Raw genomic sequence first — 57671 nt, forward strand, 5'->3', positions numbered from 1 at the left:
GTCGACGAAGGCACGGTCCGTTTTGAAAATCGCGACTGGCTGGCGCATGATGGCGGCGAACTACGCGCGGCGCGGCGGCATATGCAGATGGTGTTTCAGGATACGCATGGCGCGTTCAACCCGCGCGCCAGCGTCGAGGATGCTATAGGCGAACCGCTGCGTATCCATCGCATCGTCGAACGACGCGAACGCCCTGCGGAAATCCGCCGCCTTCTCGAGCGTGTCGGGCTGCCCGCCCGCTATGCCGGCCGCTCGGTGTTCGAGCTTTCCGGCGGCCAGCGGCAGCGCGTGGCAATTGCCAGAGCCATCGCACTCAGACCATCCCTTCTCATTCTGGACGAGGCCGTTTCAGCGCTCGATGTCTCCGTACGCAGGCAAATTCTCGAACTGCTGGTCGAAATACAGCGAGAGACGGCCGTCGCCTGTATTTTCGTTTCCCACGACCTCGCGGTCATCCGCGCCGTCTGCCACCGCGTCGCCATCATGGAGGCGGGTCGGATCGTCGAGATCGGCAGGACAGCAAACATCGTTTCCACGCCGCAATCCTCGACCGCCAGAACCCTGATCGACGCTGCGCCGCGCCTGACCATCACCACGCAAGGATAAGACATGCCCGCCCCGGATTACGCATTGCTGCTCGACCCACCCGCCTTTCCAGCAGACCGTTACGCCGCTCTCGCCGACCGGCTGGCGGCGCTGATGGGCACGAAGAACGATGTGCTTCTGATACAGGCGGAAGCAGTGCTTGCGCTTGAAGCCGCGGCCACCAGCCTCGCGCGGCCGGGTCTGAGAGCGCTCAATATCGTCACTAGTCCCTATGGCGCGTGGTTCGGGGGCTGGCTGGAGCGTGGCGGCGCAACGGTTCGCAACCTGACCACCGCTCCGGCAAAGCCGATATCACTTCACGAGGTCGAGAGAGCGCTGGACGAAGGGCCAGGTTTTGATCTTCTCGCTATCGTGCACGCGGAATCCGCAAGCGGCATTCTCAACCCTCTGTCCGCCATTGCCGCGCTCGCCAAAGACAGAGGCATCGTCACGGTCGTCGATGCCGTCGCTTCCATCGGCGGCCATGCCTTCGAGGTTGACCGGCTCGGCATAGATATCGCGGTCATCGGCCCGCAAAAGGCGCTGGCAGGCCCGGCGGGCTTATCCGCCATCTCCGTCAGCGAAAGTGCCTGGAAACTTCTTTCACATGGCAATGCACCTGAGAACTCCATGCTTTCACTTCTCGACCAGAAGAAACTCTGGCTCGATACCGGCCGCGGCGCGCTGCCGGGAACACCTGCGCCGTTGGAATTCTATGCGCTGGAGGCGGCACTCGACCGGATAGAGGCAGAGGGTCTGGCATCCGCCAATGAACGCCACGAACGAGCGGCGACAGCCACTCGTAACGGTATCAAGGCACTTGGTATATCGACCTGGGTGGAGGAGACTGACGCGTCTGCTCTGGTTTCGACAGCGATCTTGCCGGACACGATGGATACCGGCGCATTTCTGGCGGCGGCATCCAGGGAGCAAGGTGCGGATGTCTCGGGCGGTGTCGGTCCCGGTGCGGAACGGCTGATAAGGCTCAATCACACCGGCCGACGCGCCAATCCGGATTCGGTGCAAGCCAATATCACCGCTGTTTCAAGCGCTTTGAGAAGCCTCGGCCATGCCGCAGATACCGATTCCGCGCTGGAAGCGGCCGAAAAAAGCTATTCCGGCACCTCCTCGAAGGGTCTCTGACAGCGCCGATAAACGTTCGTTGCGCGAAATCGGGTGCTGGCGGAACGTCAGTCACGCCATTGTTGTTAAAAATGGTAGACAAATTCCTTGGCCAATCTTGACGAAATCATGGCAACGCGCGAAACTTAACGCACTGTTAACTCGCGTGAAGAAGGGAAATGGCCATGGTAGCAGGGTTCAACATGCTCTCCTTTGACCTCTTTGGCATCGGCCGAAGAACGCCCGCCATAAACGAGCGGGTCGAGAAGGATTTGCAGGACAGGACGCCACGCAGACCGGACGACCAGTCCAACGATGACGACCGGGATCAGGAATACGAACTGTTCTTCTGGTCGCTTTATCCTGTGATTTAAGTTTTTAAGCGCAGGCTGACGGGGGCGGTTGAAACGTCGTTTTCCCGTCCTGCGGCCTTGAGCCGAAATGTGTTCAGCGTAGCCTCAAACACGGTGAAACAGTCGATCCGTGAAGAACACTTAAAATATACGCGACGTCATCCTCGGGCTTGACCAGAGGATTTACAAAATCTCGAAAAATCAAATATTTGCAGATGCTCTGGACAAGGCCGGGGCATGACGATGGAAAGGGCAAAGCCCTTTCCATCAAAGAGCCGTAGACGGCCCTGCCTTAGTGGTTGTCGCGCGGCAGACCCTTGGTCTGGGCAATGCGCTGATACTTCACGGCCGGTTCCAGAACCGCGCCGGTTTCCATCTGGCTGACGATGCCGCGCTGGATTTCCTGCCATGGCGTCTGGTGATCGGGGTACTTGAAGCCGCCCTCGGCGGAGAGCGTTTCGTAACGCTTGGCCAGTTCCTCGCCGGAAATCAGGATGTCGGCCTTGCCACGACCCACATCGATACGAACGCGGTCACCCGTCTGCAAGATGGCCAGACCACCGCCTGCCGCTGCTTCCGGAGAAGCGTTGAGGATGGACGGGCTGCCAGACGTGCCGGACTGGCGGCCGTCACCGATGCAGGGCAGCGAATTGACGCCTTCCTTCAAGAGATAGTCCGGCGCACGCATGTTCACCACTTCTGCCGCACCCGGATAACCGATCGGACCGGCACCGCGCATGAAGAGAACGGTGTTGGCGTCGATCTTCAGCGACGGATCGTCGATGCGGTGATGGTAATCTTCCGGACCGTCGAACACCACGGCACGGCCTTCGAAGGCTTCCGGGTCGTTCGGGTTGGAGAGATAACGGTTGCGGAATTCTTCCGAGATCACGCTCGTCTTCATGATGGCAGAGGAGAACAGGTTGCCGCGCAGAACACGGAAACCGGCGCGCTCCTTGAGCGGCTGGTCATAGGGACGGATGACCTTTTCGTCTTCGATGATGGCACCACGGCAATTGTCGCCGATGGTTTTGCCATTCACGGTCATGGCGTCTTCCATGATGAGCCCCTGGGTCATCAGCTGGTTGACGACAGCCGGAACGCCGCCGGCATGATAATAATCCTCGCCGAGATATTCACCGGCCGGCTGCAGGTTGACGAGCAGCGGCACGTCTTCACCGTAGGTCTGCCAGTCATCGACCGTCAGTTCAACGCCGACATGACGTGCAAGGCCGTTCAGATGGATCGGCGCGTTGGTGGAGCCACCGATGGCCGAGTTGACGCGGATGGCGTTGATGAAGGCATCCTTGGTCATGATGTCGGAAGGCTTAAGGTCTTCCTTGACCATTTCGACGATGCGAAGGCCGGTGAGATAGGAGATTTCCTGACGGTCGCGGTAAGGCGCCGGAATGGCGGCCGAGCCGGGCAGCTGCATGCCGAGTGCTTCGGCAAGCGAGTTCATCGTCGTCGCCGTGCCCATGGTGTTGCAATAGCCGGTGGAAGGTGCGGAAGAAGCGACGAGCTTGACGAAGCCTTGATAATCGATCTCGCCCTTGGCCAGCAGTTCACGCGCTTTCCAGACGATGGTGCCGGAACCGGTGCGCTCGCCACGGAACCAGCCGTTCAGCATGGGGCCGACGGAAAGGGCGATGGCCGGAATGTTGACGGTGGCCGCCGCCATAAGACAGGCAGGCGTGGTCTTGTCGCAGCCGATGGTCAAAACAACGCCGTCGAGCGGATAGCCGTAAAGCACTTCCACGAGGCCGAGATAGGCGAGATTGCGATCGAGACCCGCCGTCGGGCGCTTGCCGGTTTCCTGGATCGGATGCACCGGAAATTCAATGGCAATGCCGCCCGCTTCACGAATGCCTTCGCGCAGGCGATGCGCCAGCTCCAGATGGTGGCGATTGCAGGGCGAAAGGTCCGAGCCGGTCTGCGCGATGCCGATGATCGGGCGATCGGACTGAAGCTCGGCCTGGCTGAGACCGAAGTTCATGTAACGCTCGAGATAAAGCGCGGTCATATCAGCGTTTGCGGGGTTATCGAACCACGCGCGCGAACGAAGCTTGCCTTGGGTTGCGGGCAGATTGTCGGATTTGGTCATGATGCGGTCTCCAGCCGGAAGTGGCCAACGGTAAAATATTACGAAATGCGACAAGCTTATGTTGTGCGCAAGGAAAATGGAATCAGCTTCTCGGAAGCACGCATAACCGACAGACGAGCGCCAGACGAGTGACCTGGAGCCGTTCTTCAGCTTTAGCCGAATATTTTTCGGTGTTTACGACCATACCGACGTTGCGCAATGGCCTCTTCCCTCCCTGCCTTGCCGGATTGTAACTGACCCCGAGGCCCCACATTCCGTCACGACCTGACTTGCTTATTTGTATTACTATTAGATAGCGGCGCAGCCTGTCAAGCCGGACCAGAGTATATTGCGGGCGAGTTTTGCGCGCCGAAGAAATTGGAATACACACAATAAGCCATTGATTTATTATAGTTTAAGACCATGTTTCCATAAAATCGGCATGACGTGAATTGGAAATCCGCTAAAAAACCCCTTTTCAAGAGTATTACTATATGCTCATAGTGACGTCGTCACGCTGACATCATTTCTGGGAGGATAAGATGAGAAAAGCTCTTGCGGCAATCACTGTCGCCGTTTCCGCATGCCTTGCATCCAGTGTTTCCGCACAATCGCTGACCGTCGGCTTCTCGCAGATCGGCTCCGAATCCGGATGGCGCGCCGCTGAAACCACTGTCACCAAGCAGCAGGCCGAGAAGCGCGGCGTTACGCTGAAATTCGCCGACGCACAGCAGAAGCAGGAAAACCAGATCAAGGCCGTTCGCGGCTTCATCGCGCAGGGCGTCGATGCGATCCTGATCGCACCTGTCGTCGCAACCGGCTGGGACGCCGTGCTGAAGGAAGCCAAGGAAGAAAAAATCCCCGTCATCCTGCTCGATCGCCAGATCGAAGCGCCGGATGATCTTTATCTGACCGCGGTCACCTCGGATCAGGTTCACGAAGGCAAGGTTGCCGGCGACTGGCTCGTCAAGGATGTCGGCGCGAAGGACTGCAAGGTTGTCGAATTGCAGGGCACGACCGGCTCTTCGCCCGCCATCAACCGTAAGAAGGGCTTCGAAGAAGCCATCGCTTCGCACAAGAACATCAAGATCGTGCGCTCGCAGACGGGTGACTTCACCCGTACCAAGGGCAAGGAAGTGATGGAAAGCTTCATCAAGGCCGAAGGCGGCGGCAAGGATATCTGTGCCGTGTACGCTCACAATGACGACATGGCCGTCGGCGCGATCCAGGCGATCAAGGAAGCCGGCCTGAAGCCGGGATCCGACATCAAGGTCGTGTCCATCGATGCCGTACCTGACATCTTCAAGGCCATGGCCGCCGGTGAAGCCAATGCGACGGTGGAACTGACGCCTGACATGGCCGGTCCTGCCTTCGACGCTCTCGAAGCCTATCTGAAAGACAAAAAGGCACCGGCGAAGTGGATTCAGACGGAATCCAAGCTCTACACGGCGTCTGACGACCCGATGAAGGTCTACGAGGCGAAGAAGGGTCTGGGTTACTAATAGACCCCTTATCTTCGGAAGGAGCGGCGCGTCATGCGTGCCGCTCCGTCACAGCTTCTTTCATGCAGGGCCTGCGCAATGTCCGAAACGGCACCACTTCTGGAAGCACGCGCCATCGGTAAATCCTTTCTCGGGATAACGGCGCTGGACGGCGTCGATTTTTCGCTCGGGCGCGGTGAAATTCACGCGCTTCTCGGCGAAAACGGCGCGGGGAAATCAACACTCATCAAGATACTGACCGGCGTTTATCACCGCGACAGCGGCTCCATCTTTCTGGAAGGTAGCGAGATATCGCCCACCAATGTCGGCGAAGCGCAGGCACTCGGTATCGGCACCGTCTATCAGGAAGTAAACCTTCTCGAAAACCTGACTGTTGCCGAAAACCTCTTTCTCGGCCGCCAACCGCATCGCTTCGGGCTGATTGACAGAGCCTCGATGCAGAGACAATCGCAGGCGCTGCTGTCCCAATACGGGCTTTCGATCGACGTCAACGCTCTGCTTTCCAGCTATTCCGTCGCTATCCGCCAGATCATCGCCATTGCCCGCGCCGTCGATCTTTCCGGCAAGGTGCTGGTGCTGGACGAGCCGACCGCCAGCCTCGATGCCCACGAGGTCGAGATGCTGTTCGGTGTGCTGCGGAACTTGCGTGCGCGCGGTATCGGCATCGTCATCATCACCCACTTCCTAAACCAGGTCTACGATATCGCCGACCGCGTCACGGTTTTGCGCAACGGCCGCCTCGTCGGCACGCGCGACATCGGCAACCTGCCGAGGTCCGAACTCATTGCGATGATGCTTGGTCGCGAGCTTCAGCACATCACCCACGAGCATCAGGCCACTGACGACACGGTTGCCGAGGGCGAACCGCCGATCCGTTTCGAGGGGTACGGCAAACGCGGCAGCATCGCCCCCTTCGACCTCGGCATTCGGCCGGGAGAGATCGTCGGCGTCGCCGGTCTTTTGGGGTCGGGACGAACGGAAACGGCTTTCCTGCTGTTCGGCATCGACAAGCCCGATACCGGCAAGGCCACGATAGACGGAAAGACCATCGCTCTTTCTTCGCCTGAAGCCGCAATCACGGCCGGGTTCGGTTTCTGCCCGGAGGAGCGCAAGACTGATGGTATCATCGGCGACTTTTCCGTGACCGACAACATTGCTCTGGCTCTCCAGGCCCGCCAGGGTTGGGCGCGGCCGCTTTCGCGCCGGCAGAAGGTGGAACTGGCCGAAAGCTTCATCAAATCCCTCGACATCCGCCCGGCCGATCCTGACCGGCCGATAAAATTCCTGTCCGGCGGCAACCAGCAGAAAGCCATTCTGGCGCGCTGGCTTGCAACTCACCCCCGGCTTCTGATCCTCGATGAGCCGACCCGTGGTATCGATATCGGCGCCCATGCGGAAATCCTCAAAATGATCGAAAAACTCTGCACCGAGGGCATGTCGCTCGTCGTCATCTCGTCCGAACTGGAAGAACTGACCGCCGTTGCCCACCGGGTCGTCGTGCTGTCCGACCGCCGGCATGTCAGCGAATTGAAGGGCGGCGAGGTGACGGCCGACAACATCATGCGGGCAATTGCGGATGCGGCCAGAACGGAGGCGGCATGATGGTGGCTGTGACAAGGCGCCTGAAAAGGCTTGCTCCCCAACTGATCGCCCTCTTCGTCATTCTGGCAGCGATTACAATCGTTTCGCCGGGCTTCCTGCATGTTTCGTTCCAGAACGGCAGGCTTTACGGCAGTCTGATGGATATTCTCGTGCGTGCCGCACCCGTGGCGCTCCTGACCATTGGCATGACGCTGGTGATCGCCACCAAGGGCATCGATCTGTCGATCGGTGCTGTTATCGCCATTTGTGGAGCGGTGGCGGCAACGCTCATCAGCAACGGCCATTCCATCCCAACCGTCATCGCCATCTCGCTTGCTGTCGGCATCGCCTGCGGCCTGTGGAACGGGGTGCTGGTCGCCCTTCTCGACATCCAGCCGATCATCGCCACGCTGATCCTGATGGTGGCGGGGCGCGGCATCGCCCAGCTCATCACCGAAGGTGTCATTCTCACCTTCAACGACGACAGCTTTTCCGCCATCGGCTCCGGCTCCTTCGCGGGCATTCCCCTGCCCGTCATCATCTGGGTGGCGGCGGCGCTGATAATCGGCCTTCTGGTGCGCAAGAGCGCGCTCGGCTTTCTGATTGAGGCAACCGGCATCAATCGCCGCGCGGCAGCACTTGCCGGTGTGCGGGCACGCTTCCTGCTGTTTTTCGTCTACGCCGTTTCCGGTCTCTGCGCGGCCATCGCCGGCATGATCGTGACCGCCGATATTCGCGGTGCGGATGCCAACAATGCCGGGCTGTGGCTGGAACTGGACGCCATATTGGCGGTGGTGATCGGTGGTACATCGCTGAATGGCGGCCGCTTCTCCATCACCGCATCGCTGATCGGCGCGCTCATCATCCAGACCATCAATACCGGCATTCTGGTCTCCGGTTTCCCGCCGGAATTCAACCTCATCATCAAGGCTGGCATCATCATGGTGGTACTGACACTGCAATCGCCGGCAATCATGGCGGTTCTGGGCTTTGTCAAAACGCCAAAGCCACACGCAAGACCGGCCACGGCTAACGGAATGACCAAGGAAGGTACCGCGCGATGATCCACAGCCGCAATCTTCCGTTTCTGACCACACTGACGATCTTCCTTATCGCCTATCTTCTGTGCGTGCTGCAATATCCAGCGATCCTGTCGACACGGGTGATCGGCAATCTATTGACCGACAATGCCTTTCTCGGCATCGCTGCCGTTGGCATGACTTTCGTGATCCTGTCGGGTGGCATCGATCTGTCCATCGGCTCCGTCATCGCCTTCACCAGCGTTTTCGTGGCTGTCATGGTCGGCACCTATAATATTCACCCGCTGCTGGCCTTCGCCATCGTGCTCGTGATCTCAACGCTGTTCGGCTGCCTGATGGGGGCGATGATACGCTTCCTGTCGATCCCGCCATTCGTGGTGACGTTGGCGGGTATGTTCCTGGCGCGTGGCGCGGCCTATCTGATCTCGACGCAATCCGTGCCGATCTCGCATCCCTTCATCGATGCGATACAGGGATTTTATTTCCGCTTTCCCGGCGGCGGCAGGCTGACAGCACTTGCTATTGTCATGCTTCTCGTCTTTGCCGCCGGCATGCTGATTGCCAGCCGCACCCGCTTCGGCGCCAATGTCTATGCACTTGGCGGTAACCCGCAATCGGCCGAACTGATGGGAGTGCCGATCGGTACAACGACAATCGGCATCTACGCACTTTCAGGGTTCCTGTCCGGCCTCGCCGGCATCGTCTACACGCTCTACACCTCGTCGGGTTATTCGTTGGCGACGGTGGGCGTGGAGCTGGATGCTATTGCAGCTGTTGTCATTGGCGGAACGCTTCTGACGGGTGGAATGGGGCTGGTGGCGGGAACCTTCGTGGGACTGCTGATCCAGGGGTTGATCCAGACCTACATCGTTTTTGACGGAACCCTGTCATCCTGGTGGACCAAAATCGTTATTGGCGTGCTGCTTTTTGTCTTCATCGTGTTGCAGCGCGCAATCATCTGGTATTCAAACAGGAGACTGGCCGGACCACATCCGGCATAACCAACACGGAGGCTTTATTGGGGCTGCTCGAAACGACGATAAGCGGGCGAAAACGCCGGAACAGCCACGCGCATGTGGTCTCCGAACTCGGCAGCGCCATCGTCTCGGGCAGGATTGCGGAAGGATCCCTGCTGCCTAACGATGCCGAACTGTCCCTCCGTTTCGGGGTCTCGCGCACCGTGTTGCGCGAGACGATGAAGACGCTGGCGGCCAAGCGGCTGGTCGAACCCAAGGCAAAGGTCGGCACCCGCGTTCTCGACCGTTCGAGCTGGAACTTCTTTGACCCGGATGTGCTGGGCTGGCGCTGCGAAGCCGGAATAGACCAGGAATTCGTGACACATCTGGCGGAAATCCGCCTCGCGCTCGAACCGGCGGCGGCGGCAGCTGCCGCGCTTCAGGCATCGAATGACGATATCGTTTCCCTTTATGTGATTGCCGCCAAATTCGACAATCCGCAGCACACGCCGGAAACCATCGCCAAGGTCGATCTCGAATTCCACCTCGCCGTGGCGCACATGTCCGGCAATCCCTTCATGCGTTCGGCAAGCGGGCTGATAGAAGCCGCCCTTGCGATCTCATTCCAGCTTTCATCGCCGGCCTCGTCGCCCGGAACCATCGCCGAGATCGCTGCAAACCATCTGCGCATCGTGCACGCCATCGCCGCCCGTGATGCGGACGCCGCCGTGAAAGCCATGCGCCATGTAATAGAGGTCGGCAAGGACCGGACGCGAAAGGCAATCAAGACGCCTTGAAGGCTAAAAGCCTGTCGACATCCCTTCCGTCACCCCGGGCCTGATGCCACCATGACGGAGCCGGGGTTGGCTTTTTCATCATAAAATTCGGGCCTGCACGGATGCAGGCCCTTTTTCTTCCGGCAAGTATCTTACCCCTGCGACGCTTCAATCTGCGGCACCACGCCACGGCGCGATGCCATAAGCGATGCGCCGAGGAGTGCTGCAATGCTTACGAAAACGAAGACCATGGTCGCACCCTGAAGGTCGATCAGCAGTCCGCCCAGAACAGCGCCGCTGGAAATGGCGATCTGGAAGGTGGTGAGCAGCAACGCGCCTGCACTTTCGGCCTCGTCAGAGGCGACGCGGGTGATGAAGCTCTGCACGCTGACAGGAAGCGCGCCGAAGGCGAAACCCCAGGAGGCAATGGCAAAGCCAGCGACAACGGGAGATGCACCGGCAATCACCAGCACGGATGCTGATGCGGCAATCAGGGTGGCGGCAAACGTCACGGCCCATGCCGTGTTCTTCTCAGCGAGGAAGCCGCCGAAGAGATTACCGAAAAAACCGCCCACGCCGTAAGCCAGAAGAACGAGCGAGATTGCTTCGACGCCAAGCTGCGGCACATCTTCGAGGAAGGGGCGAACATAGGTGAAGCCGGCGAAGTGACCCGCGACGATGAACAGCGTCGTCAGAAGGCCGATCCTGACCTGCGGGCGCTGCAACAGCCGGAACATGGTGGACAGGCCGGGCGCACCGGCCGGCGGCAGCGAGGGAACGGTGAGCAACTGCACGACAAGTGCGACGACACCCAGCACGCCGGCGACGACAAAGGCCGCACGCCAGCCAAGCGTCGCGCCGATCCACGCCCCGACAGGGGCTGCGCAAACGGTGGCAACCGAAACGCCGGTTAGGATGATGGCCATGGCGCGCGGCATCTTATCCAGCGGAACAAGCCTTAGCGCCAGCGCCGCCGACATGGCCCAAAAGCCGCCAAGGCCGATGCCGAGCAAAACGCGCGATGTAAACAGCATGAAAAGACCGTTGGCAAAAGCGGCCAATGTGCTGGAAATGATCAGCAACGTCGTGAGGCCAAGCAGGGTCCAGCGGCGATCAATGCTGCGCGTGCCGATGACGACGCCGGGACCGGCAACCGCTGCGACCAGTGCCGTGACGGTGATGGATTGGCCTGCAATGCCGGAGCTGATGGAAAGATCGGTCGACAGTGGCGTCAGAAGGCTGACCGGCAGGAATTCCGCCGTTACCAGCCCGAAGACGCCGAGCGAAAGCGAAACCACCGCCGCCCACTTCGCATCCGGCTCTTGTCTGTGTGGCGCATATTCAAGTTCGTTGATTGTTCGGTTATTCATGAAAATCTCCTGATGCGCATTCTGGGAACGCGCCCTGAAACGGAATGGCAAAACGATGAAGCCGGTGGGAGCCCGGGTGCGTCGCCTCACAAATCGATGGTCGTAAGCTACGCGTGACAGCTCGGCGTTTCCATGCTACAAAATCCGCATTCCTTAACCAAACGTCCGAATTTGTGAGTTGCCATGAATGATGCACTGACGGAAATGCTGCGTGGTCTGCGGCTTGACGGCGTGGAATATGGCCGCTGCCGCATGGCAACGCCCTGGGCGACGGCCTTTCCCGAGCAGGAGGCGGCGCGGTTTCATTTCATCGGCGTGGGCCAGGCAAAATTACGCAAACCTTCCGGAGAATGGCTGACGCTTACGTGCGGCGATGCAGTGCTTCTGCCCCGTGGCCACGCCCATGTGCTGGGCAGCGGCGAGGATGTAACACCTGCCCTCTTCGATCGGTTCGGTAAAAAGGAAGTGTGTCAGGGCATTTTCGACATGGAATGTGCCGGTGCCGGCGGCGATACGGTGGCGTTTACCGCCTCGATGCGTTTCAACATGGATAATCTGCATCCGCTTTTGCAACTGATGCCGGATGTGATGCTGACCAGCGATCTCGCCAAAAGCGATCCGGCCATTCCGCATCTCCTGGAAGCCATGGCGCGCGAAGTGGAACTGAACCGCGTTGGTGCCGGTGGCATTCTGGCGCGGCTTGCCGATGTCTTGACGGCAACACTGATCCGCACATGGGTAGAATATGGTTGCGGCGATTCCAGCGGCTGGCTTGCCGCCGTGCGCAATCCCGAACTCGGACGGGTGCTTGCAGCGATCCACCTTACCCCCGAGAAAGACTGGAGCGTGGAAGAGCTTGCCTCCCTGATGGGTGCATCCCGCTCGAGTTTTGCAGAACGCTTCACCCGTGTGGTGGGTGAAAGCCCAGCCCGTTATGTCGTTCGCATACGCATGCATCAGGCGCGACTGTGGCTGCGCGAGGGTATGCGTGTAACGCTGGCGGCGGAAAAGCTCGGCTACGATTCCGAGGCATCTTTCAGCCGCGCCTTCAAACGCGTGATCGGCGCGCCGCCCAGCCAGTTCCGCAGGAAGGACACCTCCGGTCTGGAAGATGCGGCATAGGGCGCATCTTAGAGCACGTCCGGTTTAAACAGAATCTTGGGACGCGCTCTATCTCTTTGTTTTATGCATTTTCCGCACGTAAAACCGCTACGCACTTTTACTGGAAATGCTCTAATGGAAATTGCGGGAAATGACCTTTATCCGCTCCACTTCATCTCCGTCTTGGGTCGCAGGCGGTGGGCGTTTCCTGATGTTGCGATGATCGTCCGGCGGAATACCGTGGTGGAACTCGTCGCCACGCCCATACGGCAGAGGAAAGGGGTGGTTGCGCTCACCCACGCTTGCCAGCGCCTCTGACAGATCGGTCAGCCGGTGGGCGACCAGATGCACCACCTCGCCTTCCCGCTGGATCTTGCCGTAAATGCCGACCATACCGGCGGAAAGCACCACGCGCCGGTATTTTTCGAAGGTCTTGACCCACAGAACCGCATTGGCAATACCCGTCTCATCCTCCAGAGTCATGAAGATCACTCCCTTTGCCGAGCCTGGGCGCTGGCGCACCAGAACCAGCCCCGCCGTTTCCAGCCACGTGCCATCACGGACGCGCACCGCATCCGCGCAGCTGACGATGCGCCGACGGGAAAGATCGCGCCGCAGGAAGGACATGGGGTGTTCGCGCAGGGTCAGCCCCACATGGCCATAATCCTGCACCACCTCGCCGCCGTCAGTCATGGGCCGCAGCGCGACGGAGGGTTCGGAAAGCTCATCCACAACGGCGTTTTCCCGGCTGGCAGCGGCAGCAAAAAGCGGCAGCGGCTCATCCCTCAAAGCCTTGATGGCCCACAGCGCCTCGCGTCTGGAAAGCGAGAGCGACGGCAGAAAGGCATCGGCTTCGGCGAGACACACAAGTGCTGCGGCGGGAACACCTGCCCTTCGCCACAGATCGTCGACGGAGGCGAAATCGCGATCCTGACGGCAGGCGACAATTTTTGCTGCATGATCGTTGGAAAGCCCCTTCACCATGCGCAGGCCAAGCCGCACGGCGTAGCGCTCTTTACCATTCGCATTCTTCTTGCCCGTGGGCTCCAGCGTGCAATCAAAACGGCTGTTGTTGACACAAACCGGGCGCACCTCCACGCCATGGTCACGCGCATCACGCACAATCTGCGCCGGGGCGTAAAACCCCATGGGTTGCGAATTGAGAAGCGCCGTACAGAAAATATCGGGATGATGGCATTTCAGCCATGAGGAGGCATAGGCGATCAGCGCGAAGGAGGCCGCATGGCTTTCTGGAAAACCATAACTGCCGAACCCTTCCAGCTGCTTGAAGATGCGTTCGGCGAATTCTTTGTCATAGTCATTCGCGACCATGCCGGTGACCAATTTTTCCCTGAACTTGGAAATGGTGCCAACGTTCTTGAAAGTCGCCATGGCTCGACGCAATTGGTCAGCCTCATCTGCGGTGAAACCGGCGCAATCCATTGCAATCCGCATGGCCTGTTCCTGAAACAGCGGAACCCCCAGCGTCTTTTTGAGAATATTTTTAAGCTCCGGTTTTTCATACCGAACGGGCTCTTTTCCCTGACGCCGCCGCAAATAGGGATGTACCATATCTCCCTGAATGGGGCCGGGACGAACGATAGCGACCTGAATAACAAGATCGTAAAATTCGGCAGGCTTCAAACGCGGCAACATCGACATCTGCGCCCGGCTTTCGATCTGGAAAGTGCCTAACGTGTCGGCTTTTTGGATCATTGCAAACGTTGCAGGATCATTCGGGGGCATCGCGGCAAGATCGTATTTTTCTCCTGTACGAGCCTCCAGCAGGTCGAAGCCACGCTTCATGCAGGAAAGCATTCCAAGCGCCAGGCAATCCATTTTCATGAACCGGACGATATCGATATCGTCCTTATCCCATTCAATGATCTGTCGACCGTCCATGGCGGCTGGTTCAATTGGCACTAGCTCATCCAGCCTATCATGGGAAAGTACGAAGCCGCCCGGATGCTGGCTGTGATGGCGCGGTGTGCCAACAAGCTGGTTGGCAAGCTCGAAAGCCAGTTTAAGGCGACGATCCTCCATATTGAGGTTCAGTTCCTTCACCTCTTTTTCGCCAACTCCTTCGCTCCAGCGCCAGACTTGCGAAGACAGAAGTTTGGTCAAATCCTCCGGCAGACCTAGTACTTTACCAACATCTCGCAATGCCCCTCGACCACGGTAGCGGGTGACGACTGAACAAAGCGCCGCTTTATCGTGGCCATAGTTTTTGTAGACCCATTGAATAATCTCCTCACGACGCTGATGCTCGAAATCCACGTCGATGTCAGGCGGTTCACCCCGGTTTTCGGAAACAAAACGTTCAAAGACGAGATTGCTGAAACGAGCAGGATCAATGGCAGTGATACCAAGTACAAAACAGATAACCGAGTTTGCCGCCGAACCGCGTCCTTGGCACAAGATATCCATTTTGCGAGCCTGTCGGACGATAGCACTCACGGTCAGGAAATAGGGCGCATATTGCAATCTGCCGACAACATCCAACTCATGATGCAGCGCCTTTTCGACCTTCTCCGGCAAACCATGCGGGTAACGTCCCGGCACCGCTTCCCAGACGAGCTTTTCCAACGCCTGTTGTGCCGTCAGCCCCGGCAGGCTGCGCTCTTCAGGATATTGATAGACCAGCTCCTTCAGCGAAAAGGTGCAGCGCTTCACGATTTCGAGGCTGCGGGCCAGTGCTTCCGGGTAGCGGGCAAACAGCCGGTGCATTTCCTGCGGCGGCTTCATATAGCGGTCGGCATGCCGCTCGCGCCGGAAACCCGCCTCGTCAATGGTGCAATTGTGCCGGATGCAGGTAACGACATCCTGCAGCATGCGCCGCTCGGGCACATGAAACAGCACGTCATTGGTAACAACGGTCGGCACATCAGCGGCTGCAGCCATATTCGACAATTCGAAAAGCCGCATCTGGTCGTTGGGTCGTCTTCGCAGGCTCAGCGCCATATAGGCCCGGTCAGCAAAAGCGGCTTTCAACCGGCGCAGGCGAAGTGCGCAGAGATCGTCAGCCAGATCGGCGAGCAACACCACGATAAGGCCTTCGCCATAAGCTACGAGATCGTCCCATGTGAGCCGACACTTACCCTTGCCACCCCTCTTCTTGCCGACGGACAGCAGCCTGCAAAGCCGCCCGTAAGCCGGGCGATCCATGGGATAGACAAGCACGGAAAGATCGTCATCCAGATCGAGCCGGCAGCCGATGACGAGCCGGATGCCATGATTATCGGCCGCTTCATAAGCGCGGGGAATGGCCGCAAGGCTATTGCGATCGACGATGCCGAGTGCCTCGATACCGAGATTTTTTGCCTGTTCGAACAGTTCATCACAGGAACTTGCACCGCGCAGGAAGGAGAAATGCGTGGTCACCTGAAGCTCGGCATAGCGCGGCGTGCTCATGCGAAGACCCCATGGATGAACCAGCCCTGCGAGCCCGTCTCGGTATGTTCGCCATCACCGGAGCGGAAAATCCAGAAACGCTCGCCGATTTCGTTTTCCACTGTGAAATAATCGCGCACGGCGGCCTTTTCGCGGTCGCGTTTCCACCATTCGCCAAACACCCGTTCCGGCCCATCAGCGCGCCGCACATTATGGCGCACGCCTTTCCAGATGAAATAACGCGGCGGATGATCCGGAAGCAGCGCCAGAGTTTCGATGGGTTCCGGCCTTGCAAAAAGCCTGACCGGGCGCGGCCAGTGGCAAGGCCAGCCGAGGGTATCCTCAGGTGCCAGCGCCGCAACGCTGGCAAGAGAACGTTCCGGCACGTCGCTTGCCACCGCCGCATAACGATAGACCCTGTGGCCACGATTGAGGATGACATCGACCGTATCGGCGATTTCCGCACGCCCTTCCTCCAGAAGCGAAGACCGGGCCTGCGCGGCGACAAGCGGCTCGGCATGGGTGGCGGTCAGCACCATCATCTCAATGCCGAAGCCGGGATCGATGGTGTCGATCCGGTCGGTCAGAAGCCGGACAAGCTGTTTGACATCACGCACCGGTCTGGAGGTGCCGGCCCGCACGGCCTGCAAGCCGCTATCCACCCGGTGCAGCACCAGATCGACGCGACGTGCGCCAAGGCCGCGCTTTTCCAGCGAGACGCAAAGCTCCGCAACCAGCTTTTGCACATAGCGGGCAATCGTCTCCGCCGCCGCGATCGGCTCGGGAAAGGCGCGGCGCACCTCCACCAGTTCGGCAATGCGCACCGGCTCGATAGGTTCGCCAGTCTCGCCGAAAGCCTGGGCGAGCCGCCTGACCACTTCCGGGCCGAAACGCAGGGTCAGCGGCGCCCGCGGGGCCTCGGCAAGTTCGCCTATGGTGCGAAAACCGAGCACCTTCAATCCGGAAACGATACGCTCCTCCAGCCTGAGCGCCGCCAGCGGCAGCCCGCTGATCGCCGCCCGCTGTCCGCCCGGCGATACGATGCTGATCTCCTCACGGCCAAACCGGGCAAGCGCATGGGCCGCCCCCCAGCTATCGGCAATAGCAGCGCGGGCGGCGAAGCCTGCGGCATGCAGGCGGTTCACCATGCCGCTCAACATCAGCGTCTCATTGCCGTGCAGATGGTCCGCACCTGCCGTATCCAGCACCAGCCCATCAGGCGGATCTGCGGCGACGATCGGGGCATAGATACGCAGGAAATGAAAAGCGAGTTGTTGCAGGGCGCGGGCATCCGCCGCCGCATCCATATCCTCGACAACGAGACCCGGCACCAAAGCCTGCGCCTTGCTGACGGGTGTGCCGGGCCGGATGCCCGCCGCCTTTGCTGCCTTGTCCAGCGCCAGCACCAGGCGGCGGCTGCCCTGACGGCCGATCATGACCAGCGGCTTTTCAACCGGCGGCGCGTTCTGCCCCGAAAGACGCCGGTAGCGATCCGTCGGCCATGTCGGCAGGTAAAGCGAGACGACCCTTTGCATCACAGGCTTCCACTTCAAATGCAGCGCTTTCGCCGCCGCGACATCGCAAAAGTTCCAGAAACCAGCGTGGCCTGCCCACCCCCGGCACCGGCAGGGGCGAAGATGGCCGGACAGAGACACGCCAGCGGGTGACAGCGGCCGTCGGCTCGCCAAACAACGCCGCATCGGCCGGGCGCCGGAAGCGGCGAATGGCAATGCCGGTGACACCAGAGGTTTCCGCCGCCAGTTGCAACCGCCGCGAGGCATTCATAGGCAACTTCGCAAGCTCGCCCATCACGGCGCCAAAACCGTTGCAGCGCAAGCCTTCCTCGAAACAGTCGAGCACGCCTTTCTCATCGCGGCATTCGACGATGATGACCCGGTTCTGCGACAGGCCCGCCTGCGTCAATCCCGGCATGAACAGATCCCTGCGGGTGACACACCATAAGACCTTGCCGGACAGCCTTGCTGCCACACCGGCCGCAAAAAGCGCCGCTGCCGCACCATCGGCGGCGCCATTGCCGCCGCCGCTCACCTCATGCAGGCAACCGAGCTTCAGCCCGCCTCCAGGCAAATGGTGATCGATGGCATCCACGCCGAAAGGCAAGGCCTCGTGCAGGCGGTGAGGACCGCCACCGATCCTTTCCAGCCTTTCACGCAGCTCTTCGACAACGAGCAACTGTTCCGCGCGCTTTTGCATGGCATGACAGGTTTCAATTCCGGTTTTTCAGTTTTATTGTTCCTGTTTTGTTCTTATTTCAACAAAGAGTCAAGCAATGCCGTGCGGCTCTTCAACAGGTTTGCGCGGGAAGAGAGGGATTATGGCCTTGCGGCCATGTGTACCACCGTTAAAACGGATTATCCGGTCGGCCTCTCTCTTTTTGCGGATAATTGACGCGCCGGACATCAGGGTTTGGAGGAAACCGCCGATGATCGCCAGCATTCTGATTGCCGTGGTTGCGGCCATCCATGTTTACATCACCATTCTGGAAATGCTGCTGTGGGAAACGCCGGCCGGCCGCAAGGCCTTCGGCCTCTCTGCGGATTTTGCGCGACAGACGAAGGTGCTTGCCGCCAATCAGGGGCTTTACAATGGTTTTCTGGCAGCCGGATTGATCTATGGGCTCACGCAGGGCGATGAAGGACTGAGTTTCAAGGTCTTCTTCCTCACCTGCGTCCTGGTAGCCGGCATTTTCGGCGCCATTACCGCCAATATGAAAATCCTGTTCATTCAGGCTTTGCCGGCATTGTTTGCGCTCGGCTTCCTCTGGATCGGAGTATGAACCTATGACCGCATGGAACGATCTCCGCGCAAAAGACGCCCTCAACCGCATATTTATGGCGGCAGTGGCGAGTGCCGATCCCGCGAAGGTGCTGCAACATCATCTTCCTTCCCCGCCCAAGGGCAGGTGCGTGGTGGTCGGCGCGGGCAAGGCCTCGGCTGCCATGGCCGCAGCGCTTGATAAGGCCTGGGCGGATGTGAACCTCTCCGGTATCGTCGTAACCCGTTACGGTCATGCCGTTCCGGCCGGGCGCATCGAAATCATCGAGGCCTCCCATCCCGTGCCCGACGACATGAGTGCTGAAGCGGCAAGACGCATTCTTGCCGCCGTTGAAGGGCTGACCGCAGACGACATGGTGATCGCGCTGATTTCCGGCGGCGGTTCGGCACTGATGGTCGCACCCGCCCAAGGCATGACGCTTGCGGACAAGATGGCCGTCAACCGCGCGCTTCTCGCCAGCGGCGCGACGATTTCCGAGATGAACGCCGTGCGCAAGCACCTCTCCCGCATCAAGGGCGGGCGACTGGCGCTGGCCGCCAAACCGGCCAGAGTGGTTTCGCTATTGATTTCAGACGTACCGGGCGACGATCCCTCCGAAATCGCTTCCGGCCCCACGGTTGCCGATCCGAGCGATATCAACAATGTGCGGGAAATCGTCTCCCGTTATACGCTCGATCTTCCCGAGAATGTGCGCAAAGTGCTGGAAAAGGGGGAAGAAACGCCGAAGGCAGGCGATATAGAAGAGGATATCAGGCTGATCGCGACACCCTCGCTCGCCCTACAGGCGGCGGCGGACGAGGCGGTGAAGCTTGGCCTTACGCCGCTCATCCTCGGGGATTCGCTGGAGGGCGAGTCAAAGGATGTCGGCGCGGTGATGGCGGGTATCGCCCTCTCCGCCAGCCGCAAGGGCCTGCCAGTCAAAGGCCCGGCCGTGCTGCTTTCCGGCGGTGAAACCACGGTGACGATCGGTAAAGGGTTGGTCGGCAAGGGCGGGCGCAACACGGAATTTCTGCTGAGCCTTGCGCTGACGCTGAAGGGCGCAGGCGGTATCTGGGCCATCGCCGGCGATAGCGACGGCATAGACGGCGTTGAGGATGCGGCAGGCGCACTGGTGACGCCGGATACGCTTGCGCGTATGCGCAATGCCGGTGCCGATCCGCGCCAGTCGCTGGTGGGACACGACAGCTACACCGCCTTCAAGGCGGTTGGCGACCTTGTCGTGACCGGCCCGACGCTGACGAATGTGAATGATATCAGGGCGATTTTGATCGGGTGAAAGCGGGAGAGCTCGAGCCTGTTATGGCCGTCCGGTGCGCATCGTTGAAGGTGGCTGTTTTGACTATACCGTCGGACAGGTATATTCTGGTGGCCTGTCTTTCGGAGCCTCAGCCATGCGTTTTGGAGTGCTCGTAATTGGTCTAGCCGTGGCGCTGATCCCCACCTTGGCGGATGCCCACAATTGCAAATGCCGAAATCGCGGTGTCATGTTCGAACTCGGCCAGACATCCTGCCTGAGGGTCGATGGCGGCTCCTATCTCGCGCGCTGGGAAATGAAACTCAACGTCTCGTCCTGGACGAGAATACAGGACGGTTGCCCCGTGACAGAACGGATGCAGCAGCAGATGACACGCGTAAATTGATCACGTCTTCAGGTGGGTCATAAGGGAAAGCGGGCAGAGATAAGCCGAGAGCTTGCCCCCTCATCCGGCCTTCTCCCCCCCCCCCGCGGGGAGAAGAAATACGCCGCGACGCCATGTCGATCTTACAGCTTCACCCAGCCGCCATTCTTCTTACCGGATTCGATGCAGGCGGTGACAAAAGCGACGCCTTTGACACCGTCATCGACGGTTGGATAGGTGACCGCCTTGTCGAGCTCCGAACCGGTGCGGCGGGCTTCGATGGCGTAGGCCGCTTCGGTATAGATGGTCGCGAAGGCTTCGAGATATCCTTCCGGATGGCCCGAGGGAATGCGCGTGACGCGCGCGGCCGCAGCACCGGCGCCAGCACCGCCGCGGGTGATGAGCTGTTTCGGCTCGCCGAGCTTCGTGAACCAGAGATAGTTCGGATCAGCCTGCGTCCACTCGATGCCTGCCTTGTCGCCGTAAACGCGGACCTTCAGCCCGTTTTCATGCCCGACAGCCACCTGGCTGCACCAAAGCAGGCCCTTGGCTGACTGCTTGCCGTCCTTTGGCTTGAAGCGCAGCATCACATGCGCATTGTCGTCCAGACGGCGACCCTCCACGAAGGTATGTACATCCGCTGCCAGTTCATCGGCTTCCAGACCGGAAATGAAGCAGCCGAGATTATAGGCATGGGTGCCGATATCCCCTGTGGAGCCGCCTACACCGGATTGCGCCGGATCGGTGCGCCAGACGGCCTGTTTCGCACCGGTCTGCTCCAACGGCTCAGCCAGCCAATCCTGCGGATATTCCATCTGCACCAGACGGATGTTCCCGAGCGCACCGGTTTCCACCAGTTCACGCGCATGCCGCACCATCGGATAACCGGTGTAATTATGGGTGAGGATGAACAGCGCGTCAGCCTTGTCCGCCACGTCCTTCAGCTTTTTGGCATCCTCCAGATTGGAGGTCAGCGGCTTGTCGCAGATGACATGGATGCCGCGTTCCAGAAACGCCTTCGCCGCAGGATAATGCACGTGGTTGGGCGTGACGATCGCTACCGCCTCGATACCATCCTCGCGAAGCGCTTCCTTCTCGGCCATTTCTTCGAATGACCCATAGCAACGTTCTGGATCAAGCCCGAGTTCGCGACCGGAGGCGAGGGATTTTTCCGGTGTCGAGGACAAGGCCCCGGCCACGAGATCGAAGCGGTTGTCGAGCCGCGCGGCCATGCGGTGAACGCCGCCGATAAATGCACCTGAACCGCCACCGACCATGCCCAGGCGAATCCGCGTGTTCGCCTTGTCGGTTGTCTTTCCTTCAATAGCCATAATGTCTCCTCGGCATTTTCTAAGCGCATTCCCACACGGAAAACGGCTTCACACTTTTCCTGGAAATGCTTTCAAAGCCCAAGCATGCGCCGGTTGGCCGCATCGTCGGTGCCAGCAGATGCGAAATCATCAAAGGCTTTTTCCGTGACGCGGATGATATGGTGCTTGACGAACTCGGCCCCTTCCCGGGCACCGTCTTCAGGATGTTTCAGCGCGCATTCCCATTCAACCACTGCCCATCCGTCGAAATCATTGGCAGCCATTTTCGAGAAGACCGCACCGAAATCCACCTGCCCGTCACCCAGCGAGCGGAAGCGACCCGCACGGTTGACCCAACCCTGATAACCGCCATAGACGCCCTGGCGGCCGGTCGGATTGAACTCAGCGTCCTTGACGTGGAACATCTTGATGCGGTCTTTGTAGATGTCGATATTGTCAAGATAATCAAGGCATTGCAGCACATAATGCGACGGGTCGTATAGCATGTTGGCGCGCTTGTGGTTCTTCACACGCTCCAGGAACATCTCGAAAGTCACGCCATCATGCAGATCTTCGCCGGGATGGATTTCGTAGCAGACATCCACGCCCTGCTCATCGGCGTAATCAAGGATCGGCGTCCAGCGTTTTGCCAGCTCGTCAAAGGCGGTTTCCACCAGACCGGCCGGGCGCTGCGGCCACGGATAGATGAAGGGCCAGGCAAGAGCGCCCGAAAAGGTGGCATGTGCGTTGATGCCGAGATTTCTCGAGGCTTTCAGGGCAAGCTTCACCTGCTCCACCGCCCATTGCTGGCGAGCCTTCGGATTGCCGCGCACTTCAGGTGCTGCAAAACCATCGAAGGCCTCGTCATAGGCGGGGTGAACGGCAACCAGCTGGCCCTGCAAATGGGTGGAAAGCTCGGTTACCTCGACGCCGTTCTGGCGGGCGACACCCGCAAATTCGTCGCAATAATCCTTGGATTCGGCGGCCTTTTTCAGATCGATCAACTGCCCGGCCCAGGTGGGAACCTGCACGCCGGCATAACCCTTTTCTGCTGCCCATTTGGTAATGCCGTCCCATGTATTGAAAGGCGCAGCATCACCGGCAAACTGACCGAGAAAAAGACCCGGTCCCTTGATCGTTTTCATAAAAATCTCCTCCTGTATCGATACAGTTCAGCGGTAAAACCGCTTTGGCTCCCAATTTGCCAAGCTAACCGCTCATAATTTTCAGACAAGCCCCAAATGCCGGGGAGCGAGAGAATTTCGCTATTTCACTAAAAAACGAAACACGTCTAAAGCGCCAGACCGCTTGCCCTGTCGAACACATGCACACGCTCGTGATGCACGGTGGCGGCAAAGGGGGTGTTGACCTTGACCAGTTGCTCGCCATCCACCACCGCCGTAACCTGATCGCCCGCCAGTTCGAAGACCACATGCGTCTGCGCGCCTGTCGGCTCGACCAACACCGTCCTGCCGGACAGCGAAATATCGCCGCCGACGGTCGAACCGATATGTTCCGGTCTCAACCCAATCGTCACCGGCTGACCGCGCTTGACATTTCTTGAGGCGGCAATGCGGATCGCCGTCCCGTCCTTCAGCCGGGCGGCAGGGTGATCGCCCTCACCGTCGACCACGCCTTCGATGAGGTTCATGGCCGGCGAGCCGATGAAGGCGGCAACGAAGAGATTGGCAGGTGTCTTGTAAAGTTCGAGCGGCGTGCCCTGCTGCTCGATACGGCCGTGATTGAGCACCACCACCCGGTCGGCCAGCGTCATTGCCTCGATCTGGTCATGGGTGACGTAGATGGAGGTCGTACCGACTTTCTGATGCAGAGCCTTGATTTCGCTACGCATCTGCACGCGCAGCTTGGCATCCAGATTGGACAGCGGCTCATCAAAAAGGAAGACGGCCGGGTTGCGCACCACGGCGCGGCCCATGGCGACGCGCTGGCGCTGGCCACCGGAAAGCTGCGAGGGCTTGCGGTCCAGAAGCTTGCCGAGATCGAGCATGCGGGCGGCTTCCGCCACGCGCTCATCGATGACGTTTTTCGGCTGCCCGGCAAGCTTCAGGTTGAAGCCCATGTTTTCGGCGACCGTCATATGCGGATAAAGCGCATAGGATTGGAATACCATGGCGATATTGCGCTCGCGCGGCGTCATGGAATTGACGACGGTGCCGCCAATGAGGATATCCCCATCGGTGATTTCCTCCAGCCCGGCGATCATGCGCAGCAGGGTAGATTTGCCGCAGCCCGAAGGCCCGACCAACGCAATGAATTCGCCATCGGTTATATCGAGCGAGATGCCGTGAATGACATCGAGCGAGGCATAGGACTTGCGGATATCCCTAAGTTCGACGGAAGCCATGTTTTGCTCCTTTCAAGTCACGATTTGACGGCACCGGCCGTCAGGCCCGCGATAATGTGTTTCTGTGCGAGGAAGAAGACGATGACGGTCGGCAGGATCGTCAGCGTGATGAAGGCGAGCACGAGCTGCCATTCCGTGCCGAATTCGCCGCGATAGACCATGATGCCGAGCGGCCAGGGATATTTCGATTCCGAGTTCAGCATGATCAGCGGCAGGATGTAGCTGTTCCAGCTGCCGACGAAGGAAACGATCCCAACCGTCGCCACGATGGGTCGCGAGAGCGGCATCGAAATGTGCCAGAAGAAGCGCAGATAGCCGCAACCATCCACGAAGGCGGCCTGAAACAATTCCTCCGGCAGATTGCGGAAGTAATTGCGAAACAGAAGTATGCTCATGCCGAGCCCGAAAGCCACCTGCGGCAGAACCACGCCCCAATAGGTATCGAGCAGACCGAGATCGCGGATGCGGATGAACAGCGGCAGGATGGCGGTCGCCGCCGGGAACATCAGTCCCAGCAGGAAATAATTCAGCAGGAAAGACGAGCCAAAGAACTTCACATGCGCAAAGGTGAAGGCGGCCATAGCCGAGACGGTCAGCGTCAAAAAGACCGTCAACAGCGCAATCACCAGCGAATTGAATATCTGCAGCCAGTAGCGCTTGCCAAAGAGGATATCGCCGTAATTGGCCCATTGCCACTCGGCGGGCACGCCGAACGGGTTGACGCGCAGATCCCCCAGCGTCTTGAAGCCGCCAAGCGCCGTCGTCAGAAGCGGGATGAGCACGATGGCAGCGATCAGGCTCAGCGATATATAAAGATAGAGCTTTGTTTGCAGCGGCATGCGGACGGAAGTGGATGGTTCAGTCATGGCGCATGAAAATCCTTTTGTAACCGAAGGCGAGCGTCACGCAGATGACGAAGAGAACGACACCCACCGCGCTGCCAAGCCCCACCTGCATGCGCATGACGCCGTAGGTGTAGAGAAAGGTGACCATGGTTTGCGTGGAGTTGGACGGACCGCCGCCGGTGAGCGGCATGATCATGTCGAACAGCTGTAGCGAGCCGATCACCGCGAAAAAGACGGACAGGCGCACCGTTGAGCCGAGCATTGGCAAGGTGACGTATCGAAACTTCTGCCAGCCGGAGGCGCCGTCGATTTCGGCAGCTTCCAGCACGTTCTTGTCGACGGATTGAAGGCCGGCGATGAACAACATCATGTGGAAACCGAAATACTTCCAGACGATGACGCCAAGCACGGCGTAGATCGCCACGTCCTTGTCGGCCAGCACGTAAGGATTGGCGAAGCCGAAGAAATTGGAGATGGCAGCGAAAAGGCCGTAATCGCCATCATAAACGAAGCGCCAGATCAGGCCGGCCGCGACATCCGCAAGGACATAGGGCAGGAAGAAAACCAGCCGAAAGGCAACGACGCCCGGAAGGCGGTGCGCCAGCATCATGGCAAGCCAGATCGCCAGCGGGATCTGGATCAGCACGGAAATCAGGATGATGAGGCCGTTATTGAGCAGAGCCTGCGAAAAGGCGGCATTGCCGAACAGGACCTGGAAATTCTTCAAACCCACGAAATCGGTCGGCGTGCCGTAACCGTTCCAGCGGTAAAGGCTGTACCATGCCGCCTCGCCCATTGGCAGGATGACGAACAGGGTAAAGAGCAGCAATGCGGGCGGCAGGAAGACCAGCAGGGTCAGCGCACGGTCATGCGCGACCGAGCTTTGCTTGCGCTTCGTCTTCGACGCGCCGCGCGCCGGTATGGACGCAGAAGTCATGGAAATATCCGTCATCTCTATCCGCTTTCATTCAGGCAGATACTGCGGCGCCGCGTCCCGCGCGGCGCCGTCATGGAACCGAAATCAGCGAAGCTCGAAAGCATCCTGAATTTGCTTGGCACCCTCTTCGGCGCTCATCTGGCCGGAAACGATTTCGACTGAGACATCGTTGACCACGCGGCCAACCGCAGCGCCCAGTGTCTGGTCGAAGAAGTTCTGGTGCCAGGTAGAGCTTGCAAGCTGCTTGGCCGAATCCGCCAGCAGCGGGTTCTTGACCGCTCCATCCGCACCCGTCGCAACCGGCAGGATCATGCCCGCAGCCGCCATCTTCTCTTCACTTTCCTTGCTGGTCAGGAAGGTCGCGAAATCGATCGCTTCCTTGGAAGCGTTTTTCGTGACTGCCCAACCATTCAGACCGCCCAGCGTGTCGGTGGCTTTGCCAGCACCACCTTCGACGGCGGGAAAGGCGAAGCGACCGATATTGTCTGCCGCAAGGCCTTTGCCGTCACCGGCATTCTTGCGCTGGTTGGCTTCAGTATTGTCAAAGCCGAGGATCATCGCGGCCTTGCCGTCACCGAAGACGCCGAGCGCCTGCGGCCAGGTGGAGCCGAGATAGCCGGGCTGGAAGGGTTCGAGCTTGCCGAACTCGGCAAGTTGCTCGCCCGCCTTGATGATGGAAGGATCCATGAAGCCTTCACCCTCGCCCTTGCGGGCGGCGTCGAACACGGTCTGCCCGCCATTGCGCATGACGAGATAGCTCCAGTAGAAATGGATCGGCCATTTTTCACCGCCGCCACCGGCAATCGGAACGATACCGGCTGCCTTGATTTTCTTGACGGTGGCGCCGAGATCGTCCCAGGTCTTGATGTCTTCCGCCTTCACGCCCGCCTTGGCAAACAGCTCCTTGTTATAAAAGAAACTGACGAGGCTGACCTTGTAGGGCACTGCCCAGACCTTGCCGTCGAAGGAGAGGCCGTCGATTGCCGCCGCATTATAGGCCTGCCGCAGCTTGCCGCCATCGGCATCGAAAACCTCGCTCAAATCCTTGAGTGCACCGGTTTTTGACTGTTCCTCAAGGACGCCGCCGCCCCAGCTGTAAAAGAAATCGGGAACGTCGTTGGATTGCAGCAACGTCGGCAATTTGGCCTTGAAGGCCTCGTTTTCCAGAAACTGCAGTTGCACATCCACGTCTGGATGTTTGGCCTCATAGTCCTTGGCAATCTCCTCCCAGACGGCCACGGCTTTGGGGTCCAGTTCCACATGCATCCATTTAACGACCGTTGCGGCCGAGGCGCTTGCGGCGCCGAGCATGAGAGCAATGCTTGTCGTTGTGGCAAAGCCTATCAGCCTGCCGCTCAGGCTTGCGCCTGCGTGCCTAATCGTCATGATCGTGATCCTCCCTCGGGGATTTCCTCATTTATTCCCCAATGCGGATTAATTCACCTTAGCACTCGCTCATTGTCAAGGCGCCATGCCGATTTTTTGAGCGAACGGCTTGACACACCCCTCCCTGACACCGTTATTTAATCCGCAATCCGACATAAATTGGTTTTCGAACCGGCATTGATCGCAGCAGGACCCCATGAAGACCGCAGACCCAGAACTGATGCGCGCGATCAACCGGCTAAGCGTGCTGGACAGCATCCGCCGCCATGGACCGATCTCCCGGGTGGAAATCAGCGAAAGAACGCAGCTTTCCACCACCACCGTATCGGCGATCACCGCATCGCTGCTCGATGACGGGCTTATCCTGACCCGCCATATCGGCGATATCCGCACCGAGGGCGCACGCGGCAGGCCGCGGGTCATGCTGGAGCTGAACCCGGATGCGGCCCGCGTGGTGGGCGCCAAGATTGCGGCAAGCCGCATGGTCTTCGTCGTCACCGATTTTTGCGGCAACGTGCTGTCCACCCTCGCCCTGCCGATCCGTGTAGACCGCCAGCCGATCGGCGTCATTGCCGATCTGGTGGAAGACGGGGTGCGGCGTTGCGTGGTCGATGCCGGACTGTCGCTGGAAGATGTGGACATGGTCTGCCTTGGCCTGCCAGGTGTCATCGAACATCGCACCGGCAGGATCCGCAGCAGCCCTATCCTGCGGGAAGTAAACGTCGATTTTGCCGAGGAAATGACCTCACGGCTGAATTCCCCCACCATCATCGAAAGCGACGCCCACGCCATCACGCTTGCCCATCACTGGTTCGGCCATGCGCGCGATCTGGAGGACATGGTGCTGATCTCGCTCGAGCAGACACTCGGGCTTGGCGTGATGCATCAGAACCAGCTGTTTCGTGGTGCAGGCGGCCTCAGCCACAATCTCGGCGACCTCGTGATCGGCCTTGCCAGTGAAGGAACTGTGCGGCTGGCGAGCCAGGCGGGCGAGAACGCCATTCTCGGTTCCCGCCCGGTGGACGGGCGTTTTGCAGAAGCTATCCGGCTTGGTCGCGGCATGCAGCATGCCCATGCGCTGATTGCGGCGGAAGACAACGATCTTATTGCGGCAGTCTTGCGCGCCGGTGCAGCACTTGGCCTGACGCTTGCCAATATCGTTACGCTGTTTGCGCCGCCACGGGTCATCATCACCGGATCCAGTCTCGAGCTCGGCGAGCCATTCATTGCCAGCATCCGTGACAGTTACAACGCCGCCGTGCCGCCATCGCTGGCAGGCGTCGCAGAGCTGGTTTTCGACGTTGCAAGCGACGAACTGTGGGCGCAGGGGGCGGCAGCCGTCGCACTTTACGAGCTTTACGAATCGCCATGGAACACAACAGGGCCGGCGCTCTAGCCGGCAGGGTTGAGAGTGGGCTTAGGCATTTCTGATTTACGGGAGGAAATCACATGAACAAGGTCGGTATCGGCATCATCGGCTGCGGCAACATTTCCAGCGCCTATCTCAAGGCGATGGCGTCGTTTCCCATTCTCGACATTCGCGGACTGGCGGATATGAACGAGGAGACAGCAAAAGCGCGGGCTGACGAGTTCGGCCTTCAGGCAAGAAGTATCGACGAACTTCTGTCTGACCCCTCCGTGGAAATCGTCGTCAACCTGACGATTCCCAAGGCGCATGTGGAGGTGGGCCTGCGCGCACTTGAGGCGGGAAAACATGCCTATTCGGAAAAGCCGCTCGGCATCAATTTCGCGGAGGGTAAACGGCTTGCGGACGCGGCAAAGGCAAAGGGCCTGCGCATCGGTTCGGCACCGGACACGTTCCTCGGCGGCGGGCACCAGACCGCGCGCCGCCTGATCGACGAAGGTGTGCTCGGCCAGCCGGTTGGCGGAACGGCTACCTTCATGTGCCCCGGCCATGAGCGCTGGCATCCCAACCCCGCCTTTTATTACGAAGTCGGCGGCGGGCCGATGCTGGATATGGGACCCTATTACATCACCGATCTCGTCAACCTGTTCGGCCCGGTCGCCAAGGTGGCAGGTTTCGCCATCGCGCCGCGCAACGAACGCCTCATCACCAGCGAACCTAAGAATGGCGAGAAAATCCCAGTCCATGTCGCCACCCATGTTTCCGGCGTGCTGGCATTCAAGAACGGCGCGGTGGTGCAGGTGGGCATGAGCTTCGATGTGGCGGGCCACAAACATGTACCGCTGGAAATCTACGGAACGGAAGGCACATTGATCGTGCCCGACCCCAATCATTTCGGCGGCGAGGTGCAATTGCTGAAAAAGGGCGGCCAGTTCGAGCCGCAGGCACTGTCGTCGCCCTATGCTGACGGCAACTACCGCTCGATCGGCGTGGCCGACATGGCCCATGCGATCCGCGAAAACCGCCCGCACCGCGCCAATGGCGATCTTGCCCTGCATGTACTGGAGGTCATGGAGGCCTTCCAGACGGCATCGGACAGCGGCACCACCGTTTCCATCACCACCGAGGTGGAGCGCCCTGCTCCCCTTGAAACTTCGCTGGTCGACGGCCAGCTCGGCAAATAATCCCGAGGAGGAAATAAATGCGCGAAGCACTCATCGTCTGGGGCGGCTGGAGCGGCCACGAGCCGCAGGAATGCGCCACCATCGTCAAGGATATTCTGGAAGAGGATGGTTTCAAGGTCTATGTCGAGCACAGTACGGAGGCTTTTGCAGATCCTTCCGTGCATGATCTGAGCCTCGTCGTGCCGATCGTGACAATGTCGAAGATCGAAAAGGAAGAGATCAAGAATCTGACGGCTGCTGTGGAAAACGGCGTCGGCATCGCCGGCTTTCACGGTGGTGCGGGCGACAGTTTCCGCGACTGCGTCGAGTACCAGTTCATGATCGGCGGCCAATGGGTCGCCCATCCCGGCAATATCATCGACTATCACGTCAACATCACCCGCCCCGACGACCCGTTGATGGAGGGGATTTCCGATTTCCCCTACACATCGGAGCAATACTACATGCATGTCGATCCCTCCAACGAGGTGCTGGCGACGACAAAATTCACCGGCGACCATGCCTGGTGGATCGACGGTGTAGTGATGCCGGTGGTCTGGAAGCGCAAATACGGCAAGGGCCGCGTCTTCTATTCGGCGCTCGGCCATCAGGCCAAGGAGTTTTCCGTGCCGCAGATGAAAACCATGTTCCGCCGCGGCGCCAACTGGGCGGCACGTTGAAGCGTGCATTGAGAGGCGGCCAAACAAGGCCGCCTTTTCCTTATCATCAACCCCGGATAATTTCTTCCGCAGCCATCGCCACACCCAGAACGTGGTCATCCGTGCCGTGCAGGCCTGATAGCAGCAGGCCAACGGGCATGCCCGCCTCGCCCGTGCCGCACGGAATGGAAACGCCGCAGAGATCGAAGAAGTTGCCGATCTGGGTGTTGCGCAGGGTCTTGGCATTCATGGCAAAGAAGGTCTCATCATTCTCCACAAGCGGTGCGACCTTGGCCGCGACATGAGGCAATGTCGGCGATATCAGCAGCTCATTCTTGCCAATCATGCTCGAAAAAGCCGCCGTCATGCGTTCGCGCGCCTCGATGATGGCGATGTAATCCGGCATGGAGATATTCGCGCCCAGTCTTGCTCGCGCAACCACGCGCGGGTCCATGCGAGCCGCATCAGCACCTTCCAGCCGCGCCTTGTGCAGGGCGAAGGCTTCCGCCGTTACCAGCGCACCTTTTTCCTTGATAAGATCGAATAATTGCGAAAAGACCGGGAATGCCTGCCGCCGTACAGACGCGCCAGCGCGGGAAAGCCGTTGCACCGCCTGCTCGAAAGCGACCGCGACGCCCTCCTCGATGCCATCGAAAAACACTGTTTCCGGCACGACGAGCGACAAGCAGGACAGAGGCGTGCGCGCCGCATCAACAGCCGCCTTGCCACGCATGGCGGCATCTACCCACACAGCGTCCTGCACAGTGCGAGTGAGCGGGCCGAGCGAATCGAGACTTTTAGCCAGCGGATAGACGCCGCGCATCGAGTAACGGCCGCGGCTCGCCTTGTACCCTACCACACCGTTGAAGGCGGCGGGAATGCGCACCGATCCGCCGGTATCCGTACCGATTGCCGCCGGCACCAGACCGGCCGCAACCGCGACACCCGCGCCGGAAGAAGAGCCGCCCGGCAGCCGGTGGCCATCCGTGGAGGCGGGATTGCGCGGCGTTCCGTAATGCGGGTTGATGCCAAGGCCGGAAAACGCGAACTCGCTCATATTGGTGCGGCCGATGCAGACCATCCCGGCCTGCTTCAGCGCGCTCACCACATCCGCGTCACGGGACGCAGGCGCATCGTTCGAAAGCACCGTCGATCCAGCCGTGGTCACAGTGCCTTCGAGATCGAAAAGGTCCTTCCAGGCCACTGGAATGCCGTCGAGCACGCCGCAGGATCGACCCTCGCGAATGCGTTTTAAGGCACCTTCCGCCTCCGCCATGGCCCGCTCCGCCGTCAAGCCGACAAAGATCGCCCGGTCTTCCGATTTCCCGATAGCATCAAGCGTCTCTTCCGCCAAGGCGCGCGGATCAAGGTGGCCGCTCTGGATGAGAATGGAAAGTTGCGCGATGTTTTTGCCTTTGTGAGCCATGATATGTTCCCTGAAACCGGCATGTGACGCACAACATGCCGTTTATCGGCCGCTTGGCAAGGTCAATCGCGGTACCCTTACAACCATAAAGCCCGGTTGATGAGCGCGAAAAGAGGCCCCAATGCATCGGCGTATTCGGCGTCGATGTCCCATCGCAAGCCATCGAATATTTCAACCTGAGGTACATATTTTCGGCGCCTTATATAAGCGGCGACTATAAAAAGACGGATTAATTCTTAATCGCATCTAAACTTTGTTGAATTATTTAGCAGACACCATTGAAATACATGCCCTATAAAAATTCCATAAAACAATCATAACGCGACATCGCGGGGGAATATCGCGAATGGAAGAGACTGCCTATCGGGGGATAGATAGACAGACTGAAACCGGTGACACGCTTCGCTCAACGACGCAGCCGGTACCGGGCCGCTTTTCGCGGCGGCGTTCGCTCGCCAGCAAGATAACCCTGATATTTCTCGGCGGCGTGATCTTTTCCTACAGCATCGGGGCGCTCGTCGGCTGGTACATGTTCGTTGCCGCCGCCAGCGAGCAATGGCTCAACCAGGCCCGCGTCAATTCGCAGATTGCCAGCGCCACCCTGCGCAGCATCTATACCTATGTCAGCGTCACCGCCGACACGGACGGACAGGTGAACGGCATCTTGACCGACAAGCCGATTGGCGACGACGCATCCATTCTCGTTACCGGCTTTAATCCCAGCGACGTTCTCGCCCTCATCGGCGCGCAGACCAAGAATGCCGTCTGGCTTTTCCGCTACGATGAGGCCGATTCCGGATTCCGTCAAATCGCGGCGGCGTTCGACAACGCCACCGACGACGACGAAAAACCGATTGCCACCGATCCCATCTTCTCCAGAGATGCGGTCGCCGCGCGTTTTGCCACCGGCTTTGCGACGATTGGCGATTCCAGCCATTATATCGGCCTGTTGCCGATCATCAGCACGGAAACGAAAAAACCGATTGGCGCGGTCGCCGTCAGCATCGGCGGTTCGGACGCGCTTTATGGCGCGCAGCGCAAGCTCATCTACAATTCGCTCGTCGCCCTGATCGTGGTTCTGACCGTCACCGGCGTTCTCGTGACGCTGATTGCCAGGCATTTTCTGAAACCCGTTCCGGCGCTGGTGCAGGCGACACTCAGGATCGCCCGTGAGGAAACCGATGTCGTAACGCCGTTTCAGGATCGACGGGACGAGATCGGCGACATGGCCACCGCCATCGAAACCCTGCGGGAGGCCGTTCTGGAACGTGGACGGCTCAGGCAAATACGCGACATGGCGCAGCAACTGGAACATATGGCCCATCATGATGCCCTGACGGGGCTTCCCAACCGCGTGCTCTTGATGAAGACGCTGGAGAACCGTCTCGAACATCTTTCTACATCCGGCCAGCCGTTCAACGTCATGCTGCTCGATCTAGACCGCTTCAAGGCCGTTAACGATACGTTGGGACACGCGGCCGGCGACGCCCTGCTGGTGGCCGTGGCCTCGCGGATTTCCTCCGTGCTCGGTGAAAACGACATGGTGAGCAGGCTCGGCGGCGACGAATTTGCGATCATACAAGCGGTGACCGATAATTGTCGCGAGGATGCGGGCGCGCTGGCAAAGCGCGTGGTGCACGCGGTCTCGCGCAGCTTCAGCCTCGAAGGCAGCCATATAAGCGTCGATACCAGCATCGGCATCGCCTGCGCGCCCGATCACGGCAATTCCGCCACCCAGCTTCTGCAACATGCGGACCTTGGTCTCTATCGGGCGAAATCCATGGGATGCGGCTTCTTCGTCTTTTACGAGCCCGGCATGGACATGGCGGCGCAGCACAAGCACGCGCTCGAAATAGACATGAAATCCGCGCTCGAAAACCACGAATTCGAGCTGTATTACCAGCCCGTGGTCAATCTGGAGAGCGGCCGCATTGTCGCCTACGAGGCCCTTGCCAGATGGCGGCACAGCAAGCTTGGCATCATCACGCCGGATCGCTTCATCACGCTTGCCGAAGAAAACAATTTCATCAAACCTCTGGGCGAATGGGTTCTGGCGCAGGCCTGCATGGACGCCATGACCTGGCCCAGGGATATCCGGCTTGCCGTCAATCTTTCCGCCGTGCAGCTTTGCAATGACGATATTGTCCCGATCGTCGACAGCGCGCTGAAAGCCTCCGGCTTCCCGGCCGAGCGGCTCGAGCTTGAAGTGACGGAAACGGCAATGCTGGAGCGCGACAACAGCGCCAGGGCTTTAAAGCTGCTGAAGGAAATGGGCGTCCGCCTCGTGCTTGATGATTTCGGCACCGGTTATGCCGGGTTGAGCACGCTGACGCATGTTGCCTTCGACAAGATCAAGATCGACCGCGAATTCGTTTCCGGCCTGCCGGAAAATCCAATGTGCTCGGCCATCGTCAACACCATCATCGACATGGCAGAACAGATCGGCCTGAAAGTCACAGCCGAGGGCGTGGAAGACAAGAAACAGGTCGAGGCCCTCAAGCTTTCCGGATGCGACGAGGCGCAGGGCTATTATTTTGCCGAGCCGGCGCCGCTTGCCCGGATACTCAAGAACCGTGCCGTCATCGCCCAAACCGGAAACGACGAATATAGCGACGTCGGGCGACCGATGCAGGAAACCTATTACCCGCCACAAAAAGCGATTTGAGAACGCGGCTGACAGCCAAAAGGACATAAAATGCGCATTTCAGTATTTTGCCTTTTCCTCACATGCTTTATCCCCATAACTCCGGTGCAGGCCGCCGGCGAAGGCGATACGCTTCGGCAGATTGCCAAGACCGCGAAAATCCGCATCGGTTATCGTGAGGCCGAACCGCCGTTTTCCTATCAGCTGCCGGATGGAGAAGTGACCGGCTTCTCGACTGATCTTTGCCGCGCGATCAGCGAGGACATCCGCACGCAGCTGAAGCTGGACAAACTCGACATTGAATATGTAAAGGCCACGCCCGCAACCCGGTTCATTCTCGTCCGTAGCGGCAAGATCGATATTGAATGCGCGGCGACGACCAACAACAGCGAACGCCGGAAAATGGTGGATTTCTCCTATCCGAATTTCATGACCGCGACGCAATTTCTCTCCCGTAAACAGGACAATCTGAAGAGCCTTGCCGATCTGGCCGGACGCTCCGTCACATCCGCCTCCGGCACGGTCAACATCGAGCAACTGAATGCGGTGAACCGCGAAAAGAACCTCAATATCTCGGTGATGCCCACAAAAACCAATGAGGAAGCCTTCGAACTCGTCGTTGCCGGCAAGGCCTCTGCTTTCGTCATGGATGGCATATTGCTGGCGGCGCTGGCGGCAACATCGGAGAATCCCGACCTCTACGCGCTCTCGGACGAAACGCTGAGCGCACCCGAACCTTACGGCCTGGTGTTTCGGCGCAACGACCCGGCCTTTAAGGCGGCGGTCAACGAAAGCCTGCGGCAGATCTTCACCGGTCCCACCATTCATGGCCTTTACGAAAAATGGTTCACCAAACCCATTCCGCCCAATGGCATGAACCTGAACCTGCCGATGACCGCCTCCTTGAAAAAAGCCTATGACCATCCGAGCGAATACCGGGACTGAGGGCGTAAAAACCCCACCTCTATTTTATGAAAATGTTTTGACAGATAATTTTGGCTGGAGATGCGCGATGCAGAGATCGACATTGTGGCTCATGCTTGGGGTTTTTAGTCTTTTACCCACCATTGCAGCCGCCGACGACACCCAACCGCCTACACTCGAAACCATTGCCAGAACCGGCACCATCCGGCTCGGCTTTGCCGACAGAAATCTTCCCTTTTCCTATATGGGAATTGGTCCAGAGCCGATCGGTTACAGCATCGAACTGTGCCTGAAGGTGGCGGATTCCATCAAGAAGAAGTTGGGCCTGCCGGAATTGAAAATCGATTTCGTCAAGCGCACCCCCAGCAACCGCATCACGCTTCTCAATGACGGCACAATCGACATGGAATGCGTGGCGAGCACGAATACGGAGGAAAGACGCAAGGCCGTGTGGTTTTCCTACAGCCACTTCATCACCGGCACGCGTTATGTCGCGCTGAAATCAAGCAACATGACAAGCGTCAGCGATCTTGCCGGTCGAACCGTGGTCGTGACGACGGGAACGATCAATATCAGTCAGCTGAATGTGCTTAACCGCAAACTGGGACTGAACATCGCCGTCCTGCAAAATGACAGTACCGAAGGCAGTTTCGACATGGTGACGGAAGATCGAGCCTCTGCCTTCGTCATGGACGATATTCTTCTGAGGTCCTTTGTGGCTGAAACGGGCAAGCCCGAAGACTATTCCATCTCGAACGAATATCTCGCCCCACCACAGCCATATGGCCTGATGCTCCGACGGGGCGACACCGCCTTCAAGAACGCCGTCAACGAAGCCCTGGGGCAAATTTATGCGAGCGGCGAAATCAACGCGATCTACGACAAGTGGTTCAACGCGCCGATCCCGCCGAACGGCATAAACCTCAAGCGCCCGCTTCCCGACGATCTGGCCGAGGCATTTAGAATGCCGGTTGATACGACGGCCGAGTAAAGAAAAACGCCGCCCTGCAAGGGGCGGCGGTATTCGGAGAAAACATCACGCGGCGCGCAGGTCGGCGCTCAACGGTATCTCGACATCAATCTCCAATATGGAGACGTGCTCGTCACGATCCATCTTCACATGCACCCGATCGTTATCGATCTGCACATGCTTGGCGATGACGGCGAGAATTTCTTCCCGGAGGACGGCGACGAGATCGGTTCCCGACGACGCCCTTTCGTGGGCAAGCAGCACCTGCAGTCGCTCGCGCGCAAGCGGTGCCGACTTTTGTTTACGGAACAGGCCGAAAATGCTCATGCAGCCCTCCTAGCAAAGATCTTGGAGAAGATACCCCGCTTTTCGCCCGGAATGACCACCGGAATGTCCTCGCCTGACAGGCGGCGGGCAGCGTCAAAGTAAGCCATGGCAGGTGCGCAACGGGCATCCGCGAGCGTAACCGGTGCGCCGACGTTGGAAGCACGCAGCACATCCGTGCTTTCGGGAATGATACCGAGCAGCGGAATGGAGAGGATTTCCAGAACGTCGTCGACCTTCAGCATGTCGCCGCGCTCGGCACGGGCCGAATCATAGCGCGTCAGAAGCAGGTGCTTTTCCATGCGCTCGCCGCGTTCGGCCTTCAGCGTCTTGGAATCGAGCAGGCCGATGATGCGGTCACTGTCACGCACCGAGGAGACTTCCGGATTGGTGACCACGACGGCCACATCCGCATGGCGCATGGCCAGTGTCGCGCCGCGTTCGATACCGGCCGGGCTGTCGCAGATGACCCAGTCGAAATGTTTCTTCAACTCGGCGATGACCCATTCCACGCCTTCCGGCGTCAGATTGTCCTTGTCGCGTGTCTGCGAGGCGGGCAGCAGGAATAGCGTCTCGAGGCGCTTGTCGCGGATCAGCGCCTGCGTCAGCTTGGCATCGCCCTGGATGACGTTGACGAGATCGTAAACCACCCGGCGTTCAGCACCCATGACGAGATCGAGGTTACGCAAGCCGACGTCAAAATCGACAACCACGACCTTCTGCTTGTTCTGCGCCAGTGCGGCGCCAAGCGCTGCGGTCGAGGTGGTCTTGCCAACCCCGCCCTTGCCGGAAGTAACAACGACTACCTTCCCCATACGGCTCTCCTGTTCCTGTGTTGTTTTCTCTATGTCATCAGCCAAGTTTTTCGGCCTTTATCGTATCGTTTTCCAGCCACAGCTGAACGGGCTGGCCGCGCAGCTTGTCGTCAATGTCCTCGGCAACCTTGTAGACGCCGTCGATTGCCAGTAGCTCCGCCTCCAGCTTGCGGCAGAAGATGCGCGCCGAGACATTGCCAAGCGAACCGGCCATGGCGCGACCGCGCAACGCCCCGTAAATATGCACCGACCCTCCCGCGATGATTTCCGCACCCGAGGCGACGGAACCGATGACGGTCACATCGCCTTCAGGGAACATGATCGACTGGCCGGAGCGCACCGGCTCGTTGATGACCAGCGACTGTACCACGGCCCGGACCTCGCCCGAAGCACGCGGCTTTTCTTCCGGCAATTCGGCAGCGATGGCGACGGGCTCCACCTCGACATCTGAAGCGGGCTTTCCGCCCTTCAGTGACGGCGGCATGCCCGGCTCGATCATCGAGGGGCGAACACCTTCGATCCCCATGATTCCGACATTACGTTCCGTCAGCGCTGCCAGCAGAGCCTTCAGCCCTGCCTTGTCCAGCGACAGCTCAGACGCATCCAGAACCACCGGACGCGACAGGAAGAACCCGGCCGAACGTGCAGCAAGATCATCCAGCCGTTCCAGCCATTGATCGAGCGGAGCTTCAGGGGACAGAACGACCGCGAGGAAGGAGCGGCCTTTGATACGGATCGAACGCTGGTCTGTTAGCACTTTGGTCATCTTGGTAAACAAATCGTTGACAATTAGGTACCTCGAATATGGTTAACAAATGGTTAACAACACCCCTTAAACGACGGTTTCGTTAAGAGAATTCCGCTGCGAAAAATCTCATGCACAACATTCATAAGCTCCGTTTAGCTTTTGATTTTTCGAACTTTGATTGCTTTCGAAAACTCACAATAGCAGTTGATCCTTGCTGCAACCTGACGCCCGCATGACCGTATGCGGACGTCGCCTCCCCTGCCTGACCATGCCCCGAGTCGCAGCTCGTGCAAACTGTCCGATTCCGGCACGATGTCCGCCACTGGCGGATGGGTCGCCATTTGCTTGAGGAGCGGAAAAACGATTCCGTTATGCCTGCCGATGCTATAGACACGAGGCCAACCCGACACATCCAACGGAAGAATGTGATGCACAGCAAAGTCCCGGCGACCGCCCAGATCTCCTCGCGCGAATATGGCGCCTTCCTGTTCGACATGGATGGAACGCTGCTGAATTCCATTGCGGTGGTGGAGCGGGTCTGGCGCGAATGGGCCGTAGACAACGGCATAGAGCCGGAGGCGTTCCTGCAGCGCATCCATGGCATGCGCGCATCCGAGGTTGTGCGTCGCGAGGCAGTTCCCGGCCTCGATATCCAGGAACAGGCGGATATGCTTTTGCAAAAGGAAATGGACGACGTTGACGGCATCCTCCAGATTCCGCAGGCAGCAGCATTTCTTGAGAAATTGCCGGCCGGAAAATGGGCCATCGTCACCTCCGCCGCCCGTGCCCTTGCCGAACTCCGGTTGGCTGCGGCAGGCCTCACACCGCCTCCAGTGATGATCTGCGCCGAGGACGTCGTGAACGGCAAGCCTGACCCGGAGGGTTACAGAAAGGCTGCTGCGAAGCTCGGCGTCGCACCTGAAGACTGCGTCGTCTTCGAAGATGCGCCCGCTGGTATTCTGGCGGGGGAAAGCATGGGCGCCACGGTCGTGGTCATTAACGCCACTCATTCGCATCCCATCGAAACGCCGCACCTTTCCATCGGTGGGTACGGTGAGCTGGACGTCACCATCGGCGACGACGGCGGCTTGAAGCTCACAAGTAACAAGGGCTGAAAAGCCAACCCAAACATGCGGTGTCATCCTCGGGTCTGTCCCGAGGATCAATCACGTTTCGTAAAATCAGTCCGTTGCGGATGCTCAGGATAGGCCCGAGCATGACGGAGGAGACGTGTTCGGACTTTGTAATCACTTTCGACCAATGGCTTGGGTGGACCAGATTCCGCCTCCAGGCCGAAATGATGGAAATGGCAAAAAACAGCTAATCAAAGCGACTGCCGAGCCCGCCGCACCGGTCTCCAGTCTTTCGCCTTGCACTTTTCCTCTAGCGGCCAATTGACAGCACCGCATAAATCCTACCTAATAAAATTGGTAAGACCATCTTACCGCTTGCGCGAAGGGGGGAGACTTTCGCGCTGGGAGGACATCATGTTTGTGGCTCTGGAGCCGCGCCGCCTCTACAGGCTGGTCGCGGAACAAATTCGCTTGCTTATCGAGAGCGGGGAACTGACGGACGGTCAGCGCCTGCCGGCGGAGCGCGATCTGGCGGAACGTTTTGGCGTTTCCCGCCCGACGGTGCGGGAAGCACTGATCGTTCTGGAAGTGGAAGGCCATATCCATATCCGCATGGGTTCGGGCGTCTATGTGAACACGTCCCGCACGGCTAACAAGGCAAAGTCGCCCGTGCCGGACGCGCACGGCCCATTCGAAATCCTGCAGGCGCGCTGCATCATTGAAAGCGCTATCGCAGAGGAGGCCGCGAGGCTTGCCACGTCCGAATGCATCGCCAGGCTGGACGACATCATCGAACGCATGGCCGGGGCGCTCGACAATTCGCCGCAGGCCCTCAACCTCGACCGCGCCTTCCACACCGCCATTGCCGACATCATCGGCAACTCAGCGCTGAACCGCTTTACCGGCCTGATCTATGACGAGCGCAGCCTTTCGCCCTATTTTGAGAAGCTCGCCAGCTATTTCGAAGGTCCTCACACATGGATTCTCGCCGTTCAGGAACACCGGGTGATCCGCGACGCAATCGCGGCGAACGACCCGGAAGGCGCACGCGAGGCGATGCGGCAGCATCTGACGCTGTCGCAAAAGAGATTTTCCGAAAGTTTCGGGGAGGAAACGATCGGAGAAGAGTGACCGCGCCGCTACCGGCGATGGGAAAAACAGAAATCTGGCTTTAATTCGGGAGGAGTTAAGAATGAAAATCAGATTGTCAACTTTGATGGGTGCAACCGCTGCCATTTTGCTTTCGGCTTTGGCGGCACAGGCGCAAACAACGCTGAAATGGGCGCATGTGTACGAGACCTCCGAACCGTTCCACACGGATTCGGTCTGGGCTGCGGAAGAAATCGCCAAGCGCACCGACGGCCGCTACAAGGTGGATGTATTCCCCGCCTCGCAGCTCGGCAAGGAAGCGGATATCAACCAGGGCCTGAAGATCGGCACGGTGGATATCATCATCTCCGGCTCCAGTTTCGCCGCACGTGACTTCAAGCCGATCGGCGTTACCTATTTCCCCTATATCTTCCGCGATCCGAGCCATCTGATCGCCTATACCAAGAGTGATATCTTCAAGCGTCTTGCCAAGGGTTACGAGGACAAGACCGGCAACCACATCGCCGCCGTCAGCTATTACGGCACGCGCCACACCACGTCGAACAAGCCGATTGCCAACTGCGCCGACATGGCGGGGCTGAAGATGCGTGTTCCCGACGTTCCGGCCTATCTCGCCATGCCACGCGCCTGCGGTGCCAACACGACGCCGATCGCATTCGCAGAAGTCTATCTGGCGCTTCAGAACGGCACGGTCGATGCACAGGAAAACCCGCTGACGACCATCGAGGCAAAGAAGTTCTTCGAAGTGCAGAAGAACATCGTGCTGACCGGCCACATCGTCGACCACCTCAACACGGTGATCTCGAAGAACCTGTGGTCCAAGCTTTCCGATGAAGACAAGAAAATCTTCACGGACGTCATGCAGGAAGCCGCCGTGCGGACCACGAAGACCATCGAAGGACGCGAAAAAAGCCTCGTGGAAGAGTTCAAGAAGCGTGGCCTGACGGTCGCAGAGGTGGACAAGGCGGACTTCGAGAAGAACGTCGTGGAGAAGGTGAAGTTCGAGGACTTCGGTTACGACAAGGCCGACTGGGAAGCCATTCGCGCCGTCAAGTGAGCCAAGATCCGGTGCGGCCTTCGTTGCCGCACCGCCCTTTCTCTCCAGACGGGATATCTCAATGTCGCAGGAAATTCATACTCAGGTCACGCCTGAAGAACTCGCCCATACGTTTGACGAGGCGCCGCCCGAAGTCGACCTGAAGGTCTACGCCTTCGAGGACTGGGTTACGCTTGGCCTTTTCTGGCTGATGACAGGTTGCGTGTTCCTTCAATTCTTCACCCGTTACGTGCTTAACGACAGCTATGCCTGGACGGAAGAAATCGCCGTCAACTGCCTGATTGGCGTGGTGTTTCTAGGTTCGGTCATGTGCGTGCGCATGTCACGCCACATCCAGGTGGATGTGCTTTATCACTACGTTCCGCCGCAGGTTGCCCGCGTCATGTCGATCCTTGTCGACGTGCTGCGCATCCTGTTCTTCGCCTACACCTCGTGGCTGATGTGGCGGTATCTGGAAATCGTCGCGGACGAGGAAATGGTCACCGTCGCCCTGCCGCGCAACATCGTTTTCTATACGGTTCTGGCCGCTTTCGTCCTGATGTTCTTCCGTTCGGTGCAGGTCTTCATCGCCAATATGCAGCGTGGCTATTCCGTTCTGGAACGGCCGGAAGAATTCCAGAGCGCGGGGGATTGAACATATGCTTATTCTTATCGGCTCGTTTCTTCTGTTGATGCTGATCGGCCTGCCGGTCGCCATTTCAATGGCCACGGCATCGCTTCTCTACATCGTCTCGTACAATGTCGCGCCTGATATCATCGCGGCGCAGCGTCTGATTGCGGGCGTGGAAAGCTTCCCGCTTCTCGCCGTTCCCTTCTTCATCCTTGCTGGCAATCTCATGAACACGGCGGGGGTGACGGGACGCATCTATTCCTTCGCCGTGGCGCTGGTCGGGTGGATGAAAGGTGGTCTGGCACAGGTCAACATCATCGGCTCGGTGATCTTTTCCGGCATGTCCGGCACGGCCCTCGCCGACGCCGCCGGTATCGGCACCATCGAAATCAAGGCCATGAAGGATCATGGTTATCCGGTCGAAGCGGCCGTCGGCGTCACCGCCGCCTCCGCAACGCTCGGGCCGATCTTTCCGCCATCGTTGCCCTTCGTCATCTACGGCATGATGGCAAACGTCTCGATCGGCGCACTGTTCATGGCCGGCATCGTTCCGGGCGTCGTCATGACGCTTCTGATGATGATCACCGTTGCCGTCTTCGCCTACGTCAAGGGCTGGGGTTCCGATACGCCGTTCAACCTCAGAACCATCTTCGGCGCGTCGCTTGAAGTGCTCGTCGTCATGATGGTGCCGCTCGGCATCTATCTCCTGACGCTGTTTGGCCTGTCGCTCAACCTGTCGATCCTGATCGTGCTGGTGGTCTTGCTCGCCTGCGACTGGTATTTCGACTTCTCTGCCGTGATGGCCCTGATGACGCCGGTGATCCTGATCGGCGGCATGACGATGGGCTGGTTCACGCCGACGGAGGCGGCTGTCGCGGCCGTGTTGTGGTCTCTGTTCCTCGGGCTTGTCCGTTACCGGACGATGACGTTCAAGTCGCTGGCGAAATCGACCTTCGACACGATAGAGACCACGGCATCTGTTCTCTTCATCGTGGCGGCGGCATCAATCTTCGCATGGCTTCTGACGGTCAGCCAGGCCGCACAGCTGCTATCGGCGGCGATCCTGACGATCACCGACAGCAAGTGGATTTTCCTCCTGCTGGTCAACCTGCTGATGCTGTTCGTCGGCTGCTTCCTAGACACGATTGCGGCAATCACCATCCTCGTGCCGATCCTGTTGCCGCTGGTGCTGCAGTTTAATATCGACCCGGTGCATTTCGGCCTCATCGTCACGCTCAACCTGATGATAGGACTTCTGCATCCACCGCTCGGCATGGTGTTGTTCGTGCTCTCACGCGTGGCGAAACTCTCCGTCGAGCGCACGACCGTCGCCATTCTGCCGTGGCTGGTGCCGCTGTTCGTGGCGTTGTTGCTGATCACCTTCATTCCGGCGATCACGCTATGGCTGCCGACGGAAATGGGTCTGATCCGCTGACCAGCACATCCCCTGCCCGCGCGGTTCGCCGCGCGGGTTTGATTCATCCAATACACATACGATGAGAGGCACCTTGATGCAGACACGCGTGGCACGTTTATACGGCCGTGAAGATATCCGCGTCGAAACGCAGGACATGCAGGCGCCGGGCCCCGGTGAAGTGCTGCTGACCATGGCGGCGGGCGGCATTTGCGGCTCCGATCTACATTATTATCAGGACGGCGGCTTCGGGCCTGTGCGGGTTCGCGAGCCGATCATCTGCGGCCATGAGGCATCGGGGCGAGTGCAGGCGCTGGGCGAAGGCGTCAGTGGGCTCGCACTCGGCCAGCTCGTCGCCGTCAATCCCTCGCAGCCTTGCGGCCATTGCCATTTCTGCCTGAAGGGCCAACCGATCCATTGCCTCGATATGCGCTTCATGGGCAGCGCCATGCGCCTGCCGCACGAACAGGGCATGTTCCGTGATCGGCTCGTGGTTCCCGCAAAACAATGCGCGACATTTTCAGACACCACTTCGCCCGCTGAAGCCGCCTGCACCGAACCGCTTGCGGTCTGCCTGCATGCCGTCGCACAAGCGGGAGATCTGACCGGCGCCAAGGTGCTGGTGACAGGCGCCGGGCCGATCGGCCTCTTGACGATTGCCGCCGCCCGCCATGCCGGTGCCGGCGTCATTCTCGCCACCGACCTGACCGATGCGGCGCTGGAACGCGCGCCCGCCATGGGGGCAGACCGCACCATCAATGTCGCGAAAGACGCAGAAGCACTTTTACCCTATCAGGACAATAAGGGCTATTTCGACGTCATTTTCGATTGCTCCGCCGCGGCACCTGCGCTTCGCGCCGCCTTCGCCTGTGTACGTCCGCGCGGTACTGTCGTGCAGGTGGGCGTCACCGGTGACATAACCATTCCGCTCAATGCGCTGGTGGGCAAGGAAATCCTCTGGCGCGGCTCGCAGCGTTTCCACGACGAATTCGCCATTGCCGCCGGCCTGATCTCCACGCGCGGGATCGATGTGCGGCCGATCATTTCCCACAGCTTCCCGCTTGAAGAGGCGAAATCCGCATTCGAGCAGGCTGGAGACCGCTCCGCCGCCTGCAAGGTGCAGCTGACATTTTCCGCGGAATGATATTTGAGGATAAAAAATGAGACATACATGGCGCTGGTTCGGCCCGGTGGACAAGGTCACGGTTCAGGATGCGGCTCAGGCAGGGGCGGAAGGCATCGTAAGCGCGCTGCACCACATCACCACCGGCGATGTCTGGCCGGTGGATGAAATCGCCAAACGGCATGAGGCGATCAAGGCCGGTGGACTCTATTGGGACGTGGTGGAAAGCGTGCCGGTCTCCGAGGAGATCAAAACCCAGATGGGCGACTGGAAAAACCATATCGCCAACTGGCAGGAGACGCTGCGCCGCCTCTCCGCCAAGGGCATCCGCACCGTCTGCTACAATTTCATGCCGGTGCTGGACTGGACCCGCACCGATCTGCGCTGGGAAACGAAGCACGGCGCAAAAGCCATGCGTTTTGACCTTTCCGATTTCGCCGCCTTCGACATTCACATTCTCAAACGCCCCGACGCGAAGGCCGATTATCCGGAGTGGCTGATCGAGGAAGCGGCAAAACGTTTCGCCGACATGCCGGATACGAAGATCGCCGCACTCGGGCGTAATATCGGCGCGGGCCTGCCGGGTTCGGCGGATGGGTACACCCTCAGCCAGCTTCTCGAAAAGCTGCGCTCCTATCACGGTATAAACCGCGAAAAACTGCAGCAGAACCTGATTGATTTTCTGTCGGAAGTGACGCCGGTCGCGGAAGAAGTCGGCATCAACATCTGCGCCCACGGCGACGATCCCCCATGGCCGCTGCTCGGCCTGCCGCGTATTCTTTCAACGGAGTCCGACTACGCCCATATGCTCTCGCAAGTCGACAGCCGCGCCAATGGCGTCACGCTCTGCACCGGCTCGCTCGGCGCGCGGGCGGATAACGACCTGCCTTTCATCGCCAGCCGTTTTGCAGACCGCATCCATTTCGTGCATCTGCGCAACGTCACGCGCGACACCGACACCGTGCCCTGCTCCTTCTTCGAGGACGAGCATCTGGAAGGTGGAACGGATATGGTCGCCGTTATCGCAGCACTTCTGACGGAAGAATCCCGCCGTCGTGCGGAGGGCCGTGCAGACCACACCATTCCGATGCGGCCCGACCATGGCCAGGAAATCCTTGATGACCTGACGCGCGGGGCGCAGCCGGGATATCCCGCCATAGGCCGATTGAAGGGGCTGGCAGAGTTGCGCGGCATCGAGCGCACGCTGTCGCACGGCCGTTTCGGATTGGCGAAGCAGGCGAATTGAGCCGACACGATTGGCCGCCGGCAGCCTCTTAGCTTGCGGTCAATCGCGTCCTGAATTGAAGATACGAAAAGGCGGCAAGCCCACCGGCAATGGCGCCAACGGCTTTCACAACTGCATCTGTCATATGCGGATGCCGTGTGGGCGACAGAAATTGCAGCGCCTCGATGCCGAAAGCCGCCACGACACCCGCGACAATGATGGCAAGCCAGTAACGCGGATAGGCCAGCACGAAGGCAGCCGAACAGAAGGCAAAGGCGGCAGCGCGGTCGATGCCGACGGTCGTCAGCGTATGGGGCCGAAGCCCGATCGGGCAAACTGTAACGATCACGATCAGCAGCAGAACCGACCAGGCGATGTATTTCGGAAGTCTATTTGTCATCATGGCGTCACAATAGAGCGCCGCGCGCATAAACGGAAGATCGTCTTTTTCTTCCACCGCCCAATAAATCACACTTTTTGGACAGATACTGCACAAACCGGCTTTCGCTGAAGCCCTACTCGGGCTAAGGCAGAGGGCAACCGGACAAGGATCGCGGCTGATGGCTTTCAGGCTGTCGCCCTTCGGTCCGGTTTTACGGTATCGGGTGGATTTTCCACACAGGATCAGATTTTCAGGGAAGAGCACAATGAGTTTCAAGCCGCACGGCAAACATCTGGTTGCAGGAGAATGGGTCGCCACGGAAGCGAAATTCCGCAGCGAGCCTGCACATGGCGAAGCTTTCGATTTTTCGGTCGGCACCGTCGATCTGGTGAATGCGGCCGCAGAAGCAGCCGAAGAGGCTTTCTGGAGCTACGGCTACACGACCCGCGAAGAGCGCGCCGCATTCCTCGACACCATCGCCGATGAGATCGAGGCCCGCGCCGACGCCATCACTGAAATCGGCACGTCCGAGACCGGCCTGCCCGCAGGACGCCTGCAGGGTGAACGCGGCCGCACTACCGGACAGCTTCGCCTTTTCGCATCGCATATCCGCAAGGGTGACTATCTTGACCGCCGCCACGACGAAGCGCTGCCGGACCGCCAGCCGCTGCCGCGCCCGGATATCCGTCTGATGCAGCGTCCGATCGGCCCCGTTGCGGTCTTCGGTGCTTCCAACTTCCCGCTCGCCTTCTCGACCGCCGGTGGTGATACCGCCGCCGCTCTCGCAGCCGGCTGCCCGGTTGTGGTCAAGGGCCATTCCGCCCATCCCGGCACCGGTGAAATTATTGCCGAGGCCGTTCTCGCCGCCGTCAAGAAGCACAATCTGCATCCCGGCGTCTTCTCGCTGATCCAGGGCGGCCGCCGCGATGTCGGTTCCGCGCTCGTCCAGCATCCGCGCATCAAGGCAGTCGGCTTCACCGGCTCGCTCGCCGGTGGCCGCGCACTGTTCGATCTCTGCGCCCAGCGTCCGGAACCGATCCCGTTCTTCGGCGAACTCGGTTCTGTCAACCCGATGTTCCTGCTGCCGGAAGCCGTTTCCGCGCGCGGTGAAGCCATCGCCAAGGGCTGGGCAGGTTCGCTCACCATGGGTGCTGGCCAGTTCTGCACCAATCCCGGCATTGCCGTGGTGCTTGCCTCGCAGGCGGATGCCGTGTCGGAAACCGCACGTGCGGCCCTTTCCGAAGTCGGCCCGCAGGTCATGCTGACCGACGGTATCGCCGCTGCCTATCGTGACGGTCGCGACCGCATCGCAGCCGGCAACGGCGTGCGCGACGTTTTGACCACCACCTGCGACCTGCGTAACGCAACGCCTTACCTGTTCCGCGTTTCGGGCAAGGATTGGGTTGCCAACCACGCGCTCGCCGAAGAAGTCTTCGGACCGCTCGGCCTCATCGTGACGGTCGACAACGCTGAAGAAATGATCGAAGTGGCAAAGAGCTTCGAAGGTCAGCTGACAGCGACCATGCATCTTGACGCAGGTGACGCCGAACTCGGCCGCAAGCTGCTGCCGATCCTCGAGCGCAAGGCCGGCCGCGTTCTCGCCAATGGCTTCCCGACCGGCGTTGAAGTCTCCGAAGCCATGGTTCACGGCGGCCCCTACCCGGCTTCCACGAACTTCGGTGCGACCTCGGTCGGCACCATGTCGATCCGCCGCTTCACGCGCCCGGTTTCCTACCAGAATATTCCTTCGGTCGTTCTGCCGCAGGATATCCGCTGATCGAAAAAATGGGGAGGGCGCTCAAGCGCCCTCCCCATTTACAATAGTGCATCGGTATCAGGCCGACTGGATCGCCTGTATTTTCTCGATGCCGCCGACAGTGCCGGCGAAATCCTGCCAGACGCCCTGCGCACCCTTGCGCCATTCATCCAAGGCTTCCGGCTGCAAGACCTTGCCGCCCTTCGAAACGGCGAGCTCCACCGATTTCGCCTCATCCTCAACGATCAGCTGGTTGAAATAAAGCGCGCCTTCGCTGGAAGCCTCGGCAAGAACCTTCTTTTCTTCGTCATCGAGTTGGTTCCAGAAAGCCGCACCATAATAAACCACGCCCGATGCCCAGATATGGCCGGTCTCGGTCATGTAGGGCACAACCTCGTAAAGCTTGAACCCGGCATAGGCGGACTTCGTCAGATCCATGGCGTCGGCTACGCCGGTTGACAGTGCATTATAGGTCTCGGTGATGGGAATGCCGACCGGTGTGGTGCCGAAGGCGCTCCACAGCTTGGTGTGCAGCGGGCTCTGGATGACGCGGATCTTCTTGCCTTTGAGCTGCTCTGGTCGGGTTACCGGCTCCTTGGTCAGGAGATGGCGCGCACCGTAGTTGATGAAGTCTACGGCGACGAATTGCTGCGCGCCAAGCTTGGTCTTCAGCTCGCTGCCGGTCTCGCCCGTCACCACCTTGCGCACATGGTCTGCATCGCGGAACAGGAAGGGCAGATCGAGGATTTGCAGTTCCGGCACCCAGCCGGAGAGCGAAGAGACCGTGGAAAGGCTCGCCTGAACCGATCCGAGACGGATATTTTCCGCCACTTCCTTTTCGCCGCCCAGCGCACCGCTCTTGACGATGTTGAAGCGGAAACGGCCGGGCAGCTTTGCCTCCACCAGCTCGCTGATCTTCACCCAGATTTTCGTCTCCGGCTTGTCGTCCGCGAACAGGGAAGCGACCGTAATGTTACGGGTCCTGGCATTTGCGTTGCGGACGAAGGCGGGCGTGGCAAGTGCTGCCACACCCGCAGCGGAGAGTTTCAGGAGATTGCGACGATCGATAATAGTCATGAATAAAACCCCGGATTTAGAAGACAATGGCCCAGGCGCACAGAATGGCGAGGGAAACGAGAAGGGATAGGAGATAGGGAACGACGGCCTGGAATAGCGCCGTCGCTGGAATGCGGGTGACACCGCTGACGACGAAGATCAGCATGCCGAGCGGTGGTGTGAGGCCATGGATCATCAGGTTGACCACGAGAATGACGCCGAAATGGATGGGATCGATGCCGGCCGCAACGGCCGCGGGTAACAGGATCGGTCCAAACAGCAGGATGGCCGCACCGATATCCAGCACCAGCCCCACCACGAGCAGGATGAGGTTGGAAAGCAGAAGCACCGCGATCTTGCTGCCGCCAAGCAATGTCACGAAATCCGTGACGAGGCCGGAGACATTATCGACCGCCAGAAGGAAGGCGAAGGGGCCTGCCGTGCCGATAAGGAGACCGATGGCCGCCGCCTCACCGGCTGATTGCCGGAAAGTTGCGAAGATACGCCCCGCGCCCAGCCGGTACCCGAAGCCGAGAAGCAGCGTGTAGAGTGCGGCAAGTGCGGCCGCCTCCGTGGTGGTGACGACGCCGATGCGGATGCCGACCACCACGATGACGCCAAGACCGAAGGCGGGTATGGCGGCGATAGCCGAGCGCCAGCGTTCCGTGCCCGTGGCGCGCGGCAGGGTATCGACGCTGCGCACGCTCCAATGGATAGCCACCGCAAGGCAGATCGCCATCAGCCCGCCGGCAAAAAAGCCGCCGACCAGCAACGAGCCCACCGACAGGTTGGTAGCCGTTGCGAGGATGAGAAAGGCGATGGAGGGCGGGATGACATTGTCGAGCACCGACGTGGCAGCAATGATCGCGCCCGCCTGCGCCGGCGGATAGCCGTGTTTCACCAGTTCCGGCTGGAAGGTTGAAGCGCCGAAGGCGGCGTTGGCGACAGAGGAACCGGATGCGCCGGAAAACAGCACGCTGGTCAACAGCGTCGTCTGTGCCAGCCCTGCCCGGCGGTGTCCAACCATGGAGGCGGCGAACCGAACCAGCTGGTTGGCAACGCCCGATTCCGTCAGCAGGCTTCCGGCCAGCAGGAAGAAGGGGATGGCGAGCAGCAGGAATTTCGACATGCCTGTCACCGTTGAGGAAACGATGGCCGGCTCCGGCAAGGTACTGCCGAAGGCGATCGCTACATAGGCTGCGGCGAGAAAGGCATGGGCGAGCGGTGCTGCCAGCACCAGCCCCACCGCCGCCGTCAGCGCCAGAAACAGGCTGGGCGGCAGGCTCGTATCAACGAAGACTTCCGGCAGGCCGACATAGGCCACAATTGCAATGGTGAGAGACGCTAGAACGGCAAATGTCTTGCCCTCACTGACACGCTGAAGCACTAGGTAAAGAAGGATCAGTGCGCCGCCTGCACCCAGAAAGCCGAAACGCACCCATTCCGGCAGACCGAGTGTCGGAGACGTACCGCCCAGCATCGCCGCGATTTCAACGCCACCGAAGGCGAGGATCAGTGCTGCAACGAAGGAGAAGGCGTCCGCCAGAACTTCCGTGGCGGCATGAAACCGCTCAGGCAAAAACCGAACGAAAACATCGAGCCGCATGGCAAGCGCGCTTTTGAGGCTGAGCGGCGCGCCGACCGCGATCATCGCCACATGCAGCCAGATGCCGAGGTCTTCCGCACCGATGAAGCCAGTGTGAAACAGATAACGCAGGGTGACATTGACCAGCACCACCACGAGAAGAGTCGCAAGGATTGCGGCGGCGACCGCGCCGAGCCCCTTGTCCAGAACGGCAAGCGCCCGTTCCGCCGCACGCTGCGGACCGATGCGCCGTTGTGCAATCGTTGTTGCCGGACCAGCCGTCATGTCTTTTTTCTCCACTCCCGGAAGGCCATGCTTACGATGCCTTTGCCGAGAGGTCGCGGTCGAACAAAGTCGACCAGGTGAATTGTTTGGCTGACGAAACTTCCCGCGATACATCAAGACGCGGAAGAACCTTTTCCCCGAAACGGAAGGCCTCTTCCAGCAATGGCATGCCGGACAGAATAAAGGTATTCACGCCCGCCTTTTTATAGGCCTCCAGCGTACGGATGACCGTATCGGGCGACCCGACAATTGCGGTGCCCGGTCCCGGCCGGACAAGACCGATGCCGGCCCAGAGATTGGGGGCAATTTCGAGATCACGCAGGTTCTCAGGCTTCTGTCCACCATGCATCGCCGTCATGCGCTGCTGGCCGACGGAATCCGTCTTGCCGACGAAACGCTGGTTGGCGGCAATGGAACGCTCGTCCATGCGCCCGTAAAGATCGGCGGCGGCGGTCCATGCCTCTTCATCCGTATCGCGGACAATCACATACAGGCGAATGCCGTATTCCAGCTCGCGGCCGAGTTTCTCCGCACGCGCCTTGACGAGATTGACCTTCGCGCCGATCTGATCAGGTGTTTCACCCCAAGAAAGATAGGTCTCGACATGTTTGGCGGCAACCTCGATCGCCTTCTCCGAAGAGCCGCCGAACCATAGCGGTGGTGGCTCTATGCCTTGCCCCACCGGCAGTGCCAACTTTGCGCCTTCGGTCTGGAAATGGCGGCCCTTGAAATCGACCGTCTCACCGGCAAAAAGACGATGCCAGATCTGCAGATATTCATCCGCCATATCGTAGCGCTCGTCATGCGGCATGGTCATGCCATATGCACCGAGCATCTTTGCATCGCCAGAGACGACGTTGATCAGCAGGCGTCCGCGCGAAAATTCCTGAAGCGTCGCCGCCATCTTGGCGAGCAGCGTTGGCGCGACAAGGCCCGGATGAATCGCGACCAGAAACTTCAGCCGCTCGGTATAGGAAAGCAGTGCGCCAGCCAGAACCCAGACATCATGCGCGCCGGTGGCAAACAGGGCGCCTGTGTAACCAAGCTGATCATAAGCAAGCGCAAGCTGCTTGTAATAGCCGAGATCGACCTTGCGGGATCCTTCCGGTTGCCAGGGATAGGCACCATCTGGCGCGCACATGTACCAGAAAACGTTCATCTGTCGCCTCCCGCGCTGGCTGATTGTGGGGCCGGGCTCTGCCCGGTCAGAACCGGTAAAGAGAAATGGCCGTGCCTGTAAAGCGTATCGGCCTCCTCCTGCTGTTCGGCAAGGATATTTTCGGCGGCGGGCACCACCGAAAGATCGCGTGAGCGCAGCACCTTTGCCCAGGACTGCGCATCGCCTTCGCTGCCCGGCTCGGCGGCAAGAAGGGCCGCGGCTCTGTCTATATCCGCCATGACGGCGCGGCCAACGCGGTCCAGTTCGGCGGCAATCGCCTCGCGTTGTTCCAGCGCCACAGTGTGCCGCGCAAGCGTCCAGAACAGCGAACGGTTGGGAATGGTGGAGCCGCAACGGACCAGAAGACTGATCCCTTCATGGGTCAGGGCTTTTTCGAGCCGTGGCGACATCGTCACCCAGGCATCGACGCGGCCTTCCACGAGATCGCGCAGGCTATCGCTGTCACCGCTCTCGATGCGTATTACCTCCGCAAGACCAAGCCCCGCCCCTTCCAGGCTACGCGCAAGAAGATAGGTATGAAAAGACCCGTCAATCAGCGATATGCGTTTTCCCGAAAGGTCGGCCGCAGAGCGGATGGGGCTGTCGCGCCGCACGAGGATCGCGCCGTTTGCGGGGCGTGGTGCCGAGGCGGCGATATAAGCTGCGGAAAGCCCGCGCGCATCCGCCTCGATTGGCGGCGTCGAGCCCGTGCCGCCGAAATGAATTTCGCCTTTTTCCAAAAGCGCTGCGGTATCGCGCCCCTCGCGGTAGGGCACGAATTCCGGATCGAATTCATCAAACGCGCCGGGCCAGAGCCGGGCGAGCCTTAAATGCAGATTGTTGGGATGGACCCCGATTTTCATGTCGACACCTCATTTCTCAATCAATCTACTTTTTTATAGAATGTTTTCGAGGAACGTTTTGGCGATCCTCTGCGGGAAAGCGAAAGAGAAATCTACCAATCCTGTAGATTTTAAAAAAATCCTGATGTGGTCAAACTCGACCTAATCAAACCATTGAAATTTATCGCAATACAATTTACTTTTTTATAGTTTGAAAAATGGACCTGTAGTCGTGACGAAACCGGTTTCCAATCTCATCTGCCGCAGCGTGGTGGAGGCGAGCGAGCTTTTAAAGCTTGTCGCCAACGCCAATCGCCTGGCCATCGTCTGTTATCTCATGGAAACGGAGGCTTCCGTTTCCGCACTGGAATATGAACTCGGCATTCAGCAACCGACACTTTCCCAGCAGCTTGCCGAATTGCGCGATGCCGGTGTGATCGAAGGCTCGCGGGAAGGCAAACAGGTGATTTATCGCGTCACCGATCCGCGCATCATCCAGCTCGTTCTGACATTGCGCGGTCTTTATACTGATCTTTCTGATGTGACCGGCAAGAAAGGCAGGCGGGCTTTGCCACTAGATGAGGCGATGTTCGATTAGCATGATCGACCTCTACACCTGGATCACCCCGAACGGCCTGAAAATCTCGATTGCGCTGGAGGAACTCGGCCTGCCCTATGTCAGCCACGCCATCGACATCGAAAAAGGCGAACAATTCTCAGCCGACTATACCCGCATCAATCCCGGTTCGAAAATCCCGGCAATCATCGATCGCGATAACGGCACAGTTCTAACGGAATCGAACGCGATTCTGATCTATCTCGCCGAAAAGACCGGGCGTCTTCTGCCTGCCTCCCCCGCTGCGCGGCTGGCAGTCACCGAATGGCTGATGTGGCAGGCCGCCAATTTTGGCCCGACACTCGGTTATGCCCATTATTTCCTGACCTATAATGCCGGACAGGCACCCTTTGCGGAGGCGCGTTTCGCCTCGGATACGGAGCGACTCTACCGCACACTGAACGAGCGACTGACGGGCCGGGAATTCATCGCCGGTGATTTTTCCATAGCCGATATCGCCATCTGGCCATGGGTCTCGCGTTTCGCGCGCCATAAAATCGAACTCGACAATTATGCAGCGGTACAGCGATGGTATCGTCAGCTCGGACAGCGCGAAACATTCGGGCGCGGTTACCGCGTGCCTTTCGCGACATCCGATGTACCGGGTCTTTAACTCGCCTTAGCAGGCGACAAGGTGGCCGGGCGAGACCTCACGGTACTCACGCGGTTTCACCACGTAATCGATCGCGCGGATCGGGCTTTTCAGCTCGTCATTCGCGGCATTTCGCCGGGTGTTTCTGCGGTCCGGGTCCGGCACCGGCACGGCGGCCATCAGTTTGCGGGTGTAATCATGCTGCGGATTGTCGAACACCGCCGCACGTGGGCCGATTTCAACGATCTCGCCGAGATACATCACCGCTACCCGGTGGCTGACGCGCTCCACCACCGCCATGTCATGGCTGATGAACAGGAAGGCGAGATCGAGGCTCTGCTGCAGATCCAGCATCAGGTTGATGACCTGCGCCTTGATCGAAACATCAAGCGCCGAAACGCTCTCATCGGCGACAATCACCTTCGGCTGGAGCGCAAGCGCGCGGGCGATACAGATACGCTGACGCTGGCCGCCGGAAAATTCATGAGGGTAGCGCGCCGCCATATCGGGCGAAAGGCCGACCTTCGCCAGCATATCGGCCACAACATCCTTCGCCTCGCGGGCGCTTCCCATGCGGTGCTCCAGAAACGGTTCGGCAATCGCCGCACCTACCGTCATGCGCGGATTGAGCGAGGCATAGGGGTCCTGAAAGATCATCTGCACCGTTTTGCGCATCTCGCGCATGCCTAATTTGTCGAGGGCGAGAATATTCTCGCCATTGACCACCACTGAGCCGGCATCCGGCACGATCAGTCGCATGATGGCACGCCCGGTGGTCGATTTGCCGCAACCGCTTTCGCCGACCAACGACAATGTCTCGCCGGCCCTGAGATCAAAGGACACATTCTCCACCGCATGCACGCGGCCGCTGAGCCGTCCCAAAAGGCCAGAGTGAATATCGAAGCGCTTGGTCAGCCCTTCTACCTTGAGCACCGGCTGGGCACTCGCGTCAACGGTATCGCCCGGCCGCGCTTGCTGCTGCGTTTCGCCTGTGGTGGTGTTGACGATGGGAAATCTGAGCGGTCTTTCCTCACCCGTCATAGAACCCAGAACCGGAACGGCGGACAAAAGCGCGCGGGTGTAGGGATGCTTGCCGCGATGGAAAATATCGGCAGTAGCGCCAACTTCCACCTGCTCGCCGCGATACATGACGACGGTACGATCGGCGATTTCCGCCACCACGCCCATATCATGGGTGATGAACAGAACCGACGTGCCTTCCTCCTCCTGAAGCGTCTTGATGAGGTCAAGGATCTGGCCCTGAATGGTCACATCGAGTGCGGTCGTCGGCTCGTCGGCGATCAGCAGCTTCGGCCGGGATGCAAGCGCCATGGCGATCATCACGCGCTGGCGCATGCCGCCGGAAAAGCGATGCGGATATTCATCGAAACGCGATGCGGCTGAAGGAATACGGACCTTTTCGAGCAGACGAACCGTCTCCGCTTTTGCCTCTGTTTTCGACATCGGCTGGTGGCATAACAAGGCCTCGGAAATCTGGTCACCGATGGTGAACAGCGGGTTGAGGCTGGTCATCGGCTCCTGAAAGATCATGGCGACCTCATTTCCCCGCACCCGCCGCATGGCATCTTCAGAGAGGGACAGCAGGTTGCGCCCGCCAAGCAGGATTTCACCCTCCACCCTGCTGCTTTCACGATCCAGCAGCCGCATGATGGAGAGGGAGGTAACGCTTTTACCCGAGCCACTTTCACCGACAATCGCGACCGTCTCACCCGGCCCGACATCGAAGGAAATATCACGAACCACGGGTTTCCAGCCGCCATCCACGTGAAAGGACGTGGTGAGATTGCGGACGGAAAGCACGGCATCTTCGGCACCAACGGGTGCTGCCTGCGGCATGGTCATGATCGTTCCCTTCTTGTCGTTAGGTTTTGGCGGCGCAAGCGGTCAAGCCTAGTCCGGCCAGCGCAGCATGCCGTCGAAGCGGTGGCGGCTCCGGTCTTCGAAAGGTGTTGCAATCACCTCGTTGGAGGCGCGCGCCTTGTCCAGCTCATCCGCCAGCCGGGAAGCAACGATGGTTTCCTGTCCGGGATGCAGGTTGCATGGGTCGAGATAGAAATAGCGATGCTCTACCTCGTGGTCGCGGGTGATGATGGGAGGATTGCCCCTGGCCAACGCCGTCGTCAGGTCCCAGGCAGTGATATGCGCTTCTTCGGCATCGATGATCACGCGCAGCCTGTCGAGCGGGTTATTGGTCGGATCCGGCTCGATGAGCGCGGTCACGCCCGGGCGGCCATCCAGCGTTTCCTTCCAGAGATTGAGATATCCGGTCTCGCGCTCACGGATGCCGGCATGGTCGCGCTTTTCCCAGGCTTCCAGTGCCGCCATAACGCCATAGATGCTTTCCTTGCCGACCTTCATGCCGCGGGCAATACCCATATTTTGCAGGAAGGAGTTGCGCACCAGTTCCTTACTTCCGGCCACGATGCCGGAGGTGGGGCCGCCGAGAAACTTGTGGCCGGAATAGAGGACAATATCTGCGCCGGTGGCCAGAAACAGCTCCAGATCATATTCGGACGCCGCATCCACGATAACCGGAACACCCTTGGCATGCGCGATCTCTACGAATTCGGAAAGATGCAGCAGGCCATAATTTACGACATGGTGCGAGATGACATAGACCGCCGCCGCCGTCTTTTCGGTGATGGCGTTTTCCATGTGGAAGCGATGGGTCGATGTGGCCTGCCCGACCAGCACCACCTTGCCGCCACCAAGCCGGATCGCCTGATCCACCGGCGCGCCGTAGCTCACCACGTGCCCCATCTGCACCAGCACTTCGTTCTTTTCCGGTGCGATATCAGGCAGCTTTTCGATGGCCAGGAGATTGTTGCCGGTGATGGCCCCGGCAACAGCAAGGCTGATGCCGGAAGAGCAGGAGGCAGTGACGAAACCAGCCTCGCCGCCCGTCAGTCTCGCGATGATCGCGCTTGCCTTGCGCTGCAGATCGTTGATCTCTACGAATTGCGGCAGGATCGCCGCCATGGCCTCAACCGCCTCTGGAACGACGATGGAAGCACCGAGCGACGTCATGGTGCCCGAGACGTTGATGACCGGGCGAAGGCCGATCCTGCTTCTGATATCCTCGGTCATGTCTTTCTCCTGTCTTTGCGATGCGATAGGCATCGACATATATGCCATAATAATGTAATAGCTTCTCAGAATTCATGAGGAGCCCGAAATTGGACGCCCATAAACTGGACGAATTGTCTTCACACGCCTTGTCCGCGACCCAGGAAAACCCGGACGCGAAGGTGGCCAAGCGCTCGCGTGTCAGCGGCATTGATCGCGCTCTTCAGGTGATTGATTACCTTTACGAAACCGGATCGCCAGCTGGCGCTTACGCCATTGCCAAGGCGATCAAGGCGCCACTTTCCACCGTCTATGTGATCGTCGACGATCTGGTCGAAAAGAACATGCTGGCGCGCAACGCCGACGGTAACATATGGCTCGGCGCGCGGCTTTATCACTACGGCCTTGCCTATGCCCGCTCGCTGGATTTCATGGGTGTCGCCACCCACGAAATGCATGATCTGTGCCGCCATGCAGGCGAGACGGTGCAGCTTTGCGGTCGCGACGGTGACCATATGCTGGTGCTCGCCATGGCGGATGGC

General features: G+C 59.4%; 52 protein-coding genes (2 of these 52 running past the window's edge). 29 read left to right on the forward strand and 23 right to left on the reverse strand.

Annotated features, from left to right (window positions below):
* From CRP02_RS04790 to CRP02_RS04800, 3 genes are all read left to right on the forward strand, one after another.
* A protein-coding gene (locus tag CRP02_RS04790) for an ABC transporter ATP-binding protein (protein ID WP_097170420.1) crosses the window boundary here: on the forward strand, window positions 1-606 show its 3' portion. The gene continues 180 nt to the left of window position 1, outside the view; only the last 606 of its 786 coding nucleotides appear in the window; its start codon lies beyond the left edge, outside the window; it ends in the stop codon at window positions 604-606.
* A 3-nt stretch (window positions 607-609) separates the two neighbouring features.
* On the forward strand, window positions 610-1728 hold the full coding sequence (locus CRP02_RS04795) for a pyridoxal-phosphate-dependent aminotransferase family protein (protein ID WP_097170421.1): 1119 nt from the start codon (window positions 610-612) through the stop codon (window positions 1726-1728).
* Between the two features lie 158 nt (window positions 1729-1886).
* Window positions 1887-2081 (forward strand): hypothetical protein, encoded by a 195-nt coding sequence (locus CRP02_RS04800; protein ID WP_013761494.1) that lies wholly within the window; start codon window positions 1887-1889, stop codon window positions 2079-2081.
* Window positions 2082-2352: 271 nt separating this feature from the next.
* Here the strand turns inward: CRP02_RS04800 and CRP02_RS04805 are convergent, their stop codons facing one another.
* Complete coding sequence (locus CRP02_RS04805) at window positions 2353-4164, reverse strand: IlvD/Edd family dehydratase (RefSeq protein WP_097100206.1); 1812 nt, start codon at window positions 4162-4164, stop codon at window positions 2353-2355.
* Between the two features lie 521 nt (window positions 4165-4685).
* Here CRP02_RS04805 and ytfQ point away from each other — a divergent pair.
* From ytfQ to CRP02_RS04830, 5 genes are all read left to right on the forward strand, one after another.
* Window positions 4686-5645: a galactofuranose ABC transporter, galactofuranose-binding protein YtfQ gene (gene ytfQ, locus CRP02_RS04810; protein WP_003510698.1), complete on the forward strand. Its 960-nt coding sequence runs from the start codon at window positions 4686-4688 to the stop codon at window positions 5643-5645.
* Between the two features lie 78 nt (window positions 5646-5723).
* The gene (locus CRP02_RS04815; RefSeq protein WP_035251439.1) at window positions 5724-7247 is read left to right on the forward strand and encodes a sugar ABC transporter ATP-binding protein; all 1524 of its coding nucleotides are present in this window, start codon (window positions 5724-5726) and stop codon (window positions 7245-7247) included.
* On the forward strand, window positions 7247-8290 hold the full coding sequence (locus tag CRP02_RS04820; protein ID WP_174003737.1) for an ABC transporter permease: 1044 nt from the start codon (window positions 7247-7249) through the stop codon (window positions 8288-8290). Before CRP02_RS04815 ends, CRP02_RS04820 begins: the two co-directional genes overlap by 1 nt.
* Window positions 8287-9267, forward strand: a complete 981-nt coding sequence (gene yjfF, locus CRP02_RS04825) for a galactofuranose ABC transporter, permease protein YjfF (RefSeq protein ID WP_003510704.1) — start codon at window positions 8287-8289, stop codon at window positions 9265-9267. The genes CRP02_RS04820 and yjfF overlap by 4 nt, the downstream gene beginning before the upstream one ends.
* 17 nt (window positions 9268-9284) lie before the next feature.
* Entirely contained in the window at window positions 9285-10019 is a 735-nt protein-coding gene (locus CRP02_RS04830) for a FadR/GntR family transcriptional regulator (protein ID WP_013761497.1), read from the forward strand.
* Between the two features lie 131 nt (window positions 10020-10150).
* Here CRP02_RS04830 and CRP02_RS04835 read toward each other — a convergent pair whose 3' ends face one another.
* Entirely contained in the window at window positions 10151-11368 is a 1218-nt protein-coding gene (locus CRP02_RS04835; RefSeq protein WP_097170423.1) for an MFS transporter, read from the reverse strand.
* A 183-nt stretch (window positions 11369-11551) separates the two neighbouring features.
* Here CRP02_RS04835 and CRP02_RS04840 point away from each other — a divergent pair, with 183 nt between their 5' ends.
* A complete protein-coding gene (locus CRP02_RS04840) occupies window positions 11552-12490 on the forward strand; it encodes an AraC family transcriptional regulator (RefSeq protein WP_013761499.1) in 939 nt (312 codons plus the stop codon).
* A gap of 111 nt (window positions 12491-12601) precedes the next feature.
* On the opposite strand, the gene CRP02_RS04845 is transcribed toward CRP02_RS04840, so the two are convergent.
* The 4 genes from CRP02_RS04845 to CRP02_RS27460 form a co-directional block, all read right to left on the reverse strand.
* Window positions 12602-15880, reverse strand: coding sequence for an error-prone DNA polymerase (locus CRP02_RS04845; protein WP_097170424.1), 3279 nt, complete (start codon window positions 15878-15880; stop codon window positions 12602-12604).
* Window positions 15877-17394 (reverse strand): Y-family DNA polymerase, encoded by a 1518-nt coding sequence (locus CRP02_RS04850; protein ID WP_179783940.1) that lies wholly within the window; start codon window positions 17392-17394, stop codon window positions 15877-15879. Before CRP02_RS04850 ends, CRP02_RS04845 begins: the two co-directional genes overlap by 4 nt.
* Complete coding sequence (locus CRP02_RS04855) at window positions 17309-18073, reverse strand: ImuA family protein (RefSeq protein WP_035199388.1); 765 nt, start codon at window positions 18071-18073, stop codon at window positions 17309-17311. Before CRP02_RS04855 ends, CRP02_RS04850 begins: the two co-directional genes overlap by 86 nt.
* 69 nt (window positions 18074-18142) lie before the next feature.
* Window positions 18143-18316 (reverse strand): hypothetical protein, encoded by a 174-nt coding sequence (locus CRP02_RS27460; protein ID WP_154962722.1) that lies wholly within the window; start codon window positions 18314-18316, stop codon window positions 18143-18145.
* Between CRP02_RS27460 and CRP02_RS04860 the strand changes: the two genes are divergently transcribed.
* The 3 genes from CRP02_RS04860 (at window position 18303) to CRP02_RS04870 (ending at window position 20296) form a co-directional block, all read left to right on the forward strand.
* Window positions 18303-18656, forward strand: a complete 354-nt coding sequence (locus CRP02_RS04860) for a DUF1304 domain-containing protein (protein WP_097170425.1) — start codon at window positions 18303-18305, stop codon at window positions 18654-18656. The two genes, CRP02_RS27460 and CRP02_RS04860, sit on opposite strands and share 14 nt — an antisense overlap.
* A 4-nt stretch (window positions 18657-18660) precedes the next feature.
* Complete coding sequence (locus CRP02_RS04865; RefSeq protein WP_097170426.1) at window positions 18661-19932, forward strand: glycerate kinase; 1272 nt, start codon at window positions 18661-18663, stop codon at window positions 19930-19932.
* A 115-nt stretch (window positions 19933-20047) separates the two neighbouring features.
* Window positions 20048-20296, forward strand: a complete 249-nt coding sequence (locus tag CRP02_RS04870) for a hypothetical protein (RefSeq protein ID WP_097171247.1) — start codon at window positions 20048-20050, stop codon at window positions 20294-20296.
* A gap of 122 nt (window positions 20297-20418) precedes the next feature.
* Here CRP02_RS04870 and CRP02_RS04875 read toward each other — a convergent pair whose 3' ends face one another.
* The 6 genes from CRP02_RS04875 to CRP02_RS04900 form a co-directional block, all read right to left on the reverse strand.
* On the reverse strand, window positions 20419-21606 hold the full coding sequence (locus tag CRP02_RS04875; RefSeq protein WP_097170427.1) for a Gfo/Idh/MocA family protein: 1188 nt from the start codon (window positions 21604-21606) through the stop codon (window positions 20419-20421).
* Between the two features lie 71 nt (window positions 21607-21677).
* Window positions 21678-22730, reverse strand: coding sequence for a sugar phosphate isomerase/epimerase family protein (locus CRP02_RS04880; protein WP_097170428.1), 1053 nt, complete (start codon window positions 22728-22730; stop codon window positions 21678-21680).
* A 146-nt stretch (window positions 22731-22876) separates the two neighbouring features.
* Complete coding sequence (locus tag CRP02_RS04885) at window positions 22877-23950, reverse strand: ABC transporter ATP-binding protein (protein ID WP_097170429.1); 1074 nt, start codon at window positions 23948-23950, stop codon at window positions 22877-22879.
* 17 nt (window positions 23951-23967) lie between these two features.
* Window positions 23968-24816, reverse strand: a complete 849-nt coding sequence (locus CRP02_RS04890) for a carbohydrate ABC transporter permease (protein WP_097100195.1) — start codon at window positions 24814-24816, stop codon at window positions 23968-23970.
* Window positions 24809-25747: a carbohydrate ABC transporter permease gene (locus CRP02_RS04895; RefSeq protein ID WP_003510729.1), complete on the reverse strand. Its 939-nt coding sequence runs from the start codon at window positions 25745-25747 to the stop codon at window positions 24809-24811. Before CRP02_RS04895 ends, CRP02_RS04890 begins: the two co-directional genes overlap by 8 nt.
* A gap of 69 nt (window positions 25748-25816) precedes the next feature.
* Window positions 25817-27118 (reverse strand): ABC transporter substrate-binding protein, encoded by a 1302-nt coding sequence (locus CRP02_RS04900; RefSeq protein ID WP_097100194.1) that lies wholly within the window; start codon window positions 27116-27118, stop codon window positions 25817-25819.
* Between the two features lie 196 nt (window positions 27119-27314).
* Here CRP02_RS04900 and CRP02_RS04905 point away from each other — a divergent pair, with 196 nt between their 5' ends.
* From CRP02_RS04905 to CRP02_RS04915, 3 genes are read left to right on the forward strand one after another with little or no spacing between them, the layout of a single operon-like run.
* A complete protein-coding gene (locus CRP02_RS04905) occupies window positions 27315-28514 on the forward strand; it encodes an ROK family transcriptional regulator (RefSeq protein ID WP_097170430.1) in 1200 nt (399 codons plus the stop codon).
* A gap of 53 nt (window positions 28515-28567) precedes the next feature.
* Window positions 28568-29668, forward strand: coding sequence for a Gfo/Idh/MocA family protein (locus CRP02_RS04910; protein WP_097170431.1), 1101 nt, complete (start codon window positions 28568-28570; stop codon window positions 29666-29668).
* A 17-nt stretch (window positions 29669-29685) separates the two neighbouring features.
* The gene (locus tag CRP02_RS04915; RefSeq protein WP_003510737.1) at window positions 29686-30327 is read left to right on the forward strand and encodes a ThuA domain-containing protein; all 642 of its coding nucleotides are present in this window, start codon (window positions 29686-29688) and stop codon (window positions 30325-30327) included.
* A gap of 46 nt (window positions 30328-30373) precedes the next feature.
* Here CRP02_RS04915 and CRP02_RS04920 read toward each other — a convergent pair whose 3' ends face one another.
* Window positions 30374-31732, reverse strand: a complete 1359-nt coding sequence (locus tag CRP02_RS04920; protein WP_097170432.1) for an amidase — start codon at window positions 31730-31732, stop codon at window positions 30374-30376.
* A 346-nt stretch (window positions 31733-32078) separates the two neighbouring features.
* Between CRP02_RS04920 and CRP02_RS04925 the strand changes: the two genes are divergently transcribed.
* From CRP02_RS04925 to CRP02_RS04935, 3 genes are all read left to right on the forward strand, one after another.
* Entirely contained in the window at window positions 32079-34397 is a 2319-nt protein-coding gene (locus CRP02_RS04925; protein ID WP_097100191.1) for an EAL domain-containing protein, read from the forward strand.
* Window positions 34398-34427: 30 nt separating this feature from the next.
* A complete protein-coding gene (locus CRP02_RS04930) occupies window positions 34428-35321 on the forward strand; it encodes an amino acid ABC transporter substrate-binding protein (RefSeq protein ID WP_097170433.1) in 894 nt (297 codons plus the stop codon).
* 67 nt (window positions 35322-35388) lie between these two features.
* Window positions 35389-36291 carry an amino acid ABC transporter substrate-binding protein gene (locus tag CRP02_RS04935; protein WP_097170434.1) on the forward strand — a complete coding sequence of 301 codons (903 nt, stop codon included), beginning with the start codon at window positions 35389-35391 and terminating at the stop codon, window positions 36289-36291.
* 45 nt (window positions 36292-36336) lie between these two features.
* Here the strand turns inward: CRP02_RS04935 and minE are convergent, their stop codons facing one another.
* The 3 genes from minE to minC are packed head-to-tail and all read right to left on the reverse strand — an operon-like array spanning window position 36337 to window position 38175.
* Complete coding sequence (gene minE, locus CRP02_RS04940; protein WP_003510750.1) at window positions 36337-36597, reverse strand: cell division topological specificity factor MinE; 261 nt, start codon at window positions 36595-36597, stop codon at window positions 36337-36339.
* Window positions 36594-37409 (reverse strand): septum site-determining protein MinD, encoded by an 816-nt coding sequence (gene minD / locus CRP02_RS04945; RefSeq protein WP_003510752.1) that lies wholly within the window; start codon window positions 37407-37409, stop codon window positions 36594-36596. The genes minE and minD overlap by 4 nt, the downstream gene beginning before the upstream one ends.
* 37 nt (window positions 37410-37446) lie before the next feature.
* Window positions 37447-38175, reverse strand: a complete 729-nt coding sequence (gene minC, locus CRP02_RS04950) for a septum site-determining protein MinC (protein ID WP_003510754.1) — start codon at window positions 38173-38175, stop codon at window positions 37447-37449.
* A 410-nt stretch (window positions 38176-38585) separates the two neighbouring features.
* On the opposite strand from minC, the gene CRP02_RS04955 reads away from it, so the two are divergent.
* The 7 genes from CRP02_RS04955 to uxuA all read left to right on the forward strand — a co-directional run bounded on the left by CRP02_RS04955 (window position 38586) and on the right by uxuA (window position 45790).
* Complete coding sequence (locus tag CRP02_RS04955; protein ID WP_019564617.1) at window positions 38586-39272, forward strand: HAD family hydrolase; 687 nt, start codon at window positions 38586-38588, stop codon at window positions 39270-39272.
* A 372-nt stretch (window positions 39273-39644) separates the two neighbouring features.
* The gene (locus CRP02_RS04960; protein ID WP_013761517.1) at window positions 39645-40361 is read left to right on the forward strand and encodes a FadR/GntR family transcriptional regulator; all 717 of its coding nucleotides are present in this window, start codon (window positions 39645-39647) and stop codon (window positions 40359-40361) included.
* A gap of 61 nt (window positions 40362-40422) precedes the next feature.
* The gene (locus CRP02_RS04965) at window positions 40423-41397 is read left to right on the forward strand and encodes a sialic acid TRAP transporter substrate-binding protein SiaP (RefSeq protein ID WP_097170435.1); all 975 of its coding nucleotides are present in this window, start codon (window positions 40423-40425) and stop codon (window positions 41395-41397) included.
* A 61-nt stretch (window positions 41398-41458) separates the two neighbouring features.
* Window positions 41459-42031, forward strand: a complete 573-nt coding sequence (locus CRP02_RS04970; protein ID WP_097100186.1) for a TRAP transporter small permease — start codon at window positions 41459-41461, stop codon at window positions 42029-42031.
* A 4-nt stretch (window positions 42032-42035) separates the two neighbouring features.
* A complete protein-coding gene (locus CRP02_RS04975; protein ID WP_097170436.1) occupies window positions 42036-43442 on the forward strand; it encodes a TRAP transporter large permease in 1407 nt (468 codons plus the stop codon).
* Window positions 43443-43518: 76 nt separating this feature from the next.
* Window positions 43519-44565: an L-idonate 5-dehydrogenase gene (locus CRP02_RS04980; RefSeq protein ID WP_097170437.1), complete on the forward strand. Its 1047-nt coding sequence runs from the start codon at window positions 43519-43521 to the stop codon at window positions 44563-44565.
* Between the two features lie 16 nt (window positions 44566-44581).
* Window positions 44582-45790 (forward strand): mannonate dehydratase, encoded by a 1209-nt coding sequence (gene uxuA, locus CRP02_RS04985; protein WP_097170438.1) that lies wholly within the window; start codon window positions 44582-44584, stop codon window positions 45788-45790.
* Between the two features lie 28 nt (window positions 45791-45818).
* Here uxuA and CRP02_RS04990 read toward each other — a convergent pair whose 3' ends face one another.
* Complete coding sequence (locus CRP02_RS04990; RefSeq protein WP_034501960.1) at window positions 45819-46172, reverse strand: antibiotic resistance protein VanZ; 354 nt, start codon at window positions 46170-46172, stop codon at window positions 45819-45821.
* Window positions 46173-46416: 244 nt separating this feature from the next.
* Here CRP02_RS04990 and CRP02_RS04995 point away from each other — a divergent pair, with 244 nt between their 5' ends.
* Window positions 46417-47928, forward strand: coding sequence for an aldehyde dehydrogenase (NADP(+)) (locus tag CRP02_RS04995; RefSeq protein WP_097170439.1), 1512 nt, complete (start codon window positions 46417-46419; stop codon window positions 47926-47928).
* 57 nt (window positions 47929-47985) lie between these two features.
* On the opposite strand, the gene CRP02_RS05000 is transcribed toward CRP02_RS04995, so the two are convergent.
* The 4 genes from CRP02_RS05000 to CRP02_RS05015 are packed head-to-tail and all read right to left on the reverse strand — an operon-like array spanning window position 47986 to window position 52855.
* The gene (locus tag CRP02_RS05000; protein WP_097170440.1) at window positions 47986-48984 is read right to left on the reverse strand and encodes a TRAP transporter substrate-binding protein; all 999 of its coding nucleotides are present in this window, start codon (window positions 48982-48984) and stop codon (window positions 47986-47988) included.
* A 16-nt stretch (window positions 48985-49000) separates the two neighbouring features.
* Complete coding sequence (locus CRP02_RS05005) at window positions 49001-50833, reverse strand: TRAP transporter large permease subunit (protein ID WP_097170441.1); 1833 nt, start codon at window positions 50831-50833, stop codon at window positions 49001-49003.
* Window positions 50834-50864: 31 nt separating this feature from the next.
* The gene (locus tag CRP02_RS05010; protein ID WP_097170442.1) at window positions 50865-51992 is read right to left on the reverse strand and encodes an LLM class flavin-dependent oxidoreductase; all 1128 of its coding nucleotides are present in this window, start codon (window positions 51990-51992) and stop codon (window positions 50865-50867) included.
* Window positions 51989-52855: an ABC transporter substrate-binding protein gene (locus tag CRP02_RS05015; protein WP_097170443.1), complete on the reverse strand. Its 867-nt coding sequence runs from the start codon at window positions 52853-52855 to the stop codon at window positions 51989-51991. The genes CRP02_RS05010 and CRP02_RS05015 overlap by 4 nt, the downstream gene beginning before the upstream one ends.
* A 211-nt stretch (window positions 52856-53066) precedes the next feature.
* Here CRP02_RS05015 and CRP02_RS05020 point away from each other — a divergent pair, with 211 nt between their 5' ends.
* Window positions 53067-53432 carry an ArsR/SmtB family transcription factor gene (locus CRP02_RS05020; protein ID WP_097170444.1) on the forward strand — a complete coding sequence of 122 codons (366 nt, stop codon included), beginning with the start codon at window positions 53067-53069 and terminating at the stop codon, window positions 53430-53432.
* Window position 53433: 1 nt separating this feature from the next.
* Window positions 53434-54063, forward strand: coding sequence for a glutathione S-transferase family protein (locus CRP02_RS05025; RefSeq protein ID WP_097170445.1), 630 nt, complete (start codon window positions 53434-53436; stop codon window positions 54061-54063).
* Between the two features lie 6 nt (window positions 54064-54069).
* On the opposite strand, the gene CRP02_RS05030 is transcribed toward CRP02_RS05025, so the two are convergent.
* Window positions 54070-55905, reverse strand: a complete 1836-nt coding sequence (locus tag CRP02_RS05030; RefSeq protein ID WP_097170446.1) for an ABC transporter ATP-binding protein — start codon at window positions 55903-55905, stop codon at window positions 54070-54072.
* Between the two features lie 48 nt (window positions 55906-55953).
* On the reverse strand, window positions 55954-57150 hold the full coding sequence (locus tag CRP02_RS05035) for an aminotransferase class V-fold PLP-dependent enzyme (protein WP_097171248.1): 1197 nt from the start codon (window positions 57148-57150) through the stop codon (window positions 55954-55956).
* Window positions 57151-57239: 89 nt separating this feature from the next.
* Here CRP02_RS05035 and CRP02_RS05040 point away from each other — a divergent pair, with 89 nt between their 5' ends.
* Window positions 57240-57671, forward strand: partial view of an IclR family transcriptional regulator gene (locus CRP02_RS05040; protein WP_179783941.1) — the 5' portion only. 405 nt of this gene lie beyond the right edge of the window; the window shows 432 of its 837 coding nt (coding positions 1-432); its start codon is at window positions 57240-57242; the stop codon falls past the right edge of the window.

The sequence above is a fragment of the Rhizobium sp. AN5 genome (assembly GCF_900215255.1).
Lineage (GTDB): Bacteria > Pseudomonadota > Alphaproteobacteria > Rhizobiales > Rhizobiaceae > Agrobacterium > Agrobacterium tumefaciens.

Excerpts from the sequence above, each read along its gene's own strand:
- CRP02_RS04795 (WP_097170421.1), top strand. The coding sequence starts at position 610 with ATGCCCGCCCCGGATTACGCATTGCTGCTCGACCCACCCGCCTTTCCA.
- CRP02_RS04800 (WP_013761494.1), top strand. The coding sequence starts at position 1,887 with ATGGCCATGGTAGCAGGGTTCAACATGCTCTCCTTTGACCTCTTTGGC.
- CRP02_RS04805 (WP_097100206.1), bottom strand. The coding sequence starts at position 4,164 with ATGACCAAATCCGACAATCTGCCCGCAACCCAAGGCAAGCTTCGTTCG.
- ytfQ (WP_003510698.1), top strand. The coding sequence starts at position 4,686 with ATGAGAAAAGCTCTTGCGGCAATCACTGTCGCCGTTTCCGCATGCCTT.
- CRP02_RS04815 (WP_035251439.1), top strand. The coding sequence starts at position 5,724 with ATGTCCGAAACGGCACCACTTCTGGAAGCACGCGCCATCGGTAAATCC.
- CRP02_RS04820 (WP_174003737.1), top strand. The coding sequence starts at position 7,247 with ATGGTGGCTGTGACAAGGCGCCTGAAAAGGCTTGCTCCCCAACTGATC.
- yjfF (WP_003510704.1), top strand. The coding sequence starts at position 8,287 with ATGATCCACAGCCGCAATCTTCCGTTTCTGACCACACTGACGATCTTC.
- CRP02_RS04835 (WP_097170423.1), bottom strand. The coding sequence starts at position 11,368 with ATGAATAACCGAACAATCAACGAACTTGAATATGCGCCACACAGACAA.
- CRP02_RS04840 (WP_013761499.1), top strand. The coding sequence starts at position 11,552 with ATGAATGATGCACTGACGGAAATGCTGCGTGGTCTGCGGCTTGACGGC.
- CRP02_RS04845 (WP_097170424.1), bottom strand. The coding sequence starts at position 15,880 with ATGAGCACGCCGCGCTATGCCGAGCTTCAGGTGACCACGCATTTCTCC.
- CRP02_RS04850 (WP_179783940.1), bottom strand. The coding sequence starts at position 17,394 with ATGCAAAGGGTCGTCTCGCTTTACCTGCCGACATGGCCGACGGATCGC.
- CRP02_RS04855 (WP_035199388.1), bottom strand. The coding sequence starts at position 18,073 with ATGCAAAAGCGCGCGGAACAGTTGCTCGTTGTCGAAGAGCTGCGTGAA.
- CRP02_RS04860 (WP_097170425.1), top strand. The coding sequence starts at position 18,303 with ATGATCGCCAGCATTCTGATTGCCGTGGTTGCGGCCATCCATGTTTAC.
- CRP02_RS27460 (WP_154962722.1), bottom strand. The coding sequence starts at position 18,316 with ATGCTGGCGATCATCGGCGGTTTCCTCCAAACCCTGATGTCCGGCGCG.
- CRP02_RS04865 (WP_097170426.1), top strand. The coding sequence starts at position 18,661 with ATGACCGCATGGAACGATCTCCGCGCAAAAGACGCCCTCAACCGCATA.
- CRP02_RS04870 (WP_097171247.1), top strand. The coding sequence starts at position 20,048 with ATGCGTTTTGGAGTGCTCGTAATTGGTCTAGCCGTGGCGCTGATCCCC.
- CRP02_RS04875 (WP_097170427.1), bottom strand. The coding sequence starts at position 21,606 with ATGGCTATTGAAGGAAAGACAACCGACAAGGCGAACACGCGGATTCGC.
- CRP02_RS04880 (WP_097170428.1), bottom strand. The coding sequence starts at position 22,730 with ATGAAAACGATCAAGGGACCGGGTCTTTTTCTCGGTCAGTTTGCCGGT.
- CRP02_RS04885 (WP_097170429.1), bottom strand. The coding sequence starts at position 23,950 with ATGGCTTCCGTCGAACTTAGGGATATCCGCAAGTCCTATGCCTCGCTC.
- CRP02_RS04890 (WP_097100195.1), bottom strand. The coding sequence starts at position 24,816 with ATGACTGAACCATCCACTTCCGTCCGCATGCCGCTGCAAACAAAGCTC.
- CRP02_RS04895 (WP_003510729.1), bottom strand. The coding sequence starts at position 25,747 with ATGACGGATATTTCCATGACTTCTGCGTCCATACCGGCGCGCGGCGCG.
- CRP02_RS04900 (WP_097100194.1), bottom strand. The coding sequence starts at position 27,118 with ATGACGATTAGGCACGCAGGCGCAAGCCTGAGCGGCAGGCTGATAGGC.
- CRP02_RS04905 (WP_097170430.1), top strand. The coding sequence starts at position 27,315 with ATGAAGACCGCAGACCCAGAACTGATGCGCGCGATCAACCGGCTAAGC.
- CRP02_RS04910 (WP_097170431.1), top strand. The coding sequence starts at position 28,568 with ATGAACAAGGTCGGTATCGGCATCATCGGCTGCGGCAACATTTCCAGC.
- CRP02_RS04915 (WP_003510737.1), top strand. The coding sequence starts at position 29,686 with ATGCGCGAAGCACTCATCGTCTGGGGCGGCTGGAGCGGCCACGAGCCG.
- CRP02_RS04920 (WP_097170432.1), bottom strand. The coding sequence starts at position 31,732 with ATGGCTCACAAAGGCAAAAACATCGCGCAACTTTCCATTCTCATCCAG.
- CRP02_RS04925 (WP_097100191.1), top strand. The coding sequence starts at position 32,079 with ATGGAAGAGACTGCCTATCGGGGGATAGATAGACAGACTGAAACCGGT.
- CRP02_RS04930 (WP_097170433.1), top strand. The coding sequence starts at position 34,428 with ATGCGCATTTCAGTATTTTGCCTTTTCCTCACATGCTTTATCCCCATA.
- CRP02_RS04935 (WP_097170434.1), top strand. The coding sequence starts at position 35,389 with ATGCAGAGATCGACATTGTGGCTCATGCTTGGGGTTTTTAGTCTTTTA.
- minE (WP_003510750.1), bottom strand. The coding sequence starts at position 36,597 with ATGAGCATTTTCGGCCTGTTCCGTAAACAAAAGTCGGCACCGCTTGCG.
- minD (WP_003510752.1), bottom strand. The coding sequence starts at position 37,409 with ATGGGGAAGGTAGTCGTTGTTACTTCCGGCAAGGGCGGGGTTGGCAAG.
- minC (WP_003510754.1), bottom strand. The coding sequence starts at position 38,175 with ATGACCAAAGTGCTAACAGACCAGCGTTCGATCCGTATCAAAGGCCGC.
- CRP02_RS04955 (WP_019564617.1), top strand. The coding sequence starts at position 38,586 with ATGCACAGCAAAGTCCCGGCGACCGCCCAGATCTCCTCGCGCGAATAT.
- CRP02_RS04960 (WP_013761517.1), top strand. The coding sequence starts at position 39,645 with ATGTTTGTGGCTCTGGAGCCGCGCCGCCTCTACAGGCTGGTCGCGGAA.
- CRP02_RS04965 (WP_097170435.1), top strand. The coding sequence starts at position 40,423 with ATGAAAATCAGATTGTCAACTTTGATGGGTGCAACCGCTGCCATTTTG.
- CRP02_RS04970 (WP_097100186.1), top strand. The coding sequence starts at position 41,459 with ATGTCGCAGGAAATTCATACTCAGGTCACGCCTGAAGAACTCGCCCAT.
- CRP02_RS04975 (WP_097170436.1), top strand. The coding sequence starts at position 42,036 with ATGCTTATTCTTATCGGCTCGTTTCTTCTGTTGATGCTGATCGGCCTG.
- CRP02_RS04980 (WP_097170437.1), top strand. The coding sequence starts at position 43,519 with ATGCAGACACGCGTGGCACGTTTATACGGCCGTGAAGATATCCGCGTC.
- uxuA (WP_097170438.1), top strand. The coding sequence starts at position 44,582 with ATGAGACATACATGGCGCTGGTTCGGCCCGGTGGACAAGGTCACGGTT.
- CRP02_RS04990 (WP_034501960.1), bottom strand. The coding sequence starts at position 46,172 with ATGATGACAAATAGACTTCCGAAATACATCGCCTGGTCGGTTCTGCTG.
- CRP02_RS04995 (WP_097170439.1), top strand. The coding sequence starts at position 46,417 with ATGAGTTTCAAGCCGCACGGCAAACATCTGGTTGCAGGAGAATGGGTC.
- CRP02_RS05000 (WP_097170440.1), bottom strand. The coding sequence starts at position 48,984 with ATGACTATTATCGATCGTCGCAATCTCCTGAAACTCTCCGCTGCGGGT.
- CRP02_RS05005 (WP_097170441.1), bottom strand. The coding sequence starts at position 50,833 with ATGACGGCTGGTCCGGCAACAACGATTGCACAACGGCGCATCGGTCCG.
- CRP02_RS05010 (WP_097170442.1), bottom strand. The coding sequence starts at position 51,992 with ATGAACGTTTTCTGGTACATGTGCGCGCCAGATGGTGCCTATCCCTGG.
- CRP02_RS05015 (WP_097170443.1), bottom strand. The coding sequence starts at position 52,855 with ATGAAAATCGGGGTCCATCCCAACAATCTGCATTTAAGGCTCGCCCGG.
- CRP02_RS05025 (WP_097170445.1), top strand. The coding sequence starts at position 53,434 with ATGATCGACCTCTACACCTGGATCACCCCGAACGGCCTGAAAATCTCG.
- CRP02_RS05030 (WP_097170446.1), bottom strand. The coding sequence starts at position 55,905 with ATGACCATGCCGCAGGCAGCACCCGTTGGTGCCGAAGATGCCGTGCTT.
- CRP02_RS05035 (WP_097171248.1), bottom strand. The coding sequence starts at position 57,150 with ATGACCGAGGATATCAGAAGCAGGATCGGCCTTCGCCCGGTCATCAAC.